Source organism: Microvirga calopogonii (genome assembly GCF_003347665.1).
GTDB classification, from domain to species: Bacteria; Pseudomonadota; Alphaproteobacteria; order Rhizobiales; family Beijerinckiaceae; genus Microvirga; species Microvirga calopogonii.
The window spans coordinates 55,380-112,062 of sequence record NZ_QDGA01000015.1 but is presented as its reverse complement, the minus strand read 5'-3'; the positions used below and the strand labels follow the sequence as shown (position 1 = coordinate 112,062).

Annotated in this window: 53 protein-coding genes and 1 pseudogene (2 of these 54 only partly in view); 26 read left to right on the top strand and 28 right to left on the bottom strand. The window is 62.9% G+C overall.

The window, feature by feature from the left end; all coding sequences use genetic code 11:
* From scpA to DDF70_RS14385, 3 genes are all read right to left on the bottom strand, one after another.
* The coding region annotated (gene scpA, locus DDF70_RS14405) for a methylmalonyl-CoA mutase (protein WP_114945549.1) crosses the window boundary (this coding region is incomplete at its 3' end): on the bottom strand, positions 1-1,497 show 1,497 of its 1,739 nt. The annotated region extends 242 nt beyond the left edge of the window.
* A 340-nt stretch (positions 1,498-1,837) separates the two neighbouring features.
* Entirely contained in the window at positions 1,838-3,865 is a 2,028-nt protein-coding gene (locus DDF70_RS14400) for a methylmalonyl-CoA mutase family protein (RefSeq protein ID WP_114945548.1), read from the bottom strand.
* Positions 3,866-4,774: 909 nt separating this feature from the next.
* A complete protein-coding gene (locus DDF70_RS14385) occupies positions 4,775-5,155 on the bottom strand; it encodes a DUF2267 domain-containing protein (protein ID WP_114945545.1) in 381 nt (126 codons plus the stop codon).
* A gap of 231 nt (positions 5,156-5,386) precedes the next feature.
* Here DDF70_RS14385 and DDF70_RS14380 point away from each other — a divergent pair, with 231 nt between their 5' ends.
* From DDF70_RS14380 to DDF70_RS14370, 3 genes are all read left to right on the top strand, one after another.
* Positions 5,387-6,925 (top strand): helicase HerA-like domain-containing protein, encoded by a 1,539-nt coding sequence (locus DDF70_RS14380; protein ID WP_114945544.1) that lies wholly within the window; start codon positions 5,387-5,389, stop codon positions 6,923-6,925.
* A gap of 18 nt (positions 6,926-6,943) precedes the next feature.
* Positions 6,944-7,414, top strand: coding sequence for a GNAT family N-acetyltransferase (locus tag DDF70_RS14375; RefSeq protein WP_245435493.1), 471 nt, complete (start codon positions 6,944-6,946; stop codon positions 7,412-7,414).
* A gap of 79 nt (positions 7,415-7,493) precedes the next feature.
* The gene (locus DDF70_RS14370; protein ID WP_114945542.1) at positions 7,494-8,876 is read left to right on the top strand and encodes a M20/M25/M40 family metallo-hydrolase; all 1,383 of its coding nucleotides are present in this window, start codon (positions 7,494-7,496) and stop codon (positions 8,874-8,876) included.
* 124 nt (positions 8,877-9,000) lie between these two features.
* Here the strand turns inward: DDF70_RS14370 and DDF70_RS14365 are convergent, their stop codons facing one another.
* The gene (locus DDF70_RS14365) at positions 9,001-9,675 is read right to left on the bottom strand and encodes a haloacid dehalogenase type II (protein ID WP_114945541.1); all 675 of its coding nucleotides are present in this window, start codon (positions 9,673-9,675) and stop codon (positions 9,001-9,003) included.
* Between the two features lie 167 nt (positions 9,676-9,842).
* Here DDF70_RS14365 and DDF70_RS14360 point away from each other — a divergent pair, with 167 nt between their 5' ends.
* From DDF70_RS14360 to DDF70_RS14345, 4 genes are all read left to right on the top strand, one after another.
* Positions 9,843-10,718, top strand: a complete 876-nt coding sequence (locus DDF70_RS14360) for a branched-chain amino acid aminotransferase (protein ID WP_170316075.1) — start codon at positions 9,843-9,845, stop codon at positions 10,716-10,718.
* Positions 10,719-10,827: 109 nt separating this feature from the next.
* Positions 10,828-12,174, top strand: a complete 1,347-nt coding sequence (locus DDF70_RS14355) for an esterase-like activity of phytase family protein (protein WP_114945539.1) — start codon at positions 10,828-10,830, stop codon at positions 12,172-12,174.
* Positions 12,175-12,460: 286 nt separating this feature from the next.
* Complete coding sequence (locus DDF70_RS14350; RefSeq protein WP_114945538.1) at positions 12,461-13,180, top strand: DUF1194 domain-containing protein; 720 nt, start codon at positions 12,461-12,463, stop codon at positions 13,178-13,180.
* A 55-nt stretch (positions 13,181-13,235) separates the two neighbouring features.
* Positions 13,236-14,414, top strand: a complete 1,179-nt coding sequence (locus DDF70_RS14345; protein WP_114945537.1) for an adenylate/guanylate cyclase domain-containing protein — start codon at positions 13,236-13,238, stop codon at positions 14,412-14,414.
* Here the strand turns inward: DDF70_RS14345 and murJ are convergent.
* Together murJ and DDF70_RS14335 are read right to left on the bottom strand one after the other, a co-directional pair.
* The gene (gene murJ / locus DDF70_RS14340; RefSeq protein WP_114945536.1) at positions 14,395-15,921 is read right to left on the bottom strand and encodes a murein biosynthesis integral membrane protein MurJ; all 1,527 of its coding nucleotides are present in this window, start codon (positions 15,919-15,921) and stop codon (positions 14,395-14,397) included. The two genes, DDF70_RS14345 and murJ, sit on opposite strands and share 20 nt — an antisense overlap.
* A gap of 5 nt (positions 15,922-15,926) precedes the next feature.
* Complete coding sequence (locus DDF70_RS14335; RefSeq protein ID WP_114945535.1) at positions 15,927-16,913, bottom strand: glycosyltransferase family 2 protein; 987 nt, start codon at positions 16,911-16,913, stop codon at positions 15,927-15,929.
* 96 nt (positions 16,914-17,009) lie between these two features.
* Here DDF70_RS14335 and DDF70_RS14330 point away from each other — a divergent pair, with 96 nt between their 5' ends.
* On the top strand, positions 17,010-17,861 hold the full coding sequence (locus DDF70_RS14330) for a ChbG/HpnK family deacetylase (protein WP_114945534.1): 852 nt from the start codon (positions 17,010-17,012) through the stop codon (positions 17,859-17,861).
* A gap of 4 nt (positions 17,862-17,865) precedes the next feature.
* On the opposite strand, the gene DDF70_RS14325 is transcribed toward DDF70_RS14330, so the two are convergent.
* Complete coding sequence (locus tag DDF70_RS14325; protein WP_114945533.1) at positions 17,866-18,345, bottom strand: DUF2938 domain-containing protein; 480 nt, start codon at positions 18,343-18,345, stop codon at positions 17,866-17,868.
* Between the two features lie 71 nt (positions 18,346-18,416).
* Entirely contained in the window at positions 18,417-19,016 is a 600-nt protein-coding gene (locus tag DDF70_RS14320) for a superoxide dismutase (RefSeq protein WP_114945532.1), read from the bottom strand.
* 412 nt (positions 19,017-19,428) lie between these two features.
* Between DDF70_RS14320 and DDF70_RS14315 the strand changes: the two genes are divergently transcribed.
* On the top strand, positions 19,429-20,382 hold the full coding sequence (locus tag DDF70_RS14315; RefSeq protein ID WP_114945531.1) for a hypothetical protein: 954 nt from the start codon (positions 19,429-19,431) through the stop codon (positions 20,380-20,382).
* On the opposite strand, the gene DDF70_RS14310 is transcribed toward DDF70_RS14315, so the two are convergent.
* The 3 genes from DDF70_RS14310 to DDF70_RS14300 all read right to left on the bottom strand — a co-directional run bounded on the left by DDF70_RS14310 (position 20,375) and on the right by DDF70_RS14300 (position 25,516).
* Positions 20,375-20,929: a hydrolase gene (locus DDF70_RS14310; protein WP_114945530.1), complete on the bottom strand. Its 555-nt coding sequence runs from the start codon at positions 20,927-20,929 to the stop codon at positions 20,375-20,377. The genes DDF70_RS14315 and DDF70_RS14310 overlap by 8 nt on opposite strands.
* Positions 20,930-20,934: 5 nt before the next feature.
* On the bottom strand, positions 20,935-23,316 hold the full coding sequence (locus DDF70_RS14305) for a PAS domain-containing protein (RefSeq protein ID WP_114945529.1): 2,382 nt from the start codon (positions 23,314-23,316) through the stop codon (positions 20,935-20,937).
* A gap of 88 nt (positions 23,317-23,404) precedes the next feature.
* Entirely contained in the window at positions 23,405-25,516 is a 2,112-nt protein-coding gene (locus DDF70_RS14300) for a S9 family peptidase (protein ID WP_114945559.1), read from the bottom strand.
* Positions 25,517-25,937: 421 nt separating this feature from the next.
* Between DDF70_RS14300 and DDF70_RS14295 the strand changes: the two genes are divergently transcribed.
* Both DDF70_RS14295 and DDF70_RS14290 read left to right on the top strand, forming a co-directional pair.
* The gene (locus DDF70_RS14295) at positions 25,938-26,372 is read left to right on the top strand and encodes a Ros/MucR family transcriptional regulator (protein WP_170316074.1); all 435 of its coding nucleotides are present in this window, start codon (positions 25,938-25,940) and stop codon (positions 26,370-26,372) included.
* A 530-nt stretch (positions 26,373-26,902) separates the two neighbouring features.
* Positions 26,903-27,871, top strand: a complete 969-nt coding sequence (locus DDF70_RS14290) for a DUF6456 domain-containing protein (RefSeq protein ID WP_245435492.1) — start codon at positions 26,903-26,905, stop codon at positions 27,869-27,871.
* Between the two features lie 89 nt (positions 27,872-27,960).
* Here DDF70_RS14290 and DDF70_RS14285 read toward each other — a convergent pair whose 3' ends face one another.
* Both DDF70_RS14285 and DDF70_RS14280 read right to left on the bottom strand, forming a co-directional pair.
* Positions 27,961-28,416 carry a SufE family protein gene (locus DDF70_RS14285; RefSeq protein WP_245435491.1) on the bottom strand — a complete coding sequence of 152 codons (456 nt, stop codon included), beginning with the start codon at positions 28,414-28,416 and terminating at the stop codon, positions 27,961-27,963.
* 41 nt (positions 28,417-28,457) lie between these two features.
* Positions 28,458-28,778, bottom strand: a complete 321-nt coding sequence (locus tag DDF70_RS14280) for a hypothetical protein (RefSeq protein WP_114945528.1) — start codon at positions 28,776-28,778, stop codon at positions 28,458-28,460.
* A 354-nt stretch (positions 28,779-29,132) separates the two neighbouring features.
* On the opposite strand from DDF70_RS14280, the gene DDF70_RS14275 reads away from it, so the two are divergent.
* Entirely contained in the window at positions 29,133-29,978 is an 846-nt protein-coding gene (locus tag DDF70_RS14275) for a peptidoglycan-binding domain-containing protein (protein ID WP_114945527.1), read from the top strand.
* Positions 29,978-30,319, top strand: coding sequence for a DUF1491 family protein (locus DDF70_RS14270; protein WP_114945526.1), 342 nt, complete (start codon positions 29,978-29,980; stop codon positions 30,317-30,319). Before DDF70_RS14275 ends, DDF70_RS14270 begins: the two co-directional genes overlap by 1 nt.
* Here DDF70_RS14270 and DDF70_RS14265 read toward each other — a convergent pair.
* The 5 genes from DDF70_RS14265 to DDF70_RS14245 form a co-directional block, all read right to left on the bottom strand.
* The gene (locus DDF70_RS14265; RefSeq protein ID WP_114945525.1) at positions 30,316-31,362 is read right to left on the bottom strand and encodes an aldo/keto reductase; all 1,047 of its coding nucleotides are present in this window, start codon (positions 31,360-31,362) and stop codon (positions 30,316-30,318) included. The genes DDF70_RS14270 and DDF70_RS14265 overlap by 4 nt on opposite strands.
* 3 nt (positions 31,363-31,365) lie before the next feature.
* Entirely contained in the window at positions 31,366-32,592 is a 1,227-nt protein-coding gene (locus DDF70_RS14260) for a multidrug effflux MFS transporter (RefSeq protein ID WP_114945524.1), read from the bottom strand.
* A 22-nt stretch (positions 32,593-32,614) separates the two neighbouring features.
* Positions 32,615-33,193: a TetR/AcrR family transcriptional regulator gene (locus DDF70_RS14255; protein ID WP_114945523.1), complete on the bottom strand. Its 579-nt coding sequence runs from the start codon at positions 33,191-33,193 to the stop codon at positions 32,615-32,617.
* A gap of 164 nt (positions 33,194-33,357) precedes the next feature.
* Positions 33,358-33,942 (bottom strand): carboxymuconolactone decarboxylase family protein, encoded by a 585-nt coding sequence (locus DDF70_RS14250; RefSeq protein ID WP_114945522.1) that lies wholly within the window; start codon positions 33,940-33,942, stop codon positions 33,358-33,360.
* A 115-nt stretch (positions 33,943-34,057) separates the two neighbouring features.
* Positions 34,058-35,074, bottom strand: coding sequence for a hypothetical protein (locus tag DDF70_RS14245; RefSeq protein ID WP_114945521.1), 1,017 nt, complete (start codon positions 35,072-35,074; stop codon positions 34,058-34,060).
* Positions 35,075-35,323: 249 nt separating this feature from the next.
* Here DDF70_RS14245 and DDF70_RS14240 point away from each other — a divergent pair, with 249 nt between their 5' ends.
* Entirely contained in the window at positions 35,324-35,527 is a 204-nt protein-coding gene (locus DDF70_RS14240) for a hypothetical protein (protein WP_009493969.1), read from the top strand.
* A 33-nt stretch (positions 35,528-35,560) separates the two neighbouring features.
* On the opposite strand, the gene DDF70_RS14235 is transcribed toward DDF70_RS14240, so the two are convergent.
* From DDF70_RS14235 to DDF70_RS14220, 4 genes are read right to left on the bottom strand one after another with little or no spacing between them, the layout of a single operon-like run.
* Positions 35,561-36,070 (bottom strand): GNAT family N-acetyltransferase, encoded by a 510-nt coding sequence (locus DDF70_RS14235; RefSeq protein WP_114945520.1) that lies wholly within the window; start codon positions 36,068-36,070, stop codon positions 35,561-35,563.
* Between the two features lie 5 nt (positions 36,071-36,075).
* Positions 36,076-36,639 carry a DUF1254 domain-containing protein gene (locus tag DDF70_RS14230; RefSeq protein WP_114945519.1) on the bottom strand — a complete coding sequence of 188 codons (564 nt, stop codon included), beginning with the start codon at positions 36,637-36,639 and terminating at the stop codon, positions 36,076-36,078.
* Positions 36,636-37,286, bottom strand: coding sequence for a DUF1214 domain-containing protein (locus DDF70_RS14225; RefSeq protein ID WP_162820403.1), 651 nt, complete (start codon positions 37,284-37,286; stop codon positions 36,636-36,638). Before DDF70_RS14225 ends, DDF70_RS14230 begins: the two co-directional genes overlap by 4 nt.
* A 21-nt stretch (positions 37,287-37,307) precedes the next feature.
* A complete protein-coding gene (locus DDF70_RS14220) occupies positions 37,308-39,518 on the bottom strand; it encodes a transglycosylase domain-containing protein (RefSeq protein ID WP_114945517.1) in 2,211 nt (736 codons plus the stop codon).
* 212 nt (positions 39,519-39,730) lie between these two features.
* Between DDF70_RS14220 and DDF70_RS14215 the strand changes: the two genes are divergently transcribed.
* Together DDF70_RS14215 and DDF70_RS14210 are read left to right on the top strand one after the other, a co-directional pair.
* Positions 39,731-40,234 (top strand): YcgN family cysteine cluster protein, encoded by a 504-nt coding sequence (locus tag DDF70_RS14215; protein ID WP_114945516.1) that lies wholly within the window; start codon positions 39,731-39,733, stop codon positions 40,232-40,234.
* 246 nt (positions 40,235-40,480) lie between these two features.
* Positions 40,481-41,875: a M10 family metallopeptidase gene (locus DDF70_RS14210; RefSeq protein WP_114945515.1), complete on the top strand. Its 1,395-nt coding sequence runs from the start codon at positions 40,481-40,483 to the stop codon at positions 41,873-41,875.
* A gap of 275 nt (positions 41,876-42,150) precedes the next feature.
* Here the strand turns inward: DDF70_RS14210 and DDF70_RS14200 are convergent, their stop codons facing one another.
* The 6 genes from DDF70_RS14200 to DDF70_RS14175 all read right to left on the bottom strand — a co-directional run bounded on the left by DDF70_RS14200 (position 42,151) and on the right by DDF70_RS14175 (position 47,812).
* Positions 42,151-43,242, bottom strand: a complete 1,092-nt coding sequence (locus DDF70_RS14200; RefSeq protein ID WP_114945513.1) for an AI-2E family transporter — start codon at positions 43,240-43,242, stop codon at positions 42,151-42,153.
* Between the two features lie 385 nt (positions 43,243-43,627).
* Positions 43,628-43,939, bottom strand: a complete 312-nt coding sequence (locus tag DDF70_RS14195) for a YMGG-like glycine zipper-containing protein (RefSeq protein ID WP_114945512.1) — start codon at positions 43,937-43,939, stop codon at positions 43,628-43,630.
* Between the two features lie 86 nt (positions 43,940-44,025).
* On the bottom strand, positions 44,026-44,616 hold the full coding sequence (locus tag DDF70_RS14190; RefSeq protein WP_114945511.1) for a DUF2939 domain-containing protein: 591 nt from the start codon (positions 44,614-44,616) through the stop codon (positions 44,026-44,028).
* Positions 44,617-44,775: 159 nt separating this feature from the next.
* Positions 44,776-45,864 (bottom strand): TRAP transporter substrate-binding protein, encoded by a 1,089-nt coding sequence (locus tag DDF70_RS14185; RefSeq protein WP_114945510.1) that lies wholly within the window; start codon positions 45,862-45,864, stop codon positions 44,776-44,778.
* A 136-nt stretch (positions 45,865-46,000) separates the two neighbouring features.
* Positions 46,001-47,482, bottom strand: a complete 1,482-nt coding sequence (locus tag DDF70_RS14180; protein WP_245435489.1) for a sensor histidine kinase — start codon at positions 47,480-47,482, stop codon at positions 46,001-46,003.
* 135 nt (positions 47,483-47,617) lie between these two features.
* Positions 47,618-47,812, bottom strand: coding sequence for a hypothetical protein (locus DDF70_RS14175; RefSeq protein WP_114945508.1), 195 nt, complete (start codon positions 47,810-47,812; stop codon positions 47,618-47,620).
* Positions 47,813-47,971: 159 nt separating this feature from the next.
* Here DDF70_RS14175 and DDF70_RS14170 point away from each other — a divergent pair, with 159 nt between their 5' ends.
* The 10 genes and pseudogenes from DDF70_RS14170 to DDF70_RS14130 all read left to right on the top strand — a co-directional run.
* A complete protein-coding gene (locus DDF70_RS14170; RefSeq protein ID WP_114945507.1) occupies positions 47,972-49,003 on the top strand; it encodes an endonuclease/exonuclease/phosphatase family protein in 1,032 nt (343 codons plus the stop codon).
* Positions 49,004-49,537: 534 nt separating this feature from the next.
* Positions 49,538-50,122, top strand: a complete 585-nt coding sequence (locus tag DDF70_RS14165) for an acyloxyacyl hydrolase (RefSeq protein ID WP_114945506.1) — start codon at positions 49,538-49,540, stop codon at positions 50,120-50,122.
* 268 nt (positions 50,123-50,390) lie between these two features.
* Positions 50,391-50,939 (top strand): hypothetical protein, encoded by a 549-nt coding sequence (locus tag DDF70_RS14160; RefSeq protein WP_114945505.1) that lies wholly within the window; start codon positions 50,391-50,393, stop codon positions 50,937-50,939.
* A pseudogene (locus DDF70_RS14155) lies at positions 50,872-52,199 on the top strand (DNA-packaging protein). Before DDF70_RS14160 ends, DDF70_RS14155 begins: the two are co-directional and overlap by 68 nt.
* 921 nt (positions 52,200-53,120) lie before the next feature.
* Complete coding sequence (locus DDF70_RS14150) at positions 53,121-54,296, top strand: phage portal protein (RefSeq protein ID WP_114945555.1); 1,176 nt, start codon at positions 53,121-53,123, stop codon at positions 54,294-54,296.
* A gap of 364 nt (positions 54,297-54,660) precedes the next feature.
* Positions 54,661-54,861, top strand: a complete 201-nt coding sequence (locus tag DDF70_RS14145) for a hypothetical protein (protein ID WP_114945504.1) — start codon at positions 54,661-54,663, stop codon at positions 54,859-54,861.
* On the top strand, positions 54,858-55,007 hold the full coding sequence (locus tag DDF70_RS36585; RefSeq protein ID WP_162820402.1) for a hypothetical protein: 150 nt from the start codon (positions 54,858-54,860) through the stop codon (positions 55,005-55,007). The genes DDF70_RS14145 and DDF70_RS36585 overlap by 4 nt, the downstream gene beginning before the upstream one ends.
* A complete protein-coding gene (locus DDF70_RS14140; protein WP_114945503.1) occupies positions 55,004-55,540 on the top strand; it encodes an HK97 family phage prohead protease in 537 nt (178 codons plus the stop codon). Before DDF70_RS36585 ends, DDF70_RS14140 begins: the two co-directional genes overlap by 4 nt.
* 109 nt (positions 55,541-55,649) lie before the next feature.
* On the top strand, positions 55,650-55,853 hold the full coding sequence (locus tag DDF70_RS14135) for a hypothetical protein (RefSeq protein WP_114945502.1): 204 nt from the start codon (positions 55,650-55,652) through the stop codon (positions 55,851-55,853).
* Between the two features lie 83 nt (positions 55,854-55,936).
* Positions 55,937-56,683, top strand: partial view of a phage major capsid protein gene (locus DDF70_RS14130; protein ID WP_114945501.1) — the 5' portion only. The gene runs 492 nt beyond the window's last position; only the first 747 of its 1,239 coding nucleotides appear in the window; the start codon lies at positions 55,937-55,939; its stop codon lies off the right edge, out of view.

The window sequence follows — 56,683 nt, the reverse complement described above, 5'->3', positions numbered from 1 at the left end:
GTCCACGTCGGCCTGGTTGCGGTCGGCCTTCAGGCGCTTGAGCTTCTCGATCTGGCTCGCGCGCACGGCGGCGTTGTCGACCTTCAGGATGTCGATGGATGCTTCGTCCGTCGACTTGAAGCTGTTCACGCCGATGATCTTCTGGTGACCGGAATCGATGCGCGCCTGCGTGCGTGCGGCAGCCTCCTCGATCTTCAGTTTCGGAATGCCGGCCTCGATGGCCTTCGCCATGCCGCCGAGTTCCTCGACCTCCTGAATGTGCGCCCAGGCCTTCTGCGCCAGCTCGTAGGTGAGCCGCTCGACATAATACGAGCCACCCCACGGATCGATGATGCGCGTGGTACCGCTCTCCTGCTGCAGGAAAAGCTGCGTGTTGCGGGCGATGCGGGCGGAGAAATCGGTGGGCAGCGCCAGCGCTTCGTCGAGCGCATTGGTATGCAACGACTGCGTATGGCCTTGGGTCGCCGCCATCGCCTCGATGCAGGTGCGGGTGACGTTGTTGAACACGTCCTGCGCCGTGAGGGACCAGCCGGAGGTCTGCGAGTGCGTGCGCAACGGCAGCGACTTCTCGCTCTGCGGGTTGAAGCCCTTCACGAGCTTCGCCCAGATGAGGCGCGCGGCGCGCATCTTGGCCACTTCCATGAAGAAGTTCATGCCCACGGCCCAGAAGAACGACAGGCGTGGCGCGAATTGGTCGATCGTGAGCCCGGCCGCAATGCCCGCGCGGATGTACTCGACGCCGTCGGCGAGCGTATAGGCGAGCTCCAGGTCCTGCGTCGCGCCGGCCTCTTGCATGTGGTAGCCGGAGATCGAGATCGAGTTGAACTTCGGCATGTTCGCCGAGGTATAGCCGAAGATGTCCGAGATGATGCGCATCGACCCTTTGGGCGGGTAGATGTAGGTGTTGCGCACCATGAACTCTTTCAGGATGTCGTTCTGGATCGTGCCGGAGAGCTTTTGCGGCGGCACGCCCTGTTCTTCCGCTGCCACGATGTAGAGCGCGAGAACGGGCAGCACCGCGCCGTTCATGGTCATCGACACGCTCATCTGATCGAGCGGGATGCCTGCGAAGAGCGTGCGCATGTCGTAGATGGAATCGATGGCGACGCCCGCCATGCCCACGTCGCCGGCCACGCGCGGATGATCGGAATCGTAGCCGCGATGAGTCGCGAGATCGAAGGCGACCGACAGGCCCTTCTGGCCGGCCGCAAGGTTGCGGCGGTAGAAGGCGTTGGAATCCTCGGCCGTGGAGAAGCCCGCATATTGGCGCACGGTCCAGGGCTGGTTGACGTACATGGTCGGGTACGGGCCGCGCAGGAACGGCGCGACGCCCGGCCAGGTGTCGAGGAAATCGAGCCCGGCGCGGTCCTCAGGCCCATAGGCTCCCTTGACCGCGATGCCCTCCGGCGTGAGCCAGGGCTCCGAAGCAGCCTGGGAGGAGGACGCCAGGGGAGCGTCGGAGAAAGCGACGCTCGAAAAGTCCGGGATGCTGGTCATGGCCTGGAAACGGATGCCCTTGACGGATGAAACACTATGAACGGCTCATTTTAGGGCATCCGGCCTCGGGATGCCATCGGCGCATGGTCGGAGAAGGAGGGTCTAGCCTCCCCTCGTCATCACCGGCCTTGCGCCGGTGATCTCGATTGGAGAAGCGCGACGCTTCAAGTGACCGGGATGGCCAGCACAAGGCCGGCCATGACGTGGTGGGTGTCATCCCCGGCGGCCGAAAGGCCGGGAAAGGGGATCCAAGATCGAGCGAGCTGCTATGGATCCCCTTCGCTGACGCTCCGGCCGGGAACGACATTGCGACGCGTTACTCCCATTAAGCCTTGGACGATTAGGAACAAGCCTCGTCCAGAGCCTGGGTCAAAACCTTGAGCGTGTCGCACCCGGCATAGATGAAAGTGTCGATGCCTGCGCGGGTCAGTTGGTCCTGGCGCTCACCCGGCCGTCCTGCGAGGTAGATGAGGGACGATCCGGCGGAGCGCAGGGCCTGTGCCGCCTCTTCCGCGTGTTTTTCATAGATCTCATCCGTCGAGCAGATGCAGGACAGTTTGGCTTTGCTGTCGCGATAGGCCTGTCGAAGCGCGTCATTGTCCGAAAAACCGTCGTTCGTGACCGCTTCTAGTCCGCCCGCCTCGAAGAAATTCTTCGCGAAGGTGGCGCGAGCCGTGAAGGCCGAGATCGGCCCGAGATTGGCGAGGAAGACTTTCGGCCGCTCCCCCGTCTTCGCAAGATAGGCATCCGACCGGTCGCGCAGGCGCTCGAAAGGCTCGGCCGTCCGAACCGAAGGCAGGGGCGCAATGGCGACGGGCGAGGGGCCGGAGGCCGTGCCGACCAGTCGCGGCAGGGTCGCCCCCTGTCCGGCCATCTGAACGAGGGACGAGAAGGCGGTTTCAGTCGGCGCGAGCTGCTCTCCTCCCCCTTGTGGGGAGAAGTGGGAGGCAGGGGTGCCGGCGCTTTGCTGGTCCAGTTCAGAGCTCACACCCCCACCCTTAGTCCCTTCCCACAAGGGGGAGGGAAAGAGCACGGTCACATCCGCCTCATGGATGTTCGGGAACTCGCTCGTGCCGGTGATCGGTTCCTTGCGTGTGGCGACGGCTTGTTCCCGCTGAGCCCGGACAGTGGTGATCCGGGCCTGGAGCCTGTCGGCTTTGAGGCTGTCCAGAATGCCGCCCTCGCGCTCGATCTCCTGGAAAAGTCCCCAGGCTTTCTCGCACAGGGCATCGGTGAGCGCCTCGAACCCACCCGCGCCCGCCGCCGGATCGATCACGCGGGACAGGTTCGATTCATCGAGCAGGATTGCTTGCGTGTTGCGGGCGACGCGGCGGGCGAAGGCATCCGGAAGACCCAGGGCGGCCGTGAAGGGCAGCACCGTGACAGAGTCCGCTCCGCCGATCCCGGCCGAGAAGGCAGCCACAGTCGTGCGCAGCATGTTTACCCACGGGTCGCGCCGGGTGGTCATGCGCCAGGCGGTCTCCGCATGAAGGCGGATCGGCCGAGGGTCCAGGCCGCAGGCCTGTTCCACCCGTGCCCAGAGGCGGCGCAGCGCCCGCAGCTTCGCCACGGTAAGGAATTCGTCCGCATCGGCGACGAGGAGGAAGGAGAGCGCCCGTCGGGCGGCATCGGGCGAATGACCCTGCGTCTCCAGGGCGCGCATGGTGCCGACCCCCGTCGCCAGCACGGCCGCGAGCTCCTGCGCCTCGCTGGCTCCCGCCTCGTGGTAGACGCGTCCATCAGCCAGGAAGGCACGGCCGGCGAAGCCTTGCTCCGTCAGGTGGCCGAGCGTGTCGCCCATCCGCCCGGCCATGGTGCCCCAGGAGGCGGACATCCGCCCCTGCGCCGCCATGGCTCCGATGGGGTCGAGGCCCAGATCGAGGGAGAGGTCGGCAAGCTTGTGGCCACGTCGCGCAGCCAGGGCGAGGACCAGAGCCGCCATCTGGCGGCCGTGCCCGCCGGCATCGATACGCAGGTGAATGAGGTCGAGCATGACGCCCGACAACGCCCGGTCGAGATCGTCGAGGGAGCCGATCTGCACGCCGAAGCCCCGCGCGGCCGGAGCCTTCTGGGCCACCAGGGTCAGGGCATCGGCGCCGCCTTCGAGATCGAGGAGGGCGAGTTCGTTGGCTCTCTCGGGATCGGGATGGTCGATGCGCTGCGACACCAGCCAGCGGCCCGCCTGCTCGCGCGCGATCGGGGTGGATCCTTCCGCCTTGGGATAGAGCGGCTGGATGTCGATCCCGTCATGGCTGCGAGAGACGAGTTTCTTCCGAAAGTCCGCGCCCTTCAGCACGCCCTCGACCAGCTTGAGCCATTGCTCGCGGGTGGCCTGCGGAAAATCGGCCGCGAGAGAGAGATCGTCCATGGGTATCCTCGTCCGAAGGGGCTCATCGGTTGCGCCGGACAATACCGGGACGAGGCAGGGGTGGGAATGCCCCAAAGGGCGGGATTGCGCGGGCATGCCGCCGTTCCTCCCCAACTCTCCGCCCTCTGCCGTCATGGCCGTCCCCGGACTCGATCCGGGGATCAGTCCCCGCCATCCACGTCTGCGGGCGCTCCCACCGCCTTCATCCTCAGAGTCTGGCTCGTAAAGCACTGGGAACTCTCCTCCCCCTTGTGGGGAGGAGTTGGAGGTGGGGGTGTCGGCGCCACGCTGGTCCAGTTCAGCGCCGACACCCCCACCCTAACCCTCCCCACAAGGGGGAGGGGATACCCGCGCCACTTGATGAGCCAGCCTCTCAGGATGAGCGTTGGAAGGGGCGGAGATGAGCGCTCCTCTTGCAATCTCTCCCCCGTCATGGCCGGCCTTGTGCCGGCCATCCCGATCACTTGAAGCGTCGCGCTTCTCCAATCGAGATCACCGGCACAAGGCCGGTGATGACGGGGAGGAGGTGCCAGGTCGATGTTATGTTCTCATTTTGTTCTTGACAAGCTTCCTAAGCTCGGCTATATCGTTCCCTATTCCCGCCCGCCGAGGGGCGCGCTCGCGAGGCGTCGCAAGAACGGGGTGGGAAGCGGTCCGGTCGCAGGCCTCGCAAACCTGTGACCGGAGGCCCTTGGTGCCTGTGGGCTGCCAAGTCGAAACGCCTAAAAGAACCGCGTGCAAGACGCCGTCCGGCTCTTCCACTCTCACAGACATAGCGAGCCGGAGGTCCTGGCACCCTCCCTCGATCCCTGCAGGCTCGCAGCGCAAGCTGCGGGCCCACAGGTGCTGGCTCTTTGACACGAATGGATCGAGATCACCGGGACACGCCCGGTGATGACGAGCTTAGGACTAGACGAACTGGGACAGGCCGGGGATCGATCCCATGATGGTGCCCATCGTGTCCTCACCGGCCTTCTCGCGGCCATAGGCGAAGAGTTCCTTTCCGAGGGGCTGCATCTGGCCCATGGAGACGCCGATGCCCATGAGCTGGCCGCCCAGCGCCATGACGCCGCCGCCCATGGAGCCCACCATCCCCATGAGGCCGCCGCTTGCGCCGGTCTTGGACTGCTCGATGGCGTCCTGGGCACCCGGCAGGGTTTCGATCAGCTGGTTGACCTCCGCCTGCGGACCCTCCTTCTGGAGATAGCCCAGAATGAGCCCGATGGCCTTGTGGGCGGTCGCCTGATCGAGGCCGGTCTTCTGCGTCACGCGGGCGATGAGTTCTTCCATCTGATTCTCCTGAGGCTTCGGAAAGCGGATAGTTCATAAGTAAACTATTAAATCAAGAAACCTGACAGTGGAAACTCGTCACGGGACATCTAAGATCCTAGCGCATCGTGCGGAAAAGTGGATCCGGTTTTCCGCCCTGAAAGATGCGCCGCTTAAGGGATTGAGCCTCGGATTAGTCCCAAAAGTGCATTCCACTTTTGGGTCCGAGACTTTGGACTTTGGAGAGATACGATGCTCGAAGACGGAAAGATCTTCATCGGTAAAAGCACCAAGCCGGAATATCTGGATCTGAGGCTTGCCAACCGCCATGGCCTGGTGACGGGTGCCACGGGCACGGGCAAGACCGTCTCGCTTCAGGTGCTGGCGGAGGGGTTCTCCAATGCGGGCGTCCCTGTCTTCGCCGCCGACATCAAAGGCGATCTCTCCGGCATGGCGGCTCCCGGGAGCGGAAAGGAACCCCTGGTCAAGCGCGCCAAGGAAATCGGCATCGAGTACGTGCCGGACAAGTTCCCGGTGGTGTTCTGGGACCTGTTCGGAGAGCAGGGCCATCGCGTACGGGCGACGATCTCCGAAATGGGGCCGCTGCTCCTCTCCCGCCTGCTCGATCTCAACGATACCCAGGAGGGCGTCCTCAACATCGCGTTCCGCATCGCCGACGAGCAGGGATTGCTGCTGCTCGACCTGAAGGATCTGCGTGCGCTGCTGCAGCTCATCTCCGACAACGCCGGTGAACTCACCACCACCTACGGCAATGTGTCGAAGGCCACCATCGGGACGATCCAGCGGCAGCTTCTCGTTCTCGAAAATCAGCAGGGTGACGAATTTCTCGGCGAGCCGGCCCTCGACATCAAGGACCTGATGCGCACGGATCGCGACGGGCGCGGCGTCGTGAACATTCTGGCCGCCGACAAGCTCATGAGCAATCCGCGCCTCTACGCCACATTCCTTCTCTGGCTGATGTCCGAACTGTTCGAGGAGCTGCCGGAGGTGGGCGATCTCGACCAGCCCAAGATGGTCTTCTTCTTCGACGAGGCGCATCTTCTTTTCAACGATGCTCCCAAGGCGCTCGTCGAGACGGTGGAGCGAGTCGTTCGGCTCATCCGCTCGAAAGGAATCGGCGTCTATTTCATCACGCAGAACCCGGTCGACGTGCCGGAGAGCGTCTTGGCGCAGCTCGGCAACCGGGTGCAGCATGCGCTGCGCGCCTATACGCCGCGTGAGCAGAAGGCGGTGCGCGTCGCGGCGCAGACCTTCCGCCAGAACCCCGCGTTCGATACGGAGAAGGCCATCACCGAACTCGGCGTCGGCGAAGCCCTGGTCTCGACCCTGGAAGGCAAGGGAGCGCCATCCATGGTGGAGCGCACGCTGATCGCGCCGCCCATGGCGCAGGTCGGGCCGATCGGTGCCGCCGAGCGCCAGCAGATCGTGGCGGCCAGCGTTCTCAAGGGCAAGTACGACCAGCCGGTCGATCCGGAATCCGCCTACGAGATGCTCGCCAAGCGCGCCGAGCAGGCCGCCGCCGATGCCAAGGCTGCGGAAGGGGGAGGCGGCATTCTGGACATGCTCGGCGGCCTCTTCGGGACGACGGGGCAGCGCAAGGGTTCGATGACCATGACGCAGCGGGTGACCCGCGAAGTCACGCGCACGGTCGTCAACCAGACGGTGGGAAGCCTCGCGGCCGAGATCGGAAAATCCATCGGTGGGCGACAAGGCAGTTCCATCGGCCGCGCCATCGTGCGTGGAACCCTGGGCGGATTGTTGAAGCGATAGTGCTGGCAGGCGCCTCGCTTGGCATCGACAATGCATCATATCCGCCTCGCACAGCTTGACGATCTTGCCGCCGTCGAAGCGATCGTCCACGCCGCCTATTCGCCTTACATACCGCTCATCGGGCAAAGGCCTGGGCCGATGCTGGACGATTATGCCGCACTCATCGCGAAGGGTTGCGTCCACGTGCTCGTAGCCGAGAACGAGGTGGCTGGGATCCTCGTTCTCGTGCCGGATGACGGAGCCATGCTTCTCGACAATGTCGCCGTTCATCCGGATCGGCACGGACGCGGCTATGGGCGTGCGCTGATCGCCTTCGCGGAAAGGCTCGCCCGCGAGCGTGGCTTCAAAGCCATCCGGCTCTATACGAACGAGGCTATGAGCGAGAACATCCGTCTCTATGAGCGCCTGGGATTCGTCGAGACCCATCGCGCCGAGGAGAAGGGGTTCCGTCGCGTTTACATGACGAAGCTGATGAGCTCCATGCCCTGAGACGAAACCTCATACTTGCGATGTCCTGGGCGATGGGGGTACGTCTTGGGACGACCCTTTCACAAGGCAGATGTTCTCCATGTCCCAGCTCGACCAAGTTCTCTCCAAAATCGATTCCGATCTCGACACCTCCCTGGAGCGGCTGTTCCAATGGTTGAAGGTTCCCTCCATCTCCACCGATCCGGCCTATAAGGATCACTGCCGCACAGCCGGGCAATGGCTCGTGGACGAGCTGAAGGGCATCGGCGTCGAGGCGTCCTTGCGCGAAACGGGCGGTCACCCCGTGGTGCTCGGTCATGCGAATGGCGAAGCGAAGCTGCATGTACTCTTCTACGGCCATTACGACGTGCAGCCGGTCGATCCGCTGGAGCAGTGGGAGAGGCCGCCCTTCGAGCCGCGCATCATCACGCTGCCGGACGGCCGCAAGGCCATCAGCGCCCGCGGCTCCTCCGACGACAAGGGGCAAGTGCTGACCTTCGTGGAAGCCTGCCGCGCCTGGAAGGCCGTGACGGGCTCGCTGCCGATCACCATCACGTTCCTCGTCGAGGGCGCGGAAGAAGATGGCTCCAAGTTCCTGCCCGAGTTCATCGAAGCCAACAAGGCCGAGCTGAAGGCCGACGTTGCCCTCGTCTGCGACACGGGCATGTGGGATCAGGATACGCCTGCCATCACGTCCTCCCTGCGCGGCATGGTCTATGAGGAAGTGATCGTGCGCTGCGCGGACCGCGACCTGCATTCCGGCACCTTCGGTGGCGCGGCGCGCAATCCGATCCATGTGCTGTCGAAGATCATCGCGGCGATCCACGACGACAACGGCCGCATCACGATCCCGGATTTCTACGAGGGCGTGCCGGAAACGCCGACGCAGCTTCTGGAGCAGTGGAAGGGCCTCAATCTTACCGAGGAGGAGTTCCTCGGCCAGGTCGGCCTGAAGCACTCGGCCGGCGAGAAGGGGCGCATGCTCATCGAGCAGATCCAGTCGCGCCCCACCTGCGACGTGAACGGCATCATCGGCGGCTACACGGGCGAGGGCACCAAGACCGTGATCGCAGCCGAGGCGCGCTGCAAGGTGTCCTTCCGTCTTGTGGGCGATCAGGACCCGGCGAAAATCTCCGAGAACTTCCAGGCCTTCGTGCGCGAGCGCATCCCGGCCGATTGCTCGGTGGAGTTCATCAAGCACAAGGGCTCGCGCGCCCTGGCGCTTCCGCACGATTTCCCGGCGATCACCGCGGCGAAATCGGCCCTGCACGACGAATGGAAGAAGGATCCCATCGTCATCGGCATGGGCGGCTCGATCCCGGTCGGCGGCGACTTCAAGCGCACGCTGGGCCTCGACACCCTCTTCGTCGGCTTCGGCCTCGACGACGACCGCATCCACTCGCCGAACGAGAAATACGACCTGAAGAGCTTCCACAAAGGCACCCGCTCCTGGGCTCGGATCCTGGCAGCTCTGGCGAAGTAAATCGTCCCAAAGCCCTGCATTCACCTCTTCGTCATGCCCGGCCTCGTGCCGGGCATCCACGTCTTAAGAGAGCAGCGGATCGATAAAACGTGGATGGCCGGGACAAGCCCGGCCATGACGGCGCCTAATCAAGCTCGCCCAGAGACCCGATCACCGCGCTCGGGGCAAGCTCCAGGTATTCATCCGGCAAACCGAGCCGGTTCACCCAGACGGGCGTGAAGCCGAACGCTGCGGCGCCTGCGATGTCCCAGCGGTTCGAGGAGACGAAGACGACTTCGCTGGCCGTGACGGGCAGAGCGCGAAGAACAAGCTCGTAGGTGTGCGGGTCCGTCTTGAACACCTGTGCCGCATCGACGGACAGGATCACATCGAGATCATCGGCAAGACCTGCCGACTCCACGGCCGCATTCAGCATGGCCGGATCGCCGTTCGACAGGATGCCTGTTGTCAGTCCGCGCTGCTTCAAGGCACGCAACGTCTCTCGAACCTCCGGATAGGCATCCAGGCTGCGATACGCTTCCAGCAGGAGCGGCCTGATCGAAGTATCCACGTCCGGAAACCGGGCGAACGCATAGTCGAGCGCTTTCTCGGTGAGAGTCCAGAAGGGCTCGTAGCGACCGGCGAGCGACAGGACCCAGGAGTATTCGAGCTGCTTCGCGCGCCAGACCTCCGAGAAGCGTCCCGCATCCGGCCCAATCTCAGCCGTATGACGGGCGACGGCCGAGTGCACGTCGAACAATGTTCCATAGGCGTCGAAGATGACGGTTTTTGCACGGGCAGGGATAATCGGCGAGGACATGGCCCAAGGGTCTCATTGGCGTCGAAGGATGGCAATCCGACCAATGATCAGCTCGCCGCATGGAACCCATCACAAGACTTTATGTCCCAATGACCGAAGGGACGATTGACGGTTGGGGCCGCAAGGGATTCGATACGGCAGTCATTCTGACCCAAAGGATTGAGAAAGTGGCTTGGTATTCGCAGACCTGGAACTGGTTCAACGGCGCATGGCACGAGGGCAATCCGCCCCTGATCGGGCCGCGCTCCCACGTCTCCTGGCTCGGCTCCTCCGTGTTCGACGGCGCACGCGTGTTCGAGGGCGTCGCGCCGGATCTCGATCGGCATTGCGAGCGGGTGAACCGCTCGGCGCCCACCATCGGGCTGAAGCCAACCATGGAAGCCCAAGCCATCATGGATCTCGTCCGCGAGGGCGTGAAGAAGTTCGCGCCGGGGACCGCGCTATACGTGAAGCCCATGTATTGGGGCGAGGCCGAGGGCCTGGCGACCATCGCGCCGGATCCGGAATCGACCCAGTTCTGCCTCTCGCTCTTCGAGGCGCCGATGCCGGTGCCGGGCGGCCTGTCCGTCATGAAGTCGAGCTTCCGCCGCCCGACCCTCGAATCCATGCCGACCGACGCGAAGGCGGGCGCGCTCTATCCCAACAATGCCCGCGTGCTTCGCGAGGCGAAGGAGAAGGGCTTCGACAACGCGCTCGTCTGCGACGCCCTCGGCAACGTGGCCGAGACCGGCACGTCCAACGTGTTCATGGCCAAGGACGGCGTGGTCTATACGCCTTACCCGAACGGCACGTTCCTGAACGGAATCACCCGCCAGCGCGTGATCCAGCTCTTGCGCGACGACGGCACCACCGTGGTCGAGGGAACGCTGCGCTACGAGGACTTCGCCACGGCGGATGAGATCTTCATCTCTGGCAATTACTCCAAGGTGATGCCGGTGCTGCGCATCGATGGCCGCGATCTCCAGCCCGGCCCGTTCTATCGGCTGGCGCGCGAGCTCTACTGGGCCTTCGCGCACGATAAGGGACTTCACAAGGCCGCTTGATCACTGCGGTTTTTCGCGGCGTCATAGACCTGTCGTCGATCTGTTAACGGACGGACATGGGGCTCCTGCAAGAGCAATCTCGCTTGAACAAGCAAACGAGGTTTTCACCATGTCCGTCCGTCTTCTCGCAGCGCTGCCGCTGACCGTGCTGCTCGGCACAAGCGCCCTGGCGCAGCAGCAATTTCCGGCCGTATTGACAGGCCACGCCGTTCTACCCGCCCTGAGCTTCGTCGATGCTCCCGCGGATGCCCCGGCCGATCTGAGGGTTTCCGGCAAGTTCACGACCGGCAAGCGCATCGAAGCGCTCGGAACCGTCGAGGGCACCTCCGGCGACCGCCCGACCGGCGTGAAGCTGCCCTTCCGCGGCCAGCCGCTCCAGGGCCATTCCGGCATCAAGTCCATGGGTGACGGCACCTTCTGGGTCATCACGGACAACGGCTTCGGGTCCAAGGCCACGTCGCCGGATTCGATGCTTTATCTCAACCGCCATCGCATCGACTGGAACAAGGGTTCGGTCGAGCGGCTTGAGACGGTGTTCCTGCACGATTCGGACAAGAAAGTCCCGTTCCGCATTGCCAATGAGGCGACCGAGAAGCGCTATCTGACGGGTTCCGATTTCGACATCGAGAGCTTCCAGCCCATCGGTGACAAGCTCTGGATCGCCGACGAATTCGGCCCCTACCTGATCAAGGCCGACCGCACCGGCAAGGTCGAGGCCGTCTACGAGACGCTGATCGACGGCAAGCCCGCCCGCTCGCCCGATCATTATGCGGTGACGACGCCTGCGGCTCCCAACGGCCCCGTCAACTTCAACGTGCGCCGTTCCAAGGGTTACGAGGGCATGGCCGCCTCCAAGGACGGCAAATTCCTCTACGCGCTTCTCGAAGGACCCGTCTGGGATGCCGAGAAGAAGCAGTGGGAGACCATCGACGGGCGGGAGTACCTGCGCATCCTCGAATTCGATGTGGCGGGCGAGAAGTGGACCGGCCGCCATTGGAAATACGTTCTCGACCAGAACGGCCTCGCCATCGGCGACTTCAACATGATCGACGGCACCACGGGTCTCGTGATCGAGCGCGACAACGGCGAGGGCACAGCTGACAAGGCCTGCCCGCAGGGCGAGAAGCGCCCGGACTGCTTTCAGGATCCCGCGAAGTTCAAGCGCATCGTGAAGATCGAGCTGTCGGATGCTAATGTGGGCAACCCGGTCCGCAAGATCGGCTATGTCGATCTCATGCAGATCGCAGATCCGAACAAGAAGGCGAAGAAGCCCCTCAACGACAATGTGCTGACCTTCCCGTTCTTCACCATCGAGAACGTGGACGTGGTCGACGAGCGTCACATCATCGTCGGCAACGACAACAATCTGCCCTTCTCCTCGAGCCGTGAGCCCAACAAGCAGGACGACAACGAGTTCGTTCTGCTCGATGTAGCGGACCTGCTGAAGGCGAAGTGATCCACGTCTCCGTTGTCATTCCCCGTCATTGAGGGGACAGGGAACAACATCCACCACGTCATCACCGGCCTCGTGCCGGTGATCTCGATCGGAAAGGTGCGGCGCTTCACAGCATCGGGATGGCCGGCACAAGGCCGGCCATGACGTGACGAGTGTCATCCCCGGCGGCCGTGGGCTGGGAATGACAGTGTCGACCTCCCAACAAACTTGTGATCGTCCCGACCGCCTTCTCGCCTTTCGAATGCCCTACATGGCTCCAGCATCGCGCTCAACGCCGGAGCCCTCGATGCGATCTGTTCTGACGAGTCTTGTTGCACTCCTTCTCCTGACCGCCCAGGCACCGGCCGAATCCGTCGATCTGGAGCTGGTCTTCGCAGCCGATGGATCGGGCTCCATCGACGATGCCGAGCTGCGGCTCCAGCGGCAGGGCTGGGCCGAGGCGCTCACGAGCGCCGATGTGCTCAACGGCATCAAGGACGGACCTATCGGGGCCATTGCGGTGGCCTTCATGGAATGGGGCGGACCGAGTTCACAGGTGCTGATCGTCGACTGGCATGTGATCCGCGACGAGGTGAGCGCGAAGGTGTTCGCCGATAAGCTCACGAGCGCGCCGCGGGGCGCTTATGGCTACAATTCCATCTCCAACGCCATCGACTTCTCCGTTCGTCTTGTCGAGACCAATACCCATGAGGGCACGCGCAAGGTCATCGATGTGTCGGGCGACGGCCCGAATATGAACGGCCGGTCCCTGGAGCAGGCGAGGGCGGATGCTCTCGCCAAAGGTTTCACCATCAACGCTCTGGCGATCCGCCGCCCGGGCAGCAGCCGCCCGGGCGGGCCTGGGGGGATGTCGCTGGAGGAATATTACGGCCAGAGCGTCATCGGCGGACCGGGCTCCTTCGTCGAGATCGCCGATGAAACACGGCCATTCGCCGTGGCTGCCCGTCGCAAGCTCCTGACGGAGATCGCCGGGAGGGGCGCAGCCTCGCGCCACGCCAGTCGGTGACGTCGGCGTTTTAGGGCTTGAAGACACTCCTGAACGGAGTGCTAGACTCACCTTCATGGCGAATCTCGAAGAATGGATCATCGAACAGGGCCTGCGGGGAACCGATGTCGGTTCCCTGCTCTCGGGTTTCGCCGAGCGCTTGGTGGCCGAGGGGATGCCGCTGGTCCGCGCCTACCTCGCACTGCCGACAGTCAATCCGACCATCCGGGTCTACACGCATGTCTGGACCCGTTCAGCCGGCCCGATGGTCGAGGGCGTCTCCCACGAGCGCAATGTCGTTGCGTTCGACAGAAGCCCCTTCAACCACATGATGCAAACCGAGCAGACGGGCTGCTACTGGCTGGTCGACGATCCGGAGACCCGGCAGTTCGATGTATTCGAGGATGTGAGGCACGAGGGCGGAACGGATTATCTGGCGCGTCTCTTCAGCTTCAATAATGCCAGCGCGCCGGACTTGCGAGGTATTGGCATCTCTTTCTCGAGCAACCGCCCCGAAGGCTTCCGGCCGGAGGAAATCGCCCGAATCGATGGGCTTCTGCCTCTGCTGAGTCTAGCGGCCTATCGCATGACGCTTTTCGACCTCACGGTCGCGATGCTCGACACCTATGTGGGTCTCTCTGCCGGCCGAAGGGTTCTGAGCGGCGAGATCAGGCGCGGGTTCGGTACGACCATCACGGCGGCGCTCCTCTTCGCGGATCTGCGCGGCTTCACCGCCTTGGCCGATGCGGCCGGACCGGACCTGATCGCCCGACTGGACAGGCACCTCGAAGCCATGGCGGATCCCGTGGCCGAGCAGGGCGGCGAGGTGCTCAAATTCATGGGCGACGGCGTTTTGGCAGCCTTCCCGATCACGGAGGAGCGCTCGCGCGAGCAGGCCTGTGCCGCCGCCATTCGTGCGGCACAAGCCGCACTCGAGCGCAATGACGCGGTCAACCGGTTCCACGCCAACGAGACTCCGCTCAGCCTCGACATCGCGCTTCATTGCGGGGACGTATTCTATGGAAATATCGGGGCTGCCGGCCGTCTGGACTTCACGGTGATCGGGCCCGCCGTCAATGAACTCAGCCGCATGGAGGCGCTCTGCAACAGCCTCGGCTGTTCCGTGATCCTGTCCGGCAGCGTCACGTCCGCGAGTCCCGTTCCCGTGCGCTCTCTCGGCCGTCACCGGCTGCGAGGCATCGCGGCAGAACGGGAGCTGTTCACCATCGCGTCCGTCAGCGTCTGGACAGCCTGACGCCCAGCACCTTGAGGCCAGCCAGGAGCACGGCGCCATAGATTAGGGCCCCAGCCGCGCCGAGCAATGCAACGAGGGCTTCGTTCCGCCAAGCCGGGAGCCGAGCCGTCCATGCTGCGATGGGCGCGGGTGCGAACCAGGCGAAGAGGGCGAGGAGGAGGCCGGCTGCGGCGATGGCGAGGCATGTCCTGCCCAGCGTCGCGCTCGGAGCCGTCCAGCCGCGACGATAGGCCAGGATGAAGAGCAGCCCCAGATTGACCCAAACGCCAATCGCCGTGCCCAGGGCCAATCCGACGACGCCGTAGCTCTGCATGAGCATGATCTTAACGATGACATTGACGCCGACGGCCGTCAGGGAGGCGATCAGCGGCGTGGCGGTGTCGGAGCGGGCGTAGAAGCTTGAGACAGCCGAGCGGATCAGCACGGCGGCGGGCAGACCCAGGCCGTACGCCGCCAGGACGGCGCCCGCCCGCTGGGCTGCTGCGGCATCGAAGGCCCCGCGCTGGAACAGGGCGGACATAATGAGCTCCGGCATGACCATGAAGGCCACCAGAAAAGGGGCCGCGAGCGCGAGCGTCAGGCCCACCGTCCGGTTCTGCGCCGCATAGGCTCCCGGCTCGTCACCGGCCGCGACGCGGCGGCTCATCTCGGGCAGCAGCACGGTGCCGGCGGCGATGCCGATCACGCCGAGGGGCAGCTGGTAGAGCCGGTCCGCATAATAGAGCGAGGAAACCGCGCCGGTCGGAAGAAAAGATGCAATGATCGTGTCGGCGAAGATGGCGAGCTGGACTCCGGCAGATCCGATGACGGCCGGTCCGAGGGCCTTGAAGAAGGTCTTCATCGGAGCGTCGATGCGGGGACGCTCCAGCCCGGGAGCGGAAGCGATCTTCCGCGCATCCCACCAGACCATGATGAGCTGCAGCGCGCCGGAAATCGTCACGCCCCAGGCGGCCGCATAGCCGGCATTGGGAAACAGGAAGACGACGGCAAGGGCCACGATCATGGCGACGTTGAGCAGGATCGGAGCCGCTGCGGCCGCCCAAAACCGGTCATGGGCATTCAGGATGCCCGAATAGATCGTCACGATGGTGATGAAGAGCAGGTAAGGAAAGGTGATCCGCGTCAGCGTCACCGCGAGGTCGAACTTGGCCGGATCGTCCGAAAACCCGGGGGCGAGCAGGGTCACGACCCACGGCATGGCCAGGAAGGCCACTGCGAGGAGCGCGAGCTGCACGACCAGCATCAGGGTCGTGATGCGACTCGCGAAGGAATGGGCGGACCGCTCGCCTTCCGTTTCGAGAACCTGCGCATAGGCCGGCAGGAAGGCATTATTGAAGGCGCCTTCGCCGAAGATGGCCCGGAAATGGTTGGGGATGCGGAATGCAACGAAGAACGCGTCGGCGATGGGCCCGACGCCCATTACGGCCGCCAGCACCACGTCGCGGATGAAGCCGGTCAGCCGCGAGACCAGCGTCCAGCCGCCGACGGAGAGAATCTTGCGGAACATCGCTGTCAGGCCCGGCGCAGGGGATAGGTTTCCGGAACGATGCTGCTCGAGACCTCCGCGGCGCCGCCGATCCGCTCCGCAACCACGTAAAGCGGCCGCCGCTTCACCTCGGCGAAGATGCGGCCGACATATTCACCGACGATGCCGAGCGACATGAGCTGAATGCCGGAAAAGAACATGATCGAGACGATCAGGCTCGGGAAGCCGGGAAGATCTGTGCCGAACAGAAGCGTGCGGATCATGAAGAACACCGCTGTGGCAATCGACAGGATCGAGATCAGAAAGCCGATATAGGTCCAGATCCGCAGCGGAACCGTGGAGAAGGCGGCGATACCGTCGAAGGCGAAGCGGAAGAGCTTCCTGAAGCTCCACTTGGAGGTGCCGAATCGCCGCTCCTCCACCACGAAGGGAACTCCGGTCCCCTTGAAGCCGATCCAGGCATAGAGGCCTTTGGAAAACCGGGCCTTTTCGCCCAGGGTCCTCAGGACCTCCACGCCCTTGCGGTCGATCAGGCGGAAGTCGCCCGCGCCTTCGGGCAAGGCGATTTCACCGAAGCGGGCGAAGAGCTGATAGAACAGATGGGCGAAGCCACGCTTGACCCGGGTCTCGTCGGACCTGTCCGTACGCTGGCCGTAGACCATCAGGTAGCCTTCCCGCCAACGTTCGACGAAGGTCTCGATCATCTCCGGCGGGTGCTGCAGGTCGGCATCCATGATCACCACCGCATCGCCCTGGGCGTGGTCGAGGCCGGCCGCGATGGCGATTTCCTTGCCGAAATTGCGGCTGAAGGAGACGGCGCCGACACGCGGCTCGGTGCGGCTGACCTCCCTGATCTTGTCCAGGGTATCGTCCCGGCTGCCGTCATCGACGAAAACCACCTCCCACACGGATGTGATCCGGTTGAGGATGGGAAGCAGGCGCTCGCACAGAGGCGCGATGTTCGCGCTCTCGTTGTGCACGGGGATGATGACACTGAGCTGAGGCGACGCCACTGAGAAAACCCTTGATGATCGGGCTGCATCAAGAGCCGAGTTTGCGTCTTTGCTCAAGAGCATTAGGGTGCGGCAAAGCCGATTTTAAGGACATTCATGAGCTCCTACCGTTCCGTTATCCTTTGCGCCGACGACTTCGGCATTGCCGACGGGGTCAGCCGGGGCATCGTGGAACTGGCGGAGATGGGCCGTCTGTCCGCGACCGGGGCCATGACCAACATGCCGGGCTGGCGCCGGGCGGCGGCGAGCCTGACGCCCGTTCGCGAGCGGATCGCCGTAGGGTTGCACCTCAACCTCACAACGGGCTCGCCTCTGGGGCCCATGCCGGTTCTGGCCCCGTCAGGGAAATTTCCCCCCTTGAAGGAATTGCTGCCGAAGGCCCTGAAACGGCAATGGCCTGCCGCCGAAATCAGCGAGGAAATCGGCCGCCAGATCGATGCCTTCGAGGAGGTCTTCGGTGCGGCTCCGGCCTTCGTGGACGGGCACCAGCACGTCCACGTCCTTCCAGTGATCAGGCCGGCCTTGATCGCGGACCTGAAGGCGAGGGGCTATGCGGGGCGCGTCTGGCTGCGCGATCCCTCGGATAGGGTCACGGCGATCCTGCGCCGCCCGATCGGGCGCACCAAGGCTCTGATCGTCAACTCCCTCGCCCGCGGCTTCGCCCGAAGCGTCCATGCGGCGGGCTTCCCGACCAACAAGGGATTCTCAGGTTTCGCCCCGCTCGACCTGTCGGTTCCGGCCGCCCGCATCTTCGAGGAGGCGTTCTCGAAACTCGGGCCCCACCCCCTCGTCATGTGCCATCCTGGCTATGTGGACGACGAGTTGAGGTCCATGGATCCCGCGCTGGAAAGCAGGGTGGAAGAGCTGAACTATCTGAAATCCGACGCTTTTCGTGAATTGCTGGAGCAGCGTGGATTGCGGCTCGTTTCGCATTTCGAGGACGTCTGAAGGCTTAGCGAATGAGAAGAGCGCTCGCGTAAAGGCCCAGTCCAAACACGACGTGACCGGCGATATTGAGAGCCCTGATCTGATTGGCATTGGGCCGCTTCGAAGCGGCAACACCTGCACCCATGCCGGGCTGGAGCAGGAACCAGCCCGCCCCGACCGTGACCAGGCCGACGATGAGGGCTGGCATCAGGGTCGGCTGCCGAGACCAATCGGAGGGCGCGAGGGCAAGCAGGATGGCCGCAAACAGGATCCCGACGGCGTAATGGCCGATCCAGCCTACTGCCTTTTCATGAGCAAACGGACGCGCTGTCGCGATGTCCTCATGATAGACTGTACCGTAGGCAAGATGACAGAACCAGCGGCCGACCGGGCCCCAGTTCGCGCCCGGCAGCCCGAAAGCGTGTTTCAGGAACAATCCCCACAGGTCGAAGACCGCCGTTGCACCAATGCCTATCAGGATGGAGCGGTACAGGAACTCGATCACGGGTTTGTCTCCATGGGGTACGACATGAAACGAGCCTCCGAAGAGGCTCGTTTGACGTATCGTTGTTCTGATTACTTGGTCGCGTTCTCGAACATCTCCTCGACGTGCTCCCAGTTTACGAGATTGTCGAGGAAGGCCTTGAGATAGTCGGGACGGCGGTTGCGGTAATCGATGTAGTAGGAGTGTTCCCATACGTCGCAGCCGAGGATCGGCTGGGCGCCGTGCACGAGCGGGTTCTCGCCGTTCGGGGTCTTCATGACGGTGATCTTGCCGTCCTTCACGGCAAGCCATGCCCAGCCGGAGCCGAACTGGCCGACGCCGGCCTGGATGAAGTCTTCCTTCATCTTGTCGACTGAGCCGATGTCCTCGATGATCTTCTTCTCGAGCTTGCCCGGAAGGGCGCCGCCGCCGTTGGGCTTCATCCACAGCCAGAAGTGGATGTGATTGTAGTGCTGGCCGGCATTGTTGAAGAGGGCCTGATTCTTGCCGTAGGAGCCCTTCACGACCTCCTCGACGCTCTTGCCCTCGAATTCGGTGCCTTTCAGCAGGTTGTTGCCGGTGTTGACGTAAGCAGCATGGTGCTTGTCGTGGTGAAACTCCAGGGTTTCCTTCGACATGTAGGGCTGCAGGGCATCATAGGCATAAGGCAGTTCGGGCAGGGTGAACGACATCGGCGTCTCCTTTGGATTGAGCGACCCAGGACATAGGACCAAAAAGTGGTCCCCACTTTCAAGCCCGATGTCCCTCGTTTGACTGCGCATCGCCCGACGCGGAAAACCGGGGCCACTTTTCGCTACGCGGCCCTTCGGGTCCACACGATGCGCCTGGGGCTTAGTTAAAGCGCCACATGCCCGAGAGCAACGGCCAAGCTCCGGACTTTTTTCTGGTCAAGCTTCCCAGGCGGTTGTCTTTTGCCTATAGAAGCATAGCTTTGCCTTGATTGTCTTGGCGCGTCGTGCGGGAAAATAGATCCGGATTTCCGCGGAAACGATGCGTCGCTGATGGGAGAGAGCATCGGATCGACCCTGAAAGTGGGACCACTTTTTGGGCCGGTGCTCTAGGTTTGCGTATGATGGAGACGGCATGATCATCGCTCTTCTGGCCCTCGCTCTTGCGATGATCGTTGGTGGGCTTTTCGCAGCTTTCTTTGGATGGGATATCGTTCTGGTCGAACGCGGCTGGACGATGGTGATCGCCGGCAGCATCACGGCCGCCAGCGGTGCGCTTCTGCTCGGCATCGCCGCCGCCGTTTCCAAGCTGTCGAAGATCGAGGCCCGGCTGTCGCAATTCCAGGGACGCTTCGACGAGGAAGCTGTCCTCGGAGAACCGAAACTCTCGAAAGCGCCCTCACTGGCAGCGCTTTCCGGTGGCGTCGTAGCCGGCAATGCGGCCGCCGACGCCGATGAGGAGGTCGAGCGCGCCGACGAGAGGCAGGCTATCCTTCCGCTCTTCGAGGGCGAGGATCGGCCGGACACCGTCAAGGATGACGTTAAGGTCGCCGAATGGCCGGAGGAGCCACGGGCTTCCGAGCCGGTCGTGCCGTTCCCGCCCAGGACGATCTTGTCTCCGGCACCGATCCGCACGGAAGACGAGCCGGACATGAAGGTACCGGATTTCCTCTTGGCCGAGCGGGCGCGCGACGAGGATGAAGAGCCGCGTGTCTTGGATGGCGCCGATCTTTATCACCGCGACCTGGGCGAGGCCGAGCCTGCGACACGTGATCTCGACGCGCGTGACGAATCTCGGGAGCCTGCCGCCGAGACCGTTTCGGAGATTGAGCCGGAGGTCGAGCGCGCACCTGAGATTTCACCGGATGTCGAAGAGGAGGCCGAAGAGGAGCGCGAAACGGCTCCCGACGCGTCTCATCCCGCCGTGGTCGTCGGCACCTATAATTCCGGCGACAACAAATACGTGATGTTCTCGGACGGCTCGATCGAGGCTCAGACCCCCAGCGGCGTGTTCCGCTTCCAGTCCCTGGACGAGTTGAAGACGTTCATTGCCGCAGGCGGCGAGGGAGGCTCGCCCTCTTCTACCTGAACAGGGGAGCCAGCGCACGGAAGTCCTCCGTAGCCGCTTCGCCCATCCATTCGAAGGCCACCATCTCCGTAGTCACCCATTGGCAGCCTGCGTGAAGCAGGCGAGCGCAGGCGGCATTGACGCTATGGCTCGAGCGGCTCGATACCGCGTCCGCCACCACGAAGACCTCGAGCCCGGACGCCTTGAATTCCAGAGCGCTCTGCAGCACGCAGATATGCGCTTCGGTTCCGCAGATCACGAGCTGGCTCCGCCCGCTGCCGCGCAGGTCGGCGACCCGCTCCGCAATCCTCGGGTCGCGGGCGGCCGAGAAGGTGGTCTTGGCCAGAGTGACGGCTTGCGCCGCCAAAGCTTCCTGCACGGGCTGTACAGTCGCACCAAGCCCCTTGGGATACTGCTCCGTCACCGTGATAGGGACGCCGAGCCTGTCGGCAGCCGCCAGCAGGAGGCGCACATTTCGGAGGACGTTCTCGCCTTCGTGAATGGCTGGCATGAGGCGCGCCTGAAGGTCGACAACGAAGAGGTGGGAGCGTTGTGCGTCGAGCAGCATGGAGCCTACCGGTCCGGATTGAACGTGGGGGGAGCGGTCGGAATTGGAAGCTGCATCGAGAAGCGCAAACCTTCCGGCGGAAACTCCATGGAGACTTCGGCCTGAAGCTGCGCGGACAACACCCGTTGCAGCAGGCGGGTGCCGAAGCCCTGGCGGGTGGGTGTGCCGACCCTTGGGCCGCCACGCTCCACCCAGGAGAAATGCAGCATCGGGCGTTCGCCGTTGAAGATCTCCCATCGGACCTCGACCTGACCGCCGAAGGTGGACAGCGCTCCGTGCTTGGCCGCATTCGTGGTCAGCTCATGGATCGCCATGCCGATCGGAACGGCCGCTTCCGAAGGCAGTTCGAGCGGGGGGCCGATCATGGTGATGCGGTTCCTGGCCTCATCCTCGTAGGGCCCGAGTTCCGTCTGGAGCAGTTCCTCCAGGGCTGCCTTCTGCCACAGATCCTCGGTGAGGAGGTTGTGGGTGCGCGCCAGGGAGACGATGCGACCGACGAAGCCCTGGTAGAATTCGTCGATGCTCGAAGCGGTGCGGGCGGTGGAGCCGACGATGGCCTGGACGGTGGCGAGGGTATTCTTGACCCTGTGGTGCAGCTCCCGGATCAGAAGGTTCTGGCGGTTCTCAGCCTCTTTGTAATGTGTGATGTCGATGTTGACGCCGACCATGCGCAGCGGGGACCCATCTTCCTGATAGAAGAACAACGCGATGGTCTGCATCGTACGGAGCCCGTCGGGGCGCCGAATCCGGAAGATGAAGTCGATGTCCTTGTCATGGCGGGCCATTGCGTCGCCGATGACTTTGAGGGCGTAGTCCCGGTCCTCCGGGATGATGCCATCCGCCCAGTCGGACGAAGATCCCTTGAACGATCCGGGCTCCAGGCCGAAAAGGCGCTCCTGTTCCGCCGTCCAGGTGACTGTGTCGGTCGGAACATGCCAATCGAAGACGCCGATTCCCGCCGCACTCTGGGCGAGAGACAGCCGCTCCTCGCTCGTGCGCAACGCCTCTTCCGTCATTTTCAAGTCATGGATGTCGACGCTTGTGCCGACCCATCCTTTGAATTCTCCCGTGGCGGCATTGTGGACCGGAGCCGCTCGAATGATATGCCAACGATACTCGCCGTTCGCGGAACGATAGCGGGCCTCCGTCATATAGGTGGTTTCGCCGGCTATGACGGGCTTGATTTCTTCTGTCATCTTGGCCCAGTCGTCCGGATGAATGGCGGCCGTCCAGCTGTGCCCGAGAGCCTCCCTCGGCGGAAGTCCCGAGTACGTGACCCAACGTTCGTTCGTGTAGGTCAATTCCAGGTTCGGCTTGATGATCCAAACGAGAGCGGGGAGGGATTCCGCGATGAGCTGGAAGATTGCTTCCGTTTCGCGAAGCTTCGTCTCGGCCCGGATCTTTTCGATTGCCAGCCAAGTGCGCTCAGCCACATCCTCGACAAGGGAGATCTCGTCGCTCGTCCAGTCTCTAGGTGCCGAGGAATAGACGTAGAACTCGGCAATGAAGCGTCCGTTCTTGTGAATGGGGGCGGCGAAGCCCGAACGCACATTGATGGTGCTGTAGAAGGCCTGGACGGCCGGATCTGCGAGGCGCGGATCGGTTCTCACATCGTTGATGATGGCAGGTTGCCCACTCTTCAACGCCTCTATGACTGGGTTGGCATGCTGGTCGATCCTCTCGACCTTGCCCTCATTGCTGATGAGCCCCCGCGACCATTCCCGTTCGACGATGATGACACCGCGGTCTTCGTAGACCTCGCCATAGCCTGCGGTATCCACCTTCAGGAAGTTGCTCACATTGCGAGTAGCGATCTCCATGACCCCGTAAGGATCGTCGATATTGCTGAGCTGATCGTTGAGCTTGAGGAGGAACTCCTGGCGCCGCTGGGCCTGATCCATTTCCTCCCTGATCTTTTGTCGCTCCCTAATGTCCTGCATCACGCCTGCGAAGCGTACAGGTTCGTTCTCCTCGTAGATGATGCCGCCACGCACGTGAACATGGCCGATGCTTCCGTCGGGCTTCAGAATGCGATGCTCGATATTGAAGTCGGTCTTGGTACGTAGCGCGTAGGCAATCGCTTGGTTGATGCGCGTGAGGTCCGCCGGGTGGAATATGGCCTGCAACTCGGCATAGGTCAGCGTGGCGTCCTGCCGAAGCCCGAGATACTCCTTGAAGACCGCCGTGCCGATGACCTCGTCGGTCCTCAGGTCTCGTTCCCATGCGCCGAGCCGACCGATGTCGAGCGCGATCCTCAGCTTGAAATTGCTGGTGCGGAGGGATGCCTCTGCTTGAGCCAAGCGCGCTTCCAGCTCGGCAATGCGCTCCTTCTCGTCCTCCTGAGAGGCGATTTTGTCCTCGACCAGTAAACTGCCGCGCTTGGTCATCGATCTGTACTCTCGGCCTCTTTGCAGGTCCTGAGGCACGCTACAGCGGCGTTCCTCAAGACGTTACGTTTTGACATAGCGCATCAGGTCAGTTCTGAAACCCTTCGAGGCAACGAACGGCGAATGTGTAGGCCAAGGCGACTTCCTCAAGCCGGTCGAAGCGGCCCGCAGCGCCGCCATGACCCGCATCCATGTTGAGCTTGAGGACGACCGGGCCGCCGCCCGTCATCGTCGACCGCAGCTTGGCGACCCATTTCGCGGGCTCCCAATAGGTCACGCGCGGATCCGTGAGGCCGGCGAGAGCCAAGATCGCCGGGTAGGCCTGCGGCTTCACATTGTCGTAGGGCGAATAGGACAGGATCGTCCGGAAGGCGGCCTCGTCCGCAGCCGGGTTTCCCCATTCCGGCCATTCAGGCGGGGTGAGGGGGAGTTCGCTGTCGAGCATGGTGTTGAGCACGTCGACGAAGGGAACCTCTGCAATGATACCCGCGAAGAGTTCCGGGGCCAGGTTGGCGACCGCTCCCATGAGCATGCCGCCTGCGCTGCCGCCATGAGCCACGATCCGCCCGCGGGAGGTATAGCCAGCCTGGATGAGAGCCTCGCCGCAGGCGACGAAATCCGTGAACGTGTTCGTCTTCTTCTCGCGCTTGCCGTCCATGTACCAGCGCCAGCCTTTTTCCGTGCCGCCGCGGATATGGGCGATGGCATAGACGAAGCCTCGGTCGACGAGGGACAGAATGCCGGTTCGGAAGCTCGCCGGCATGGACATGCCGTAGGAGCCGTATCCGTAAAGCAGGCACGGTGCAGAGCCATCGAGCGCAACCTCGCGCCGATGCACGAGCGAGATGGGAACCCGCTCACCGTCGGGAGCCGCGGCAAAAAGGCGGCGCGTCACGTAATCGGCCGGGTTGTGGCCGCTGGGCACTTCCTGCCGCTTACGCAGCGTGCGCTCTCCGGTGCGCAGATGATAGTCGATCACCTCGCTCGGTGTGGTCATCGACGAGTAATGGTAGCGGATGACGTCCGTGTCGAATTCATATCCGGCCGAGAAGCCGAGTGAATACGCCTCCTCCTCGAATGCGACGGTCTCTTCCCGTCCGGTGGCGAATTCCCGCAGCACGATGCGCGGATTTGCATTCTCACGTTCGAGGCGCACGAGATAGCGGGCGAGCGCGACGACGGACAGGATCATCGTGCCGGGTTTATAGGCAACCAGATCGTTCCACTGCGCGCGGCCGGGCGTTGCGACGGGCGCCGTGACGATCTTGAAATCCTCGGAGCCGTCGGCATTCGTGAGGATGATCAGATCGTCGCCGTGATGCTCCACGTCGTATTTCAGTTGAGGCGTGCGCGGCTCGACGATCCGTGGCGTTGCCGCGGCATCGGTTCGGTCGAGCAGCCAGATTTCGGAAGTTTCGTGATCGCTCGCCTCGATGAGAACGAAGGCGTTCGACTGCGTGACGCCGAGCTTCACGAAGAAGCCTGGGTCCTTCTCCTCATAGACGACTTGATCCCGGTCGGTGCCTGAGCCGAGAAGATGGCGTTTGACCCGCACCGGGCGGTGGTTCTCATCGAGCTCGACATAATAGAAGCCGGAGGAATCGTTAAGCCAGACGGCGCCGCCCGATGTCTGAGAAACCTCGTCGGGAAGATCCGCGCCGCTCTGGAGATCCCGAATGCGGATGGTGAAGTATTCAGAGCCCTTGATATCCGCACCCCAGGCCAGCAGCCGGTGATCGGGAGAATGATCCGCGCCGCCGAGATCAAAGAAGGGATGCCCCTCCGCCACCTTGTCGCCATCGAGCATGATCGTTTCAGACCCGCCGTCGCGGGGTTGACGGCAGACCAGGGGATGTTGGCCGCCTTCCCGGTAGCGGGTGAAGTACGCAAAGGGGCCGTCGGGTTCAGGAACGGAAGGATCGTCCTCCTTGATGCGACCACGCATCTCGGCCACGAGACGGGACTGGAACTCCTCCGTTCCGGAGAATGCCGCCGCAGCGTAGGCGTTCTCCTGCTCGAGGACGGCACGGATGGAAGTATCGAGGACGGACGGATCCTTGAGGACTTCCTTCCAGTTTTCAGCCTTCAGCCATGCATAATCGTCCTGAACCTGAATTCCATGAACTTGGAAGACATGAGGTTTGGCGGGAATCGAGGGAGCGGCAGGCAAAGGGGCAACAGGAAGGCGCTGAATATTCATGAAACTGTCCGGCCAGAGGATCAAGAAGTGGGATTATGCACAGATAACGGGGATTTCCCATGACGGGTCCAGATTGGGACCTATCGGCGTCGATCGTGCAGAAAAAGGCCTTCTTAGTTACTTCTTCGGGTCGAAGCGATGAATTTTACGTGATGAACGCCTTACCTGTGGTCAATGGGACCAACTGTTCAAGGTAGGTTTATTGCATAGTGATAGTTGATACGAAGTTTTCCAAAGTTTTCCTTTTGCACATCTTGCAATGCGGCTCAATTTGCCATACTTGGGAAAACGAGCACGGTTTCTGTGCAAGTAGGGTGCGGCTCAAGCAAGAAGCAAGCATTGCTTCAGACAAGAATGCTCAAACTTAGGTTGAAATGCTTTTTTGAGCCATTCTAAAGAGCCGGAAAGGAAGAAAATCAAAATGAGCGACAACATCGCTGCTTCGAACTACATTGAGCTGGCTGCGGATATCGTCTCCGCTTACGTCAGCAATAACTCTGTTCCTTCGGGCGACCTGCCGACGCTGATCAACGACGTCCATTCGGCTCTTCTGCGTGTCGGGGGCGGCACCGTGGAAACGCCCATGGAGGCTCCGAAGCCGGCGATCCCGGTGAAGAAGTCCGTCACGCCGGATTACATCGTCTGCCTCGAGGACGGTAAGAAGTTCAAGTCCCTGAAGCGGCATCTGCGTACGCAGTACAACATGACGCCTGAGCAGTATCGCGAGAAGTGGGCATTGCCCGTCGATTACCCGATGGTGGCTCCCAACTACGCCAAGGCTCGCTCGGAGCTCGCCAAGGAAATGGGCCTCGGCCAGCAGCGCCGTAAGCGTCGTTCGTCGCGCAGCAGCAGCTAAGATCGGCCTTATGAGGTCGAGACAGCCGCCCTCAGGGGCGGCTTTTTGCTTTTCGGGACGCCGCTCCGCCGCCCGCTCGTTCCTTGGTCAATGCATTCGGAGCGGACGTCGCCTGTCGAGCGGCGCCCTCGATTGCGTTCTCATCGATGCGTGTAGTCCTATGTCGTGCGTGCGCAGTCAGATGCCGGGCGCACTCGACCTGTCATGTCGGAAGATCACGCTGGAGCGCTTGATTGTTTAGCGACACCGAACTCCCGCGGCATGACGGCTTGGAACGATGAGTGCTCGCTTTACGCATGGAGCACGCTCGCAGCGAGCATCATCGGCAGCCTGAACGAAGGTTGACCCTCCGCAACCGAGAGCGAAGGGTCAATGCGGCCTTTGTACGGGTGCGGTGGGCTGCGTCCGACTTATCCTCACTCTTATCAACAGTTTTGAATCTTCGTTGACAACTAGGAATATGGGCCCACTATCGAGCATGGAAGGGGCAGCCCTTCCTTACTTTATTTATTTATTTATGGGAACAAAACATGAACATTATCGACGGCGATGCGGTTCATCAAAGTATTGCCGCAGCAAGGATTGCAGGCCCGAAGAAGACGCGTTCGGAGAGGCGTAGACGCAACGGAAGCCGAAAGCCGGAGAGTGCGGTTGGGCTTGCGGCTGGCGATTCCCTGGCCAAGGAAGCGCGGCGGCTTCTCGCAGCCTTGGGTCAGCCGGAGACATGGGCGAGAATCGATCCAACGGACCCGGCGAGCGTACTTGTCCACAGGCGCCGGTCGGGAATCTCCGTCGGGGCAGGGCGCTTCGCCTCATCCGTCGCGGACGCCCTCGTGCGCCAGGGGCTCGGTGGCTGGGAGCAGGCCGCGCCGGGCCGGAAGGCCCTGCGGTTGACCAAGGCCGGCGAAGCCTGTCTGCGTCGCGCCTCGGCGCCCGAGGCCGATCTGGCGTTCTTTCATCAGCACCGCGAAACGGAAGTTGCCACAGTAGAATCGGATGCAGGTGCCGCCCGCGTCCGCGTCGATGCCGACGAGAGCCCCCTCGACTGGCTGCGCCGCCGCAAGGGCCGCGACGGTGAACCCATGATCGACGAGGCATCCTATCAGGCCGGAGAGCGCCTGCGGACCGATATCATGCTCGCCGGTCTCCTGCCCGGGGTGACGGCACGCTGGGATGCAATGCCGAGAAGCGGAGGGCCAGCCTCCCCGGGCGAGGCGACGGACCGAATGGTCGCCGCCCGCCAGCGGCTGCGGAACGCCTTTGATGCCATCGGGGGCGATTTCAGCGACCTTCTTCTCGACTTCTGCGGTTTCCTGAAAGGCCTGGAGCAGATCGAGCGCGAGCGGCAATGGCCCGCGCGCTCCGCCAAGATCGTGGTACGTCTCGCTCTGGCACGGCTCGCGGAGCATTACGGCATCGAGGCCTCGGCCCGAGGGCCTGCCGCCTCGCGCGGCATCCGCACATGGCAGGCCGTGGTGATCGAGGGTGGAAAAGGCTAGAGCATTTTTCGGTGAAGTGGATCCGGCTCACCGTCAAAAGATGCGGAAAAGCAAGGAAGAGAGCTGATTCCACGCAAGGGGAAACAGCTCTATGAAGCCGCGACGGCCGCCTGAGCATCGCGGCGGATGCGTTCGACCATGGATCTGACGCCGTTCGACCGTTGCGGCGTCAGATGCTCGGACAGGCCGAGTTCCTTGAAAAGCGCGAGGGCATCGGTGGAAAGAGCTTCCGAGGGTGTCTTGCCGTTATAGAGGGAGATCAGGAGCGCCACGAGGCCCCGCACGATGTGGGCGTCGCTGTCGCCGCGAAGATGGAGGACTGGCTCGCCGTTCGAGGAGGTAAGTCCGGTCTGGAGCCAGACTTGGCTGGCGCAACCCTGAACCTTGTTGGCATCGCTATAGGCGTCTTGCGGCAACGGCTCCATGAGACGCCCGAGTTCGATGACGTAGCGATAGCGCTCCTCCCACTCGTCGAGCAGTTCGAAATTGGAAACGATTTCGTCGATTGTCGGCAGCATGGCAAACTCGGGTTGTCTGCCCGTCATATAGCCATCGTCATGCCGTTTGGCGACGGAAGGGAGCGTATTTATGTGCGAGGCTTGGACGCAGCTGCCTCGCGATCCTCCGGCCGCAAGGTGTCGGAAGGCTTTGTGGAACCGGCAACGGGGAGGCCGGACGTGCTGAGAACCCTGTCGACGACAGCCTGCTTCGCACTCTCGGGCAGGGCCTTCCATATGGATTCGAGATGGCCTGAATTGTCGGTGTCGGGAGCTGGACCCTTCGCCTGTTCAGTCTTCTTCGATGTGAAAAAGGCCTCGACGGCGGCCGTTCCCTCGCCCTGCTGGCGCACTGGCGAGAAATAGAAAATGGTGCCGACGATGAGGATGAAACGGAGAATCGAGAACATGAAGCGGTCGGTCGGCTGAAGCCAAGGAATGATGCAGCACCATAACGTACCTTGGCTGGCCCGCGTAGGATGCGTTCGGGAAATCTGGAAACAGGATGAACAAAACCTTGATGTCGGCATCCTGTGTTAAACTCATGAAAAGAAAAGAGAAATTTTAGAGCAATTTGGGCCTTGATGCCTGGGCGCCGCTTTCGCCGGGCCGTTTCGCCGCTCGATCAAAGGCAATTAGGTTTCGCTTAAACCGGGTCTGTCAGGCTTTGCCCTCAGAAGGACAAGAAACGGTGCCTTGCCGTCTTGTCTTGCTGCCTGGGCGGACCACAACGACATCATCCTTCGAAGACGGAAACGACTCCCTTGCGTGAAGCTTTTGTCGACCATCCCGATGACGATCTCGACCTGCCGGCGGTCGTGCGCCGAAAGGCTCCGGCGCGACCGGCGCAGAAGCGTGCCGTCAAGCCGCCGCGCAGACCGGGCATCGGGGAGAGGGCAGTTTCGTTCGTCTTCAGCCATCCGCGCCAGATCCTGGCGGCCTTGTTCCTGACCGGATGCGGCGGCGCGATTGCCTGGAACGCGCTGACGCTGCAACACAGCCGCCATCCGGCGCCGCTCTTCAACACGCGGGAGATCGTGCTCGCACCTGAGCCGAAGGCGGAGAGCGAAGCGCACCAGCCACTTCCGCCCGCGCGTCCCGGAGCTCAGCCCGCAGAAGAGATGGCATCGCCCCCGACCCCCCATGAGGCCGCTGCTCATCCGGCACCGGAGGCGGCTCCGCCATCCGTGGCTACGCCCAGGACTCCGGCACGCAATCCGATTGCTGACATGATCCGCAATGGAGGCCAGCCTGTTCCGGCCGCCCCGCCGGTTGCCCGTGCGCCGCAACCGAGTGTCGCCGCTCCGCTCGCGCCCCCGCCTATGCGGAGTGCCAGCCGCGATCCCATTGCGGACATGATCCGCATGGGCGGGCCTGTGCCGGTGCCGCCGGCCAATGTAGGCCGCCCGGACCAAGGCGATACGGTTCTGGCCGGACAGCGTGCGCTTGCGCGACTTGGCTACAGCGTAAAGGTTGACGGCCTGATGGGCTCGGGCACACGACAGGCTATCGAGCGGTTCGAGCAGGATCGCCGTCTGCCCGTCACCGGCGAGTTGAACGCGAGGACGATCCGCGAACTCTCCGCCGCCTCCGGCATCGCGGTTCAATAATGTCCCGCCTTCGCTCCGACTTCTGGGTTTCGGCTTACCTGCGTCGTTGTTCGGTCGAGGGAGTCGATGCCGCCTTGCGCAAGCGTGGTGCCGCCGAAGCCGGAGCGGTATTCGTCAAGGTAGACCGGCTCGACGGTACGGCGAGCCTCTATGGGCCCGCGCCGCAGCTCTTCCTCGACGAGACCGGTGAGCGACTCTTCTCACCAATTCTGAAAGACGTGATGCCGCTCGACGTGGAGGAGCGGATGACGCGCGAAATGCGCTTCGACTCGGACCTGTGGCTCGTGGAGGTCGACGACAGGGCAGGACGCCACTTCCTCGACCTCGCTGCGGAAGATTAGGCGACGGGAAGGGGCGGGCGGTCTATCAGGTCGAACTTGCCGCCCGAGCTGCGCTGTTGCGTCCCCGGCTCATGGATCATCGTATAGGGGAAGACCGGAGGCGGGCTGCTGACCTCATCGAGCCGCGCGATCTGTTCAGGAGACAGATTGACCTTCGCGGCGGCGAGGTTGGTTTCGAGTTGGGCGACCGTGCGCGGCCCGATGATCGGAAGGGAGCCTTTGGCGGCCACCCAGGCGATTGCGACCTCGCCCGGCGTGACGCCGAGTTCTTCGGCGACCGTAATTACTGTGTCGAGTACGACGCTGCGCTGCGCGGAGTTCTCCGCCTGGAAGACCTTGCCGCCGAGCCCCTGAGCCCGACCGGCTTCCCCCAGCCGGTACTTGCCGGTGAGCATGCCGCCGCCGAGGGGAGACCACGCCACGATGCCGAGGCCGAGCGCCTGACCGGCAGGCAGGAGTTCCTGTTCCGTCGTGCGCTCCACGAGACTGTGCTCGACCTGCAGGCCCGCGATGGGAACGGTGCCGCGAAGTTCTGCAATGGTTGCGGCGCGCGCTACGCGCCAGGCTGGGAAGTCCGAGAGGCCTGCGTAGAGAATCTTGCCGGAGCGCACGAGATCGTCGAACCCACGAACGATTTCTTCGGTTGGTGTGACGCCGTCGGAATAGTGCACCCAATAGAGATCGATATGATCGGTCTTCAGGCGCTTGAGGCTCGCCTCCACCGATGACACCATGGCCTTGCGGCTGTTGCCGGTGACGAGGATGCCGTCCTTCGGACTGGCGCGTTGCGTGAACTTCGTCGCGACGACGAAATCGTCACGTCTGCCTTGCAGCAGATCCCCCAGGATCTCCTCGGACTGGCCGAACTGATAGCTGTCCGCCGTGTCGATGAAATTGCCGCCGGCCTCCGCATAGGCCTCGAAGATGTGGCGGGCTTCAGCCGGCTCGGTGCCATGGCCCCATCGTGTGCCGAAATTGCCTGTGCCGAGAACCAGCTCCGAAACGCGCAGGCCTGTATGCTGGCCGAAGAGCTTGTAGCGCATGACTTAAGCCTTTCCATGCTTGCGAAGGAAGACGAAGAGGGCGAGGGCCGAGCCGCCGGAGAGGATGACGCTCAGCGCGCCGACCGGCGATAAGGGAAGAGCGGTGGTGAGGGCGGTGCCGGCAGCCGCGCAGGCCATTTGCAGAAACCCGAGAAGCGCGGAGGCTAAGCCGGCCTGCTGACCGAACGGGTGCAATGTGATGGCCGTGCCGAGCGGATTGACCAGTCCCATGCCGAGCAGGAAGACCGCAATCGCTGCTGAAAAGCCAGGAAAGGTTGGTGCCGCGCTCAGGGCAAGCAAGAGGCCGCCGCCAAGCATTGCCAGTATGATGCCGCTGATAGCGACGGGCCTCGCCCCCCATTTATGCGCTAGGCGCGGGGCCAGCAATCCACCGGCGAAGACGACGAACACCGTTGTTGCGAAGAACAGGCCGAGCTGCAGCGAAGTAAGGCCGAGGCTCGTCATCAGAATGGCGGGCGCCGCAGCGAAGAAGGCGTAAAGGCCACCGATGATGAGGCTGACGGCAAGGGCTGGGAAAATGAATCGCGTGTCCGCCAGAAGCCGAGCATAATCGCGCATCGTGGCCGAGAGCGAGGCGGCCGAACGGCGGTCGGCAGGATGTGTCTCGCCGGTGCCGAGTGCATAGACGGCTGCCAGGATGGCGCCGAGAGCGCCGACCACGACGAAGGCCGCACGCCAGCCGAATTGCGCATCGAGCGCACTGCCGATCAGGGGAGAAAAGCCGGGCGCGGCCGCCATGGCCACCATGGTCAGCGACAGGGCCCTCGCGAGCGCTTCTCCATCGAAGAGATCCCGCGCGATCGCGCGGGAGAGAACGGATGCCGCGCAGACGCCCAGCGCCTGGACGATGCGCCCAACGATCAGCATCGTGAAGCTTTCGGCTCCACCGCAGATCGCGCTGCCGACGATGAAGATCGTGAGGCCGCCGAGCACGAACCATCGGCGGCCATATCGGTCAGACAGGGGGCCGACGAGGAGCTGCCCGACAGCGAAAGCGATGAAGAAGCTCGAGAGCGTCAGGCTGAGATCGCGCGCCGGAATGTTCAGTGCCGCGCCGATCGACGGGAAGGACGGGAGAATGATGTTCGTGGAGAGAGCCCCGATGGCCGCCAACCCTGCCAGGAGGGTGAGAAGCCCTCCCGTCAATTTGCTCTCCGTGGCGGGCTGAGCCGCCTCTGCTGGTAAAGTCTCGATGACGGACACAGACATTCTCCTGCAGGTAGATTGAGGGCTATTCCGACCGGGCGGCGATCTCATTGGCCGCGGCGGAGAGGATTGTCCGCGAGAGCGCCTCGTCGCCGACGGCCCGGGACAGCACGAGGGCGCCGACCATCGTCGACAAGGCCGAGATCGACTTGCTGCGCCGATCTTCTTCGCTGGCGGATTCCGGCACGATGCCGTCGAGCAGCTCCAGATAGCCTTCAAGGCCATCCCGGAACGCGGCCTGAAGTTCGACGGAGGAGCGCGGCGCTTCTGCGCCCAGGGCCGCCAGCGCACAGCCTTCCCCGCGCCGGTCCCGGTGCGCCTCCGACAGGTAGAAGCGCGCAAGAGCCGCCAGCTTCTCGCTCGGCGTCTCGGCGAGGACTTGGGCCCATCGGTCCTTGTTCCCGGAGAGAGCACGGCGGCTCGCCTGAACCTTCAGATCTTCTTTCGAATCGAATTGGCCATAGAAGCCGCCATGGGTCAGGCCGGCCTCCTTCATCAGATCGGAAACCCCGATCCCCTCGAAACCGCGCTCCCGGAAGAGGCGGCTGGCGACATCGATGACGTGCTCGCGGTTTTTGTCCGCCTGCTCCCGGCTGACCCGCATCGGGGCTCTCCCATCAGGTTGATGTCGGAGGATATATGATGATCAACATTTAAATGCAAGGATAAATGTCGAGCATCATCTAAAATGGCGCGACGCCGGCGAGCCGGAGCGAAGCTCAGGCTTGGACGATGCACGAGTCGATGCTGGGTAGAAGCGCCGCCGCTTCAGAGCGGGCGGCCAACGCTCATGGTCGTCCGAAACTCCTCATCCTCATCGAGGAAGGCCGCTTCGGTGCCTGCGCCCATCGCGTCGAAAAAGCGGCTGACGAAGCACCGGAAGGAGGCGCAAAGGGCGATGTCACAGATCTGCCGATCCGAGAAACCGACCTGTCTCAGGCGTTCGATATCCGCCGGGGAGATTCGGGATGCGTCCCGAACGATCTTTTCCGCATAGGCTAGCATCGCAACATCCTTGTCCGACAAGCCAGCGGCTCGGAAGTCCCGCTGAACGGCGAGGACGGCGTCCTTCGATCCGAGATCGTCGGTAAGCTGCCTGCTGTAGACATGGGAGCAATAGGTGGAAGGGATGTGCTTCGCAGCGATCAGCGTGATCAGGCGCCACTCTCGTAGGCCGAGCGAGAAGCCGGCGCGGATGCGGTCGGAGAAAGCCGTGTAGATCGGCAACAGGTCGGGCCGGGCCGTGAAACACTTCGCGGCTTCCATGACGAAACCAAGTTGCGCTCTCTGCTTCTCGTAGATTTCCGCGACTTCGCCGGTTGCGTCTTCTTCCTCAATGATCTGCAGGAACATCCGGGCCTCCAGTCAGATCGCCAGTACGAACAATCTAGCAGAATTCCGGTTGAGCCTGCATCCACCCTGAGCTTGGATCTTAAGGTGAGGTACGTCGGACCGTTTGCTCGGCGGTCTAAGCGAGCGCCTCTCCCGAGAGCGTCCTGACGTCCAAAATGCATTCGATGAGGGCGAGCGCGACGGGCCCCGGGACATCCCGCATTTCCTGCACCAAAGGTCTGATGGCGGAAAAAGGATAGGACAGGGCAGGGTGCAGGTTAAGGAAGATCCCGATCGCATCCCTCCGTGTCACGCCCAGAACATTCAGCGCGAGAGCAAGAAGGCGGTGACGCCCGATTGCGAGCAGGCGCCACTCCGTGGATGCCGGAAATCCGAAGAGGGCAGTCAGGATCGTCTCCAATCTGTGGTCGTCGCCCTTGAGGCTCGCTGCCAGGAGGTCGGCTCGGTCCTGCTCGGTCAGCGTGAACGTCAGGCTCACGCGCCGATGGGCCAGGGAGGCTGCTATACGTTCCCGGATCGCCTCTCGGCGCTCCCTGGATGCCGCCAGATACAGGGCGGCCTGAGCGGCGGTCGGGAGGTCGGCGCGGTCGAGAAGGATCGTGGCGAGGGCGGGACGTCGACGGGCCCGCCGCAACAGATCCGCGAAATGTGCGGTATCGGGAAGAAAAGCGGGATTGGCCGCGAGCACGTCCTCGACAGCATCCTCTCTCAGAACCAGGAGCTTGTGGATCGTCGCCGGATCAAGATCCGGCTGCGACGCGAGGGCAAGACGTCCTTCCGGCGTGGCAAGTTGCCTCTCACCGAAGGGATATGACGGATGCACGGCGTGGTCATAATGGACGTTGACGGCCTCTGGCGAGTGCCGAGCCAGATAATCCAGAATGGATGCCGGCGTGTCCGGACACGGCTTCAGGATGAGGGCGAGGTCGCGCCGGGTCGTGGCGTCGGTCTTCGGCAGGAAGCCGAGAACGAGGGATTCGAAGGTTTCGATGCTCTCGCGGTCGCGCGCCGCCGCGGCGACGAACATCTCCGCGTTCACTTTCAGGAGAGCGGCGCGTGCATCGGAAGAGTTGTCCGACGATCCGAAACCCGACAGGTCCGACCAAAAGTCCGGACGTGGAGACGACGCCATGCTCGTACTCGCTTCAACACAACTGATCTCAGGTTAGGGTGGGCCCCTTAGCGCATCTTTAACGGACGTGAAGGGCTCGGGAATTAAGGGTTTCGCGCGAGGAACTGAAGCGCGGCAGCGAGTGTTGTTTTCTTGTCAGGGCGGGCATTTTTCTGATGCGCAAACCCCGGCGGCAACGAACTGTTAACCATAGATCTCCTTTTGTGAGTCAGGCGTAGAGACAGCAATGGCACGATAGAGGAGGGCGAAATGCGAGATATCTGGACCAGATCGCCGGGAGTGGTGATCGCTTTTCCGGATAGCGCGGAGCGGCCGCAACGCCCGATCCTGGCAGCCGATGAGCCTCGAGGCGAGATCCTGCTGTTTACGGGCGTTCGCTACGAGCGGCCTTCTCCCAATCCAGGACCTTCCCGTCCGCTGGCGTCCAACAGCCCCGGCCGTCGCCGCTCCTAGTTCGTATTCTGATTTCATGATGACAGGACGCCGTTAGGCGTCACGGTTCGGGCTTGCCAGATCGTGCACCATGAGCACCGCATCCGGCCCATAGCTCGCGAGCTTCGCTTCCAGGCCCGGCTTGTCCAGAACACGAAAGCCGACCCTCTCCCAGAACGCCTGAGACCTGTTGACGGCAACAAGCGACAGATTGCTGAAACCTCCTGCCCGGGCGTGTTCGATCAGCTTGTTCGCAGCCTGCGCAGCATGACCCTTGCCTCTCGCGATCGGCAGCAGGGCGACATCGTGGATGTAATAAGTGGTAGGCGCCTCAGGGAGTTTGCCGAGCAGTTCATTCAGGGGCGGCGGTTCGCCCAGACGCCAGGGATGGGTGAGCGCATAGCCGATCGGACGTCCGTCCTCGACCAACATGAAGCAGCCCTGCGGATAGAGGCGACGGCGCTCGGCCAGCACTTCGGGATCTTCCGGATGATCGACATGGATCGAGTCCGCGAGAACCTGCACCTGGGCGAGATCCTGGGACGTCATCGGGCGCCAGGGCATGACGGTCAGGGATCCTGATCCGCCGTGCAGGTGACAGCCTTTGCCGCCTCTTCCGCCTGAGGCCGCAGGCTGGGGCTGGGAGCCGCGACACGCACGATGACGAACCCCTGCTGTTCAGGGGAGACGATCCGCACATCGCGCGAGGGGTCGTTTTCATCCTCGGCGGCGCGCGCCTCGTCGAGCTGGCGGGCGGTCAGCGTGACGATCTCAAGCTCGTTCCGAACAGCTGCGCGGTCCGTGACCGCAAAGAAGACACCGCCCGATTCCTTGTGGAAGGAGAAGGACAAGGGGAGCGAACCGGTCTGAGCCGCGATGCGCATGGGACCATTGCGGAGATCGAAGGCGCAGGTTGCCACGGCAGTGGCCGGGTCCGGCTGCGGAAGCCAGGTATTCTCACCGCCTGGCGCGCTGATGATCTGCGCCTTATCGGCCGTCAGGGTCGCCTGGACCTTTGCGAACGCATCCCGGTCCGCAAGATAGGGACTCGCGAGGATCGCCACGATGTGAACCCCTGCGGCCATCACGATGCCGCAGAGGGTCGCGACCAGGAAACGAGAAAACCCTCTCATGCTCCGCACCCCAGACGCTTGATGACGGGAAAATCGGCTTCCTCGAGATTGGCCCCGGCGGCCCCCGGGGGATCGTAGAGACGCAGCGTGACCGTGAAGGGCCCCGACGCGGGCAGTTGGAGCCAGTTGCCCGGCTGCAGAGTGCGGGACAGGGCGATGATGAAACGGTCTTGCGAATCCCGGAGCACGTCGGCCGAGGTGAAGTTTCTGCGTCCAAGCTCGGTGATGGGAAGACGCCCGTCTGCGTCGTAGAGGGTCACCGTCCAGAGCCGTGCGATGGGGGCGATCGTCCCGATGGTATAAGTACAGGTGGAATCGAGTGGCCGACCCTCACTGTCGGTCCGGGCGGTGAAGCCCAGTCCTTCTCCTGTCGCCAGCGGAACGTCGCCGCGCCGCGCCAGGATCGCGCGCATGTAGGGATCCGCCTCCGGCGAGCCGAGCTTGGGCCATGCCTGCCAAGGCCCGAGCCGCAGGCTGCCGAAAGGCGGGTCGCCATTGATGGCCCAGTAGGCGGAACCCAAGCCTAGTCCCAGCGCCAGAAGCAGCGCATAGACGATGAGAATGGCTGTCGGGACGCGTCTCACGGTCACGGGCGATAGCGGATTCGATGGCGCGCGCATCGAAGCGGCCGCCGGAGCGTTCGTCAAGTGAGCCTCTGTCTGCATGGGTTAGGGCATCGCTACCTGGCGACGGCCATCCACGGCAGCGGAGCCGCCCGGAGCTTCCGGAGCCTTGCCCGTCGTCGCGGAACGGTCGACAGACTGGAACAGGGTGCCGATGCCGCCAAGGACTTCGTAGGACTTACGGGAAAGAGTGCCGGCAAGGAAGGATTGGGCGGGGGCCTGCGCCTGATCGGCCGCCGGTCCCTTCGAAGAGGCGACACGGAAAGCATTGGCCGGGCTCGCGCCGGGGATGGGGCGGATCTCCAGGTTCTGGTGAGCGAGGCTCATCACTTCGTGCCATGTCATCGCCGGCAGGGTGCCGCCGGTCATCTCGTTCATGGGGCGGGAATCGTCATTGCCGTACCAGACGCTGGCGACGAGGTTGCCGGTAAAGCCCACGAACCATGCATCCTTGTAGCCGTTGGTGGTGCCGGTTTTTCCTGCCGTCGGAATGCCTTCAAGCGCAGCGCGCTTGCCGGTGCCTTCCTCGACCACCTTGTTGAGCATGAAGTTCATGTCGGTGACGACACGGGTGTCGAGCACCTGCTTGGGCGGCGTGTCCCGGTCGTGCCGGTAGATGACCTCGCCCGAAGAGTTGCGGACCTCCCAGGCGGCATAGGGGTCTGCGCGTTTGCCGCCATTGGCAAAGACCGCGTAGGAGGCGGCCATGTCGATGGGCGTGACCTCGGCCGCACCGATGGGCAGCGAGCTCGAATCCGTCAGCGGGTGGGTGAGGCCCATGCGCTTGGCCGTATCGACGATCACGGCGCGGCCCGCCTTGGCGTTGCCCTTGCCGATTTCGACGGACATTTGGACCGGGATCGAGTTGATCGAGCGGGCCAGGGCCGAAACCAGAGGCATGGCGCCGGCGAAGGAGCGGCCGTAGTTCTGCGGACACCAGTTGCCGAGGCAGATCGGCCGGTCGACGACGGTGGAGTTGGGCCGCAGCTTCGGATTGGTGGTCAGGGCCGCTGCATAGACGAAGGGTTTGAAGGACGAGCCTGGCTGGCGCAGCCCCGCCGTGGCGCGGTTGAACTGGCTCTGGCCGTAATCCCGCCCACCGACGATGGTGCGGACGGCGCCGTCCACGTCCATAACCACGATCGCCCCTTGGTCGGCTTTGTACTGGCGGCCGTGCTGGCGGAGCATGTTCTCCAGCGTCTCCTCCGTATGCCGCTGGAGCGCCGTGTCGAGCGGGGTCTTTACGATCAGCACCCGTTCGTGGCCGAATTTCTTTTCGGCAGCGAGCGCTTTCACCTGATCGAATGCCCAATCGAGATAGAAGTCCGGGGTCGTCTCGCGCTGGCGGTTGACCGGAGTCGCGGGATTGCGTCGTGCCGTCTGGATCTGGCCTTCCGTCAGGAAACCGGCCTCGACCATGTTGCGCAGAACCTCGTTCGCCCGGGCGCGAGCCGCCGGCAGGTTCACGTGCGGGGCATATTTGGTCGGAGCCTTGAACAGGCCGGCCAGCATGGCGGATTCCGCCAGGGTCAACTCCTTGGCCGGCTTCCCGAAATAGTAGTCCGCTGCCGCCACCACGCCGTGTGCGCCGCCGCCCATATAGGCGCGGTCAAGATAGAGCTTGAGGATCTCGTCCTTGGTCAGGTGAAACTCGAGCCAGACCGCCAGGAAAGCTTCCTTGATCTTGCGCTCCAGGGAGCGCTCGTTGGTAAGGAAGAGGTTCTTGGCCAGCTGCTGGGTGATGGACGAGCCGCCCTGCACGACGCCCCCGCCCTGGGCGTTCACCACGAGGGCGCGCAAGGTGCCAATCGGGTCGATGCCCCAGTGATCGTAGAAGCGCCGATCCTCCGTCGCCAGCGCGGCCTTGACCATGTAGTCCGGGAAATCCTCAAGCTTGTAGGAATCGTCCAGGTGGAGGCCCCGCCGCCCGACCTCCTGGCCATAGCGGTCGAGGAAGGTGACGGCGAGATCCTGGGTCTTGAGCCAGTCGTCCTCCGTCTCCCGGAAGGCCGGGAGGGCGAGCGCCAGCATGACGATGCCGCCCGCTACGCCGAGAGTCGTAGCCTCGCTGGTCAGGTCGAGGATGCCGCGAAGAGGGCCGCGAAACCGCAGGCACTTCATTTTTTCCGAGTACCAGCCCCACGCGCCGCCGAGCCCGCGTCCGCTCTGGTACAGCGTGGAGTTGAGCCACGCGTCGAACCACAGCGCGCCGCGCTTGATCCGCGTCATAAGAGGAATTGGGGGCTTCTGACTCACGACGGTCCTCGAGCAGGTCAGGGCCTGACCTGCCTAGTTTATGATATTCGAACGTTCTATCGGCAACGCCGAAGCGTGGCGATGCCGATATATATAACTCAGAACCTTGTTTGTAGGTTCACAGAGATTTACCTCTTCCGAAGGATAGGCTGCCCGATGTGCGGCTTAGCACCTTCCCTGAAACCGCCTCAAAGAGACGTCAAAGCGCCCACATGCCAAATGCCGCACCCCTCGCTCGCCCCCAGCCGGAAGGGCAGCCCTTCTGGCGCGTGAAGTCGCTTGAAGCCATGAGCCTGGATGAATGGGAGAGCCTGTGCGACGGCTGCGGTCGCTGCTGTCTCGTCAAGCTCGAGGACGAGGATACGGCCGAGGTGATGTACACGGATGTGGGCTGCACCCTCCTGAACGATCAGACCTGTCGCTGCAGAGATTACGCGAACCGCCAGGCCAAGGTGGCCGACTGCGTGCGCCTGACGCCCGCGGCCGTGCGAAGCCTCTCCTGGCTGCCGAATACCTGCGCCTACAGGCTTCTGGCCGAGGGGCACGATCTCTATTGGTGGCACCCGCTGGTTTCAGGTGATCCCGAGACGGTGCATGCGGCGGGGATCTCCGTCCGCGACCGGGTTGCCGGACCGGAGGAAGACTTCACGATCGCTGAACTCCTGGAACGGATTACCGATTGGCCGCTGGAGGATCCTAGCGTCCGAAAGGAATGAACGTTCGGGGGCAAAGCGTCGCAGACCCGGACCTTGCGAAATTCTAACGCGATCGTGCCCCACCCTAGGAGAGGACACGAAAAGTCGCTGCATGATAACGGCACGCCTGCAATAAAATCCGCTCAGGAAACCGGGACATACCTCCTTTGGAGTAATTGCCAGCATCGCGTGCAAAGGCAACCCTCATCGGTCCTAGGTAAGTTCTGACTCATATTTTTAAGATTAGTTTCCAATTAGGGTGGATTTATGCCTGCTATTGCTACTTATGAGCTGACTGGAAATGCTTACGTCGATGGGCTTCTTGGTAATTTTAAATGGGCGGTCAACAGTTTAACCTACAGCTTTCCTTCTAGAGGTTCGTATTACGGAAATTCGTACGGCGGAGCGGAGAACGTTACCAATTTCGGCAGCCTCGACGCAGATCAACAGGCAGCCGCCCGCAGTGCCCTGAAATCCTACGCTTCGGTTGCGAATCTGACCTTCACCCAGCTGGGTGAGACTGCAACGCGGCATGCCGATTTGCGCTTTGCCATGTCGGACGCAACCTCGACAGCATGGGCGTATTTCCCCTCGACGGACGCCGAGGGTGGGGATGTCTGGTTAAACCGCTCCAACGGATATTTCGCCGACACCGCGAAGGGCACCTACGGCTTCATGGTCTTCATGCATGAACTCGGGCACGCGCTTGGCCTCGAGCATCCGCATGACGGCAGCAACATCATGCCGCAGAACCGGGACTCGTTGGAGTACACGGTCATGAGCTACCGCTCCTATGTCGGAGGCTCGACGAGTGCCGGGTACACGAATGAGGCCGGGGGATATGCGCAGTCATTGATGATGTACGACATCGCGGCCATACAACACATATACGGCGCGAATTACACGACGAACAGTGGAAACACCACCTATACCTGGAATGCGACGACGGGCGAGATGGCCATCAATGGGATCGGCCAGGGAGAACCTGAAGACAACAGGATTTTCCTGACCATTTGGGACGGTGGTGGCAACGACACTTACAATCTCTCGAATTACACGACCAATCTCAAGGTCGACCTGCGCCCGGGAGAGTGGACCAAGACATCCACCGCGCAGCTTGCGAAGCTGCATTGGGACGGCTCCAAGATCGCTGTCGGCAACATTGCCAATGCGTTGCTCTATCATGGCGACACGCGCTCTCTCATCGAGAACGCCGTGGGTGGCTCAGGCAACGATTCATTGACCGGCAACGAAGGCAAAAACCACCTCGTTGGCGGTGCGGGGGCGGATAAGCTGTACGGTCTCGACGGAGCAGACATCCTCGAAGGCAACGCCGGAGCCGATACGCTCTTCGGGGGAAGCGGTGCGGACATCTTCGACTTCAATTCCCGCAGTGATTCTCTCTCTAGTGCCCGCGATACGATCCAGGATTTCGTGCGCGGCACCGATCATATCGATCTGCGCACCATCGATGCCAACACGACAAGCAGTGGAGATCAGGGATTTTCGTTTATCGGAGGTGCGGCTTTCACGGGTCATGCCGGCCAGTTGAATTTCACAGGAAGCGTGCTGGCGGGAGATGTGAACGGCGACAGGATCGCGGATTTCCGCATCAACGTCACGGGCGTGTCGACGCTGACATCCGCTGACCTTTATCTCTGATAAAAGCCCATGAGGATGCGCCAATGAACGATTGGATCGATTTCGACCAATGGCGAAACTGCGCGCAGATGGAACGTCCCGGGTTCGTATTCGAAGTCCGGAACGGTGAAGGGCGGAGTCTGCTGACCACCTGCACCGTTCCGCTTCAGCTGCCAGCCGATTGGAAATCGCCACCCGTGCATTTCCGTATGGTCGAAGAGCCGAAGCCGCGGCATTCGAACCCTATTCCAAAACCGCAATCCTGACGTTCCGTACATGGGCTAGCCGTACATGGGCTAGTCCGAAGATTGCGCACTCGTTTCCTGTTTGTCGCCACCGCGCTCCCCAGGAACTTCGGTGTGTTCGCCGAGAGTCTCACGGACATAGAGCTTCTTGACGAGAACATAGGCAACCACTGCCAATGGGAAGCCGAAGATCAGGCCGAATGCGCCGAAAAGGGCACTGCCGATGAGGATTGCAAACAATGCCAAAGCGGGAGGGATGCTGATGACGCTTCGCGCCACGAGGGGAAAGATGACGTTGCCTTCAATCTGCTGAATCGCGATGACCGCGAGCACGGTCCAAAGCGCCGTCTCTCCGCTCACCCCGAAGGCAATCAGAACAGCGGGCAGCGCCCCCAGGATCGGGCCGAGAAACGGGATGAAATCGGCCAAGCCGGCAATGAGGCCGAGTGCGATGGCCGAGGGCAATCCGATCAGCCAGAAGGCGATGGTCGAGAGGATCGCCACGCAGGACATGGCGATCAGCTGGGCCGTGAGCCACAGCCTCAGGGCCTGCCCGGATGCCTGCAGCGAACTTTCCACGCGGGCATGGTGGCGAATGGGAAAGAGCTTGACGAAGCCCTGCTTGTAGAGGCGCGGCGCGGCTGCAATGTAAAGGCCCGCAATCACAACCAGGGCGAAGTCGGCAAGTCCATCGAGAATAGCGCCGCCGATCCCGGCCAGGCGGGCGGCCATTCCTCCGACTGGCGCATTGCTCATGATCTCCGACAAGTCGTCGCTGACGGCGCCGAGGCCGAGCTGCTTGGCGAAGTTGTCGATGGCGAGGGGGAGCTGTTCGACCACGTTCGAGAATTGAGATCGCACCTGCGTTCCGAAGAGCGCGATGATGGCGAGGAACAGCGCGAAGATGACGAGGCTGGCAATGGTCAGGCTCCAGCGCTCAGGAACCCTGAGATAGCGCACGAGTGCATCCGAGGCTGCGTGCAGCAGGATCGCCACGAGGACGGCACCGAAGGCGAGGAGGAGAACATCCGACAGCTTCCACAGCAGGAAGGCCAGCGCTCCGATACCGAGTACGATGAGGGTTTTGCGAACGAATTCGGCGTCTCCCATAAAGCCCCGAACGGAACGGTTCTGATCATCCATCGTTTACGCCTCACCTTCGACCCTGTGACAATCAAAGCGGCCGAGCTCGGTTCCCTTCGCCGGTGAAGATGTATGTCCACTTCAATATTTATCTCGTATTTCCATATTACTCTGTTTCTAATTCAATGAAGTAAATGTCTCCACGGAACGTATTCCGATATTCGCGGTTGTCGTTTCATGGAGGGAATGGAAATGACCTCACAAGTCATCTGTTTTATTCTAGGCACTGTATTCCCGGTTGCCATGGTTGGTTGGCTGTTCATCCATTGATGAGCCTTATCAATACTCTTATCCATGGAAGAGGAAGTGCCTGAATTTTTAGTCCCGCGTAACGAAAAGCCCGCCTGTTAACGCAGGCGGGCTTTTCGTCGGGATCCTGTGTCCATTATCGGACAATCTCCGTGCAAGCCTGATTCCCGTGGGCGTCAACCGAACAGGTCCGTTGTCTAATGGAACCGGTCGTCGTCGCATCGGGAACCACGACGTTCGGGCGAGCCTGGTTCCGGGCGTTCTGCTCGGCTAGACCTCCCGCGATGCCGCCCACGCCTGCGCCAACCACTGCACCTACGGGGCCGCCGACAATGGCGCCGGTCACGGCGCCGGTTGCGATGCCCGTAGCCGTACCATCCTGTGCTGAAGCAAGTTGTGGCGCGAATAAGAGAGAAACGGCGGTGGCCGTGAAGGTAAGTTTACGCATAACTCGTTCCTGCATCAGATAATCGTTGAGCGGAAACGACTATCTTATGCTCCAGGTTCCGGAGATTAGGATCGGAGCGAGGCTTTCTACTTCGTCGCGGATGATGCGCGCTTGGTCAGTTCTTTTCTAAGCGGTTCAGGGAGTTCTATGCCGGTCAGTCGCCATGTGGTGCTGCTCAGGCGGAGCGTGATCCTGAACTGCCGATCCTTCGGCTCATCAGCTGGAAGCGGGACGGTGATGGAGCGAAAGCCTTGCGACTCTGAGAGGATGAATGTTCGCCAAGCCTTTTCGAAAGACGCGGCATCGAAGGTAAGAGGAAAGAAAATCCCGCCAGCCACGGCCGCTCCGGCGGATTGCTGCAACTGCCCATCGTCGAGGAGGTCGATGAGAGCCTGGGGCGTGATGAGTTCCTCGAGAACAGGGTTGAGCGTTGCGGTTCCGGCCTGGGCCGCTGCCTGCCGGTCCAGCCCTCCGAGATCCTGCGTCTTCAGGTACTCGCCTAAAATCTGTCGGGCGAGGGAGGCGCGAAGCGCGTTGAAGTTCACCCGTTCCGTGATCCGGGCCACGTCCCTGGCTTCGACAGCTTTGGACAAATCGTAGAGCGCAACGAAGGGTGAGACCATGAAGATGGCCCAAGCCAGAAAGAGAAGAAAGCTGATCCGGAGAGTCCAGCGCATCGTTCAGGCCGTACCGTTGAATTGAAGGGACTGGCTTGCCGTGGAGTTGAAGCCGTGGAGGACGGTGTCCCGTCCGGAATGTGCTGATGTGGGGATGATGAGCGCAACAAAAAAGGGCGACCGGAAGGTCGCCCTTTTCAGGATTGGACTTAAGTAAGATCAGCCGCGGGCGCGGGCGCGGATCATGAAGGTGTCGTAGGCGTATTCGGCCACTTGGAACCAGAGATATTCTTCGTTCCGGAAAGCCTTGACCGAGTCGATGACCTTCTTGAAGTCGGCGTTCTTGGCAGAGACTTCATCGAAGACCTCATTGGTTGCCTTGTAGGCGGCCTCGAGGATCTCCTGCGAGAAGGGACGCAGCTGCGTGCCGGAGCCGAGCAGGCGGCGCAGAGCGGCCGGGTTCCTGGCGTCGTACTTGGCCAGCATGTCGTTGTTGGCGTAGCCGGCGGCCGCGGTCAGGATCGCCTGATACGCCTTCGGGAGTTCTTTCCACTTGCCCTGGTTGACGAAGAGATGGATCGCGGGACCACCCTCCCAGAAGCCCGGATAGTAGTAGTACGGCGCCACTTTCGAGAAGCCGAGCTTCTCGTCGTCGTAGGGACCGACCCACTCGGCGGCATCGATAGTGCCGCGCTCGAGCGACGGATAGATGTCGCCGCCGGGGATCTGCTGCGGCACGGCGCCGAGCTTCTGCATCACGAGACCAGCGATGCCGGCGATGCGGATCTTGAGGCCCTTCAGGTCCTCGACGGTCTTGATCTCCTTACGGTACCAGCCGCCCATCTGCACGCCCGTGTTGCCGGCGGGCATGCCGTACAGGTTGTGCTTGGCGTAGAACTCGTTCAGCAGGTCGTTGCCGCCGCCCTGGTAGAGCCAGGCGTTCATCTGGCGGGCATTGAGGCCGAAGGGGGCCGCCGTGCCGAGGGCGAAGGTCGGATCCTTGCCGAAATAGTAATAGGAGCAGGTGTGGCCGAGTTCGACCGTGCCGTTGCCGACGGCGTCCGCGATCTGCGGCTGACCGACGATTTCACCGGCCGCGAAGGGCTGGATCTGGAACTTGCCGTCGGTCGCTTCGGAGACGAACTTCGCGATCACTTCGGCCGCGCCGTAGATGGTGTCGAGGGACTTGGGGAAGCCCGACTGCAGGCGCCACTTCAATTCCGGCATGGACTGGGCAATGGCCGGGGCGGCCACGGCGGTCGCGGCGGCACCCACCGCTGCGGCCTGCATAAACTGACGACGTTTCATTGCTTTTTTTCCTCTCTGGACCGTGACTTTCGTCACTTGCGCCCTATTGACACTAAATTAGGTTGCATCCGCAAGAAGCCTGACGGTTGTATCGACTAATGATCTATGCGCCTTTTGAAAACGTGCTTGATCATGCTCACGAAAGCGGCACGTCGACGGTGCAGACGACCCCGTCCGGATCGTAGTTCAGGACCACGGTGCCGTTCAGCTCCCGGGCCAGACCATCCTGGATGAGCCGCGATCCGAAACCCTTGCGGGACGGGGGCTCTACCGGAGGGCCGCCTCTCTCCTCCCAGCGCATCGACAGGCGTGAGCCGGCGAGGATCGACCAGGAAATGCGGACGCTGCCCGATCCGTTGCTCAAGGCGCCATACTTGAGGGCATTGGTGAAAAGCTCGTGCAGAACCATCGAGACGCTGAGGGCGATCGACGGCGACACCCGCAGATCGGGCCCTTCGACCTCGATGCGGCGGCACTCCGCCCCGGTGGAGCGGTAGGGCGTGCAGGCCTCGGCGAGAACGTCCGAAAAGTCGGCCCCTTCCCAGTTCTCCCGTGTCAGCACGTCATGGGCGCGGGCGAGGGCGAACAGGCGCGCCTCGAAGGTCGCGCATGCGGAAGGCAGGGACTGAATGTCTTGCGCTCCGATGCCGCGGAAGCTTTGCGCCGCAAGCGACTGGACGGTGGCGAGCGTGTTCTTCACCCGATGGTTCAGCTCGTTGAGCAGGAGGCGCTGATGCTCTTCGGCGCGCTTCTGATCGGTGATGTCGATCTGGATCCCGTCCCAGACGATATTGCCGTCCGGCAGCCGGCGCGGCGCGTCGACGATCCGCTGCCAGCGGATCTCGCCGGTCTTCGCATGGCGAATGGCGAACTCGATGTCGAGAGGCTTGAGCCGGGCATGCGCCTCCACCTGCGCACGATAGACGGACTCGCGGAACTCGGGGAGGATGAGATTGAAGAGAAGGCTCGGATCGCCCGGGACCTGTTCCGCCGGGATGCCGTTCAGCCGCTCGCAGCTGGCAGAGACGTAGATGAAGCGCCGGCCTTCATAGCCGACGCCGTTATCCATCTGATAGACCATCCCCAGGGGGAGATTGTCGGCCAGGGCACTGATCTGCGCCTGGCGCTCGCGCATTTCCTCCTCGGCACGGCGGCGCTCCGTCCAGTCGCGGAAGCTGACGCCGAGGCCGCCCATATAGGGAAAAACGTGAAATTCCAGATAGTGCCCCCGGCGCCCCACGGTTTCTGCCTCGAAGGACAGGGACCGCCCGGAGGCGAACACCTCCTCGTAGCGCCGCCTCAGGTCGGTACCCTCGGATTCGGGGAAGACGTCCCAGATCACCTTGCGCAGCATGGAATGGCGAGGCGCGCCGAAATAGCTCTCCGCCGCACGGTTGATATAGCTGAACCGCCATTCTTCATCGAGGGAATAGAAGGCATCCCCGATGCCTTCCAGCACTACCGAGATCTGAGTCTGCACCTTCGCTTCGATCGTGCGCGCAAGGGCCTGCTGCAGGGCACCGTCCAGTGTACCTTTGGATCGTTCGGAGACCGAGGCGGCGAAGTCGCCGGTGAGTTGCTCCAAATCGACGGTTGAGGGCAAAGCGGTGCCTGGCATCTTCATTCATGGAACTAAACCACGGAGCGGAAGTTATGGCAACGTTCCTACGTTTCAAGATGAGGGTGGTCGTTCCGGCTTTTTCGATGTCTCGCCGCTTCCGCCCGTAACTTCGATTCGTCTGGTCCGAAAGGATCAGGATTCGGGCTGGGCCTGGCTCTTGTCGAAGTTTGGGTTTTTCGGAATGCTGAAGACTTCAGCGGCGCAGATCAGCATGAAAATAGCAATGACGCCACCGATCTCGGCCACGCTTACGAGAATGGAAGAGGGGTCGCCCATATAAGCGAAAGCGCCCATGACGAGCGCGGAAACAGCAGCCCAAAAGATCATGGGCCTTCTCCCCTGCGAAGCTTGATGCGCACACATAACGGCTTAGGTCCCAATAAGTTCCTAAGCTTGACCGGAAAGATTCCTGAGATGTGTCGTTACGGCAAGTGCAAAGTGCCCTAATTCCTGATCTTCGATCAATTTTTTCGCACCGTCCGCTCCATGCGCCCTGTCATCCATGAGGTGGTCCCGAAACTCGAGGCTCCGGAAGCCTCGATCCTGGAGGATGCGCGGCAGGCCACGAGCCGGGGCCAGGAGGCCCATCGGGCGCTCCTCGTGCGCATTCCCGCCTTTCACGGCATCGAACAGGGGCCACCCGCGCAAGCGCTTCCCATGCCCGGTTCGCTGCGAATCGCGGCGTTCAATTCTGAGCGGATGAGAAATCGGCCGGCGGTTCGCCATCTCATGAGCCGCGCCAGTGCCGACATCGCGTTGTTCAGCGAGGTTGATCTCGGCATGGCCCGGTCCGGCAATACGCACACTATCCGGGATCTCGTCGCCGGGACGGGAGAGGGCTATCTCTTCGGCGTCGAGTTCGTGGAACTCGATCTCGGCGACCACGAGGAGATGCGTGCCCATGCTGGTGAGCAGAACGCCTGCAGCCTCCACGGCAACGCCATCGTAACCGCTTTGGCCCTGGAGACGCCGCACCTGATCCCCCTCGAAGAGAGTGGATTGTGGTTCTCAGGCTTCAAGGGCGCGCAGCGGCGGGTCGGCGGGCGGATGGCGCTGGCCGCCCGTGTCTCCGGGGCTCCCGCGCCGCTCTGGATCGTCGGCACTCATCTCGAAAGCAAGACCGACGCGGCAGACCGCCGGGCGCAGATACAGGCCCTTCTGAGGGCTCTCGACGCGATCGCTCCCAACGAGCCTTGCGTCATCGGCGGAGATTTCAACACCAAGGCCTTGCCGCGAGGAGCGGATGAACGGCAACGTCTGCTTGATGCCCCCGAGCGCGACGAACCTCTGTTCGCCGACCTGCGGGAGGCAGGCTTCGAGTGGCGGCATGCGAATCTCGCCCTGCCGACTCAGACGCCCGGTCCGACGAACAAACACGAGCCGCCCTTCGGAAAGCTAGACTGGTTGGTCGTGCGCGGCCTCGCTGCGACGAATCCGCAGATCGTGCCGGCGCGGGACGCACAGGGCAGGGCCGTGTCGGATCACGAGATGATCACAGTCGACGTGAGCTTCCGGTGAGCGAGTGGTTCAGCGTGGTCCGAGTAAAGCGCCGCTTACGGTGCGCCGCCGGATCATGTCTTTGTAATATACCTAAGTAAGGCTGCGCTTGTGCATGGCTGATCGGCTGCATCAGCATACGGTATAACTTCATGATGCCCGCCAGATGTTTTGGTTTGATTTTCCATATGTTCCGATTTTGATCGGTATGACGCGTAACATCATCCTTGGATGATGCGTATGGGAGAACTTTCCGGAAACGTCCCGCCGATGGGAAGGAATTCGGCGAGGAAGCGACTGGCTCCTTCGGCTGTCATCGCATCCCGCAATAGGCGCGAGGAGACGGTGCAAGCCCCACTGCATCGACAGCATCGGACGTGAACGCGAATTCACGTCCGGCACTGCATTGATCGGCCTCTCGTCGCTCGAAGGCGGCTCTTGCCTTGTTACCCAAAGGCATCATGAGACGGATTTCGTTGGCCTGGGTCTCATCTGGTACTGCCAAGGACAGTTTCGGCGCTTAAGCTTCCGAATCGATTGAATCGCGAGGCGGTTATGTGCAGACTTTTCATCGGGGCTGTCGCGGCGCTGGCCATTGGGACGCAGGCACTTGCCGCTGATCTAAGCCCGTCGCCTCCCTCCCGTCTTCCCGCCCTCGCGACCGCGTCTCCGGCCTTCGTGTCCGAACTCCGATTCGGTGCCTCGGCCCAGGATCCCACAGGGCCGGAGAGCGACACGGCCAATCTCACCGGCGAGGTGCTTTCGGTTCGGCCGTGGACGGCGGCCGATCCTGCTCTCAACTTTCTCATCCCCCGCTTCCACTTGGGCGGCAGCATCAACCTGAGCGGCCGGACGAGCTTCGGCTATGCGGGCCTGACATGGACCTATGACATCACCCCGATCGTGTTCGTTGAAGCCACCATCGGCGGGGCCGTTCACAACGGTGAAAATGATCCGGTGTCGCCCAACCGCGAGGCACTCGGCTGCACGGCTCTGTTTCGTGAATCGGGATCCGTGGGCGTCCGGCTGACCACGAACTGGAGCCTCATGGCGACGGTCGAGCACCTCTCGAACGGCGGCCTCTGCTCGAACAACCGCGGCCTCACCAATGTGGGCGTGCGGGTAGGGTATACGTTCTAACCGCATCTTGCCGATCCGAAGGGCCGCGCAACGGAAGGGGATCCGGATTTCCGCACGCTGCGCCAGCCCGGAGAAGGAACATCGGGCCCGCTCCTAGGTCCGACGCTTCAGGATTTTCACAATGTTTCAAAATCACCTTGACAGCGTGACGCTCTTGGAGTACAAAACGTGAACACTGACGAAGTGTGAATGCAGCCCCCGCATCACGGTATCGGTGTTCCTCCACCGCCCAGAGCCTCCGCCTGGGCGGTTTTTTATTGGCTTACCAATGCGTCAGAGAATCGAAATCGCCGACGAGCTGAGGCAGCAGGCCTGGGAAATCTATGCCCGCGAGCCGAACAAGAATCTGCCGGACATTCAAAAACTTCTCGGCGTCAGCGCAGGCACCTTCGTGCGGATGCGCCAGCGCTGGGGTTGGCCGCCGCGCCAAGCCGCGCTCAAGGAGAACGCCTTGAGCAAGGCCGCCAAGGACGAGGGCGGCGTCGCGGGCCTTCACAAGGCCGCGGAAGCGTCCGTGAACGATGCCGCACGGGCTCTCGCACAGGCCACCCGGGTGCAGATCGACGCGCTCATGGACGAGCAGCGCACCGGACGCGCCAAGGATCACGACAAGACGGCCCGACGGCTCGCCTCCTATGCCAGGACGCTGGCGGCCGCCCGGGCCCTGCTGGAACAGGAAGGCTCACCGCTCGATGACAGCGAGCATCACGACAAACCAAGACGCAGCCTTCACGAGCTGCGCGACGAACTTGCTCACCATCTTAACCGGGTTATTGCGGAAGAGGAGGCTCGCGGATGCGACGGCATCCTGGTCTGAACACGATTTCGAACAGGTCCTGCGCCATTGGCCGATCCGCTGCCGGCCCGAGCAGCGGCTGCCCGGCCTCGCGCGCGAGCACGGTCCCTGGACGACCTGGCTGATGCTCGGCGGGCGAGGGGCGGGCAAGACCCGCACCGGCGCCGAATGGGTGCGCGGCATCGCGCTAGGTGCTCCCGATTTCGCTCATCAAGCGTCACGGCGCATCGCGCTGATCGGCGAGACGTTTTCCGATGCGCGCAACGTGATGGTGGAAGGTCCTGCGGGCATTCTCTCCATCCATGCGCGCCATGAACGCCCCGCCTGGTCGCCGTCCCTGCGCAAGCTCGAATGGGCGAACGGCGCGGTCGCGCACGTGTTCTCGGCCGAGGATCCGGATTCCCTGCGCGGACCGCAATTCGACGCGGCCTGGGCCGACGAGCTCGCCAAGTGGAAGCACGTGGAGGAGACCTGGGACATGCTGCAATTCGGCCTTCGCCTCGGCGCGCATCCGCGCCAAATCGTGACGACGACCCCGCGGCCGATCCCGCTCATCAAGCGCTTCCTCGCCGATCCGTCGGTGGCGGTGTCGCGGGTGCGTACGTCCGACAATGCGGAGAACCTGGCGCCCGTCTTTCTCGATACGGTCATGCGCCGCTATGCCGGTACGCGTCTGGGGCGGCAGGAGCTCGATGGCGACATCATCGAGGATCGTCCGGACGCCTTGTGGACCCGCGACGTGATCGAAGCGAACCGGGTTGCCGCCGCTCCGACGCTTGCTCGCATCGTCGTTGCTGTAGATCCGCCCGCCTCGTCGTCGAAACGCGCCGACTCCTGCGGGTCGTTGCGGCGGGCATGGATGAGAACGGCATCGCCTATGTGCTCGAGGATGCGACGGCCCCGCATCTCAAGCCGCCGGACTGGGCCGCGAAAGCCGTGGCGCTCTACCGGCGCCTCGAGGCCGACGCGCTCGTCGTCGAGACGAACCAGGGCGGCGAGATGGCGACCGGCGTGATCCGGGAGGTCGACTCCTCCGTGCCCGTCATCGGCGTACGTGCGACGCGCGGCAAATATCTGCGCGCCGAGCCGGTTTCCGTGCTCTACGCGCAGAGCCGCGTGCGCCATGTGGGCGCGCTGCCGGAGCTCGAGGATGAACTCTGCGACTTCGGCCCCGGCGGTCTCACCTCCGGCCGCTCTCCCGACCGCATGGATGCGCTCGTCTGGGCTCTGACCGAGCTGATGCTGCGGGAGAAGCGGGAGCCGCGGGTGCGGGTGCTGTGATCGAACGAGATGCGTGCCTGTCATTCCGGGGCGAGCAAGGCGAGAACCCGGAACCCATAACCGCCGACGATGCAGAATGAGGTGCGATGTCGCTCGCCTTTTCCTGAGGCCGTGGTGTCTATGGGTTCCGGGTTCCGCTTCGCGGCCCCGGAATGACAAAGCAAAACTTAAAACGCCCCAGCCGAAGCACAGCGTTCACGCACGTGTCCAGCCGGGGCGCCGTGACTCCCGTAGGGGCAAGAGACGGAGCCACGATGCCTAAGCTATGCGGCCGCGTGGGATCATCAACGTCTCCTGATGGAGTGAGTCTTTGGAGCATCGGGCCCGAAAGGGGACACCACTTTCGGGACCAGTTCCGATGCTCCATGCATCGAGGCGACAATCGTTCAAAGGATCGAAAGTGGGGCGGCCATTCGCTGGAATGGCTGGGGCGGATGACAGTCCATCCGTGCCGATCCGCCCCGCCATCTGCCTCATGTCGTCCTGAATAGGAGAAAGGACGACAGAGCTCGAGAAACTGATGGTCGCGCCAGCCGAGTGGGGGGACCAGCTCGGCTGGCGCGTGAATGTCGCCGGATGCCCCGCAACATCTATAGATTACCGCATGCCATGTGACCGCCCAATGACAACCCGGCAGGAATTGCCCGCTTCTTCATCATCGCATGCGGAAGTTGTCGCCATTCTGAATCGGAGAAGAGCAGAGATGTGCTCTTATAATGAAACAAGGCCTTGCGTTGTCATCCCAGGCGGTTCGCAAGTCAGAAGCGGCATCCTCCGCGCTATCACCGACTCCATTCCGGTGATCTCGATTATGTGAGCGTCTCGCTTTTCAACCGGGATGGCCGGGACAAAGCCGGTGATGACGCCACGAAAGATACCTGGACCTTATCCCTTCATGCCCCTTTCGGGCAGGAGTTTCCCATGCTCAATCGACTGACCCGCTGGCTTCAGGCGCCGCCCGAGGCCAAGGCCTCGCGCGTTCAGAGCGCCGTCGCGTTCTATGTCGCCGGGCGCGCCGTATGGACGCCGCGCGATTACGCGGCTTTGTCCCGCGAGGGATTTCAGAAGAACGCCGTCGTGCATCGCGCCGTGAGGCTCGTGAGCGAGGCGGCCGCGTCGCTGCCGCTGGTGCTCAAGAGCGACGCCCGCGATCTGTCGGCGCATCCGCTTCTTGCTCTTCTCTCGCGGCCGAATGCGCGCGAGACCGGGCAGCGCTTTCTGGAGAGCCTCTACGGCCACCTCATGGTCTCCGGCAACGCCTATGTGGAGGCGGTGAGCCTCGACGGCGCGCCGCACGAACTCTACGCCTTAAGGCCCGACCGGATGCGCGTGGTGCCGGATGCGGATGGCTGGCCGGGGGCTTACGAATATGCGGTCGGCGCGCAAACCGTGCGGTTCGCCATCCGCGATGACGAGACGCTGCCGCCGATCCTGCATCTCACGTTGTTCCATCCGGCGGACGATCATTACGGCCTCTCGCCGATGGAAGCGGCCGCGACCGCGCTCGACATCCACAACGCGGCGGGCGCCTGGAACAAGGCGCTCCTCGACAATGCCGCGCGCCCTTCCGGCGCCCTCGTCGTTGGCGGTGCGACGCTCACCGATGCGCAGTTCGACAGGCTGAAAGGCGAACTTGAGGCGAATTACCAGGGGGCCGGCAATGCGGGCCGTCCGCTGCTCCTCGAAGGCGGCCTCGACTGGCGACCGCTCTCGCTCTCGCCGAAGGACATGGACTTCGTCGAAGCGAAGGCCGCCGCCGCCCGCGAGATCGCGCTCGCCTTCGGCGTGCCGCCCCTGCTGCTTGGCCTTCCAGGCGACAGCACGCATGCGAACTACGCCGAAGCCAACCGCGCCTTCTATCGCCAGACGGTCATTCCGCTCGTGAAGCGCACGGCGGAATCGCTCTCGCACTGGCTCGCTCCCGCGTTCGGCGAAAGGCTGCTGCTCGAACCCGACCTCGATGCCATCGAGGCACTCGCCGACGAACGCGAAAGCCTCTGGCGGCGCGTCTCGGCGGCGACGTTTCTCAGCGATGACGAGAAGCGCGAGGCGGTGGGGTACGGACGTGCCGCGGTGCGGAAGGGGAGAGCGCGATAGCGAGGGGATCGCACTGAGCTCCCACGTCATGGCCCTCGGCCCGAGAATATGCATCGAGAGCAGTACACGGCTGTCATCCCCGACGAGCCGAAGGCGAGGGAAGGGGATCCACGATCAAGCGTCGAGCGATGGATTCCTTCTCCTCCGCTGACGCATCCTTCGGGGAACGACACCCGTGGCGCTCTTCCAATCGAGATCACCGATACAAGGCCGGTGATGACGGGGGATTGCTGTCGGACATGACATCGAATGAAGGGCCGCCGAGGACACCACACGAGAAAGGCAACACGCCACTCAAACCGTCCTAACTCTGTCACCCCACGCGCATACCACCCTCCATGGAGATCTTGCGCAGGAACAAATCATGAACATGTTTGATCAGATCACCGAGGCCGTCATCCGGCGCGGGGATCTTGCCCACCTCGCCCTGTTCGTCTGGGCGAGCGGGGCGTCCGCTTTGCTTGCCATGACATTGCGCGATCTGTTCGCGGCCAATCGCCGGTTCGACGCGTTCGTGCGCGAGCTGTCCCTCTTCAACCGCCGCCATTCGGGAGACCCATCATGACCCGTTCCATCACGCGTACGCCGCGCAAGCCGAAGGCCGCGCGCGACGGGCAGGGCCGCGCCACGCTCGTGTTCCGCGACTTCGTGCGCCAGCTGGAAAAGCTCGACGTCAAACCGCCGAAGGCTATCCGCGGAGCCGCGCGATGAGGTCCGGCCTGCCCATCATCCAGGAGCGCAAGTTCCTGCCCGAGCCGCTGAACGCAATCGATGTCGACGGCGTGTTCGAAGGCTATGCCAGCCTGTTCGGAACAGCCGATCTCGGCAAGGACGTGGTCATGCCGGGCGCGTTCTCGGACAGTCTCCGCAAGCGCGGCGCGTCCGACGTGCGGCTGCTCTGGCAGCACGATCCGGGCCAGCCCATCGGGCGCTGGCTCGTGATCGAGGAGGACCGGCGTGGCCTGCGCGTGCGCGGCAAGCTCAATCTGGCCGTGGAGCGCGCACGGGAGATTCACGCGCTCATGCGTGAAGGCGCGGTCGACGGACTCTCCATCGGCTTTCGCGTCGAGCGTGCACGCGCCGAGCGGCCCACCGGCCTGCGCCGGCTGGAAAAGCTCGACCTGTGGGAGATCTCCGTCGTGACGTTCCCGATGCTGCCCGACGCGCGGGTCGAAACCGTGAAGCACGCGCGGCCGAAGCTCGCCGCCAGCATCCGCAGGGCTACGGTGCGATTATTGTCCTGAACCTTGTCCGTAGGAGCGCGTTAGAAGATCGCCCGCACGGATCGCGGACGCGGCGGGCCCTTTCTTCACCTGGAAGGTGTCGGGGCTCCGCGCATCTTGGGAGGTTTTCATGAAGAAGCTCGCTTTCGTCGCACTCCTCGGCCTCGCGGCGGCCGCCTGCACCACCACGGAAGAACGTGTCGGCGGCGCCGCCGTCGGCGCCGGCGTCGGTTCGGTGGCGGGTCCGGTCGGCGCAGTGGCCGGAGGCGCCGTCGGCGCCGTGACCGGACCGACCGTCGCACGCTCGGCACGCCGCACCGCACGGCACATGTAAGCATTTCCCTCACGGGGAAAATAAGTGGGCTCGCCGAGAGGCGGGCCTTTTTCGTTGAAGCCATTGAGAATCGATTGATTGATATGATCCCAGTTGTAGACACCAAATCCATTTCCGACGACGTCGCCTCGGCCTTCGAGGATTTCGCTCGCGCCTTCGAGGCCTTCAAGGAGACCAATGACACGCGCCTGTCCGAGATCGAGACGAGGCTTTCGAGCGACGTGGTGACGGACGAGAAGCTCATCCGCATCGACAGCGCGCTCGACGACGCCAAGCGCCGCCTCGACCGTCTCGCCCTCGACCGTTCCCGCCCGCCGCTGGGCAGCGCTGCCGATATCGTGCGCGATCCGGCCCAGGCTGAACACAAGGCGGCGTTCCAGTCCTATATCCGCACCGGCGAGGCATCGGGCCTGAAGCGTCTCGAGGAGAAGGCGCTCTCCGCCGGCTCCGGTCCCGATGGCGGCTATCTCGTTCCCGACACGGTGGAGACCGAGGTTCTGCGGCGTCTCGCGACCGTCTCGCCGATCCGCGCGATCTCATCCGTGCGGGTGATTTCCGGCGGCCAGTACAAGCGCGCCTTCTCGGTCACCGGCCCGGCGACGGGCTGGGTCGGCGAGACGGCGGCCCGCCCCCAGACCGCGAGCCCGACGCTCTCCGAGATGAGCTTCCCGGCCATGGAGCTCTATGCCATGCCGGCCGCCACCCAGACCCTTCTCGACGATGCGGTGGTCGACCTCGACCGCTGGATCGCCGAGGAGGTCGAAGCGGCCTTCTCCGAGCAGGAAAGCACAGCCTTCGTGACGGGCGACGGCGTCAACAAGCCGAAGGGC

Coding starts and splice junctions, on each gene's coding strand:
- DDF70_RS14400 (WP_114945548.1), bottom strand. CDS start 3,865: ATGGACGATCTCTCTCTCGCGGCCGATTTTCCGCAGGCCACCCGCGAG.
- DDF70_RS14385 (WP_114945545.1), bottom strand. CDS start 5,155: ATGGAAGAACTCATCGCCCGCGTGACGCAGAAGACCGGCCTCGATCAG.
- DDF70_RS14380 (WP_114945544.1), top strand. CDS start 5,387: ATGCTCGAAGACGGAAAGATCTTCATCGGTAAAAGCACCAAGCCGGAA.
- DDF70_RS14370 (WP_114945542.1), top strand. CDS start 7,494: ATGTCCCAGCTCGACCAAGTTCTCTCCAAAATCGATTCCGATCTCGAC.
- DDF70_RS14365 (WP_114945541.1), bottom strand. CDS start 9,675: ATGTCCTCGCCGATTATCCCTGCCCGTGCAAAAACCGTCATCTTCGAC.
- DDF70_RS14355 (WP_114945539.1), top strand. CDS start 10,828: ATGTCCGTCCGTCTTCTCGCAGCGCTGCCGCTGACCGTGCTGCTCGGC.
- DDF70_RS14350 (WP_114945538.1), top strand. CDS start 12,461: ATGCGATCTGTTCTGACGAGTCTTGTTGCACTCCTTCTCCTGACCGCC.
- DDF70_RS14345 (WP_114945537.1), top strand. CDS start 13,236: ATGGCGAATCTCGAAGAATGGATCATCGAACAGGGCCTGCGGGGAACC.
- murJ (WP_114945536.1), bottom strand. CDS start 15,921: ATGTTCCGCAAGATTCTCTCCGTCGGCGGCTGGACGCTGGTCTCGCGG.
- DDF70_RS14330 (WP_114945534.1), top strand. CDS start 17,010: ATGAGCTCCTACCGTTCCGTTATCCTTTGCGCCGACGACTTCGGCATT.
- DDF70_RS14320 (WP_114945532.1), bottom strand. CDS start 19,016: ATGTCGTTCACCCTGCCCGAACTGCCTTATGCCTATGATGCCCTGCAG.
- DDF70_RS14315 (WP_114945531.1), top strand. CDS start 19,429: ATGATCATCGCTCTTCTGGCCCTCGCTCTTGCGATGATCGTTGGTGGG.
- DDF70_RS14310 (WP_114945530.1), bottom strand. CDS start 20,929: ATGCTGCTCGACGCACAACGCTCCCACCTCTTCGTTGTCGACCTTCAG.
- DDF70_RS14305 (WP_114945529.1), bottom strand. CDS start 23,316: ATGACCAAGCGCGGCAGTTTACTGGTCGAGGACAAAATCGCCTCTCAG.
- DDF70_RS14300 (WP_114945559.1), bottom strand. CDS start 25,516: ATGAATATTCAGCGCCTTCCTGTTGCCCCTTTGCCTGCCGCTCCCTCG.
- DDF70_RS14295 (WP_170316074.1), top strand. CDS start 25,938: ATGAGCGACAACATCGCTGCTTCGAACTACATTGAGCTGGCTGCGGAT.
- DDF70_RS14290 (WP_245435492.1), top strand. CDS start 26,903: ATGAACATTATCGACGGCGATGCGGTTCATCAAAGTATTGCCGCAGCA.
- DDF70_RS14285 (WP_245435491.1), bottom strand. CDS start 28,416: ATGACGGGCAGACAACCCGAGTTTGCCATGCTGCCGACAATCGACGAA.
- DDF70_RS14280 (WP_114945528.1), bottom strand. CDS start 28,778: ATGTTCTCGATTCTCCGTTTCATCCTCATCGTCGGCACCATTTTCTAT.
- DDF70_RS14270 (WP_114945526.1), top strand. CDS start 29,978: ATGTCCCGCCTTCGCTCCGACTTCTGGGTTTCGGCTTACCTGCGTCGT.
- DDF70_RS14265 (WP_114945525.1), bottom strand. CDS start 31,362: ATGCGCTACAAGCTCTTCGGCCAGCATACAGGCCTGCGCGTTTCGGAG.
- DDF70_RS14260 (WP_114945524.1), bottom strand. CDS start 32,592: ATGTCTGTGTCCGTCATCGAGACTTTACCAGCAGAGGCGGCTCAGCCC.
- DDF70_RS14255 (WP_114945523.1), bottom strand. CDS start 33,193: ATGCGGGTCAGCCGGGAGCAGGCGGACAAAAACCGCGAGCACGTCATC.
- DDF70_RS14250 (WP_114945522.1), bottom strand. CDS start 33,942: ATGTTCCTGCAGATCATTGAGGAAGAAGACGCAACCGGCGAAGTCGCG.
- DDF70_RS14245 (WP_114945521.1), bottom strand. CDS start 35,074: ATGGCGTCGTCTCCACGTCCGGACTTTTGGTCGGACCTGTCGGGTTTC.
- DDF70_RS14240 (WP_009493969.1), top strand. CDS start 35,324: ATGCGAGATATCTGGACCAGATCGCCGGGAGTGGTGATCGCTTTTCCG.
- DDF70_RS14235 (WP_114945520.1), bottom strand. CDS start 36,070: ATGCCCTGGCGCCCGATGACGTCCCAGGATCTCGCCCAGGTGCAGGTT.
- DDF70_RS14230 (WP_114945519.1), bottom strand. CDS start 36,639: ATGAGAGGGTTTTCTCGTTTCCTGGTCGCGACCCTCTGCGGCATCGTG.
- DDF70_RS14215 (WP_114945516.1), top strand. CDS start 39,731: ATGCCAAATGCCGCACCCCTCGCTCGCCCCCAGCCGGAAGGGCAGCCC.
- DDF70_RS14210 (WP_114945515.1), top strand. CDS start 40,481: ATGCCTGCTATTGCTACTTATGAGCTGACTGGAAATGCTTACGTCGAT.
- DDF70_RS14200 (WP_114945513.1), bottom strand. CDS start 43,242: ATGGATGATCAGAACCGTTCCGTTCGGGGCTTTATGGGAGACGCCGAA.
- DDF70_RS14195 (WP_114945512.1), bottom strand. CDS start 43,939: ATGCGTAAACTTACCTTCACGGCCACCGCCGTTTCTCTCTTATTCGCG.
- DDF70_RS14190 (WP_114945511.1), bottom strand. CDS start 44,616: ATGCGCTGGACTCTCCGGATCAGCTTTCTTCTCTTTCTGGCTTGGGCC.
- DDF70_RS14185 (WP_114945510.1), bottom strand. CDS start 45,864: ATGAAACGTCGTCAGTTTATGCAGGCCGCAGCGGTGGGTGCCGCCGCG.
- DDF70_RS14180 (WP_245435489.1), bottom strand. CDS start 47,482: ATGCCAGGCACCGCTTTGCCCTCAACCGTCGATTTGGAGCAACTCACC.
- DDF70_RS14175 (WP_114945508.1), bottom strand. CDS start 47,812: ATGATCTTTTGGGCTGCTGTTTCCGCGCTCGTCATGGGCGCTTTCGCT.
- DDF70_RS14170 (WP_114945507.1), top strand. CDS start 47,972: ATGCGCCCTGTCATCCATGAGGTGGTCCCGAAACTCGAGGCTCCGGAA.
- DDF70_RS14165 (WP_114945506.1), top strand. CDS start 49,538: ATGTGCAGACTTTTCATCGGGGCTGTCGCGGCGCTGGCCATTGGGACG.
- DDF70_RS14160 (WP_114945505.1), top strand. CDS start 50,391: ATGCGTCAGAGAATCGAAATCGCCGACGAGCTGAGGCAGCAGGCCTGG.
- DDF70_RS14150 (WP_114945555.1), top strand. CDS start 53,121: ATGCTCAATCGACTGACCCGCTGGCTTCAGGCGCCGCCCGAGGCCAAG.
- DDF70_RS14145 (WP_114945504.1), top strand. CDS start 54,661: ATGAACATGTTTGATCAGATCACCGAGGCCGTCATCCGGCGCGGGGAT.
- DDF70_RS36585 (WP_162820402.1), top strand. CDS start 54,858: ATGACCCGTTCCATCACGCGTACGCCGCGCAAGCCGAAGGCCGCGCGC.
- DDF70_RS14140 (WP_114945503.1), top strand. CDS start 55,004: ATGAGGTCCGGCCTGCCCATCATCCAGGAGCGCAAGTTCCTGCCCGAG.
- DDF70_RS14135 (WP_114945502.1), top strand. CDS start 55,650: ATGAAGAAGCTCGCTTTCGTCGCACTCCTCGGCCTCGCGGCGGCCGCC.